This window comes from Shewanella oncorhynchi, from assembly GCF_012584455.1.
Lineage (GTDB): Bacteria > Pseudomonadota > Gammaproteobacteria > Enterobacterales > Shewanellaceae > Shewanella > Shewanella oncorhynchi.
Map to the genome: position 1 here is coordinate 1 of NZ_JABAEB010000003.1, position 57671 is coordinate 57671.

Genomic DNA, 57671 nt, shown 5'->3' on the forward strand with positions numbered 1-57671 from the left:
CACGCATATCTGACCAATCCACCAATATTGTCGGCATCGTATGTGCTGTTAGCAACCACTTTGCATGCCACTGATAAACAGCCATTCTTTCATGGTGAAGATGCGGGTTGCCCAACAATCTATCCATGCGTTTTATTGAGTGCTTAGTATGAGTGCTGGTGCCATCAATGTGCCGCCCTAAATGCGTTAGGGTGAGGCAATCCGCGTTGATAAGTGCTCGGCAAGCAACCATGAGGGTATTGAGTCGCTTTTGATGGATTTCTGGACAATGTTGATAGAGAGATTGATGTAAGATAGTTAACACTTGCACCTTGAAGCCCTGTGATTGATGTTTGTTCGCACTTCCATCTGATCACACTTCAAGGTGTAAGTTCACTCCAATCTAATGATTTATATGTAAATCATCAGGGGATTCTTCAGTGCTCGACCGCCCCGTCCATGGGGCGGACGGTCGTCTCGCTAATCACCATGGCTCACCTTTCGTGCATTCACGTAACATGTAGATTTAAAAATTATCCGCTTGATTACCTTGTTAGGCCAGAAAATTAAAAATTACATAACTCATTGTAAATAAAAAAATTGGTACAGTGAGAATATTGAATAATGAATTAACGATTATTTTTCCATTTCTCTCTGATAGACTCACTGAATCTCCTATTTTATAGATATAAACTAATAATCCATTGTCAGCTTCAAATTTGCAGTCAACTCCACTTGAATTCTTGTAAGAAATTTCTATAAGTGTTGATTTGGCCGTGCCAGTAAGGCTTCTGTTTCTAGTGATGAAATTAGTGACTACACCAGAAACTCTGCTGCCTGTAAATAACAGGTGTAATCTATAAAATAATAAAGCTATGGCGAGTACAAATAAGGAGTAGCTTAAGATTGTGAGGTACCAATACATACCTTTCCCTTTTGAAAGTATGAAGTAGTTATGTGTGTGCCTAACTATTTCGAGATAATCCGTTAAGGAAAACGCAATGCCTTTAGGCTGGTTCTCGCGGTCATTACCGATAAAAGGCAGTAGATTTTTAGGTTGTTCACCTTTTAATGCGGCCCGAATGCGCAGCTGAATACTGGTATGGTCGGATTGTTCTGGCGTATCCGCTATTTGGGCTCTAATCGGATTCAAATCAACGTAGGCCATACAGGTTAACACAGCGGCTTCATCGAGTAAGGCTTGGGCTTTAAAGCGTCCTTCCCAAAAACGACCAGTACAGTTATCTTCTTGATTTGCTTGTCTTGCTATTGGTTCATGAAGGCAGCGCATAAACCATGAAATATCGCATAATCGGCTGCGGTAAATTGCGATTGAATGCCTTAATCGGTTGACCTCGTGAGCTTCAACTAACTCACCTTTAAACAGCTTATGCCATTGCTCAAGTACTTCGCGGTCAGTCCAACGATTGGCACTGTCGATATCGACCCGCAGCACCACATGCAGATGATTCGACATCACCGCAAAGGCTGCCACATCAATGGCAAAAACGGCTTCAAGTTCAAACAGTAGTGACTCAACCCAACCACGGCGATGGTCATAGTTTTTTCCAGAATAGGTATCATCGCCACACAAAAACGCACGCCGAACAACGCGGCTACAGCAATGGTAATAGGGCGTATCTTCAAGACTAATTTGAGTTCTGCGAGGGCGCGGCATACAAACCTCCTTGTTTAATGCTTAACCCAAGCTATAGTCGGAGGTTAACAACTGCGCCATTAAGGCTGGGTGTCCAGTTTTGCTCTCCTTGCTCTCCTTGCCTTGTTAGCTTCTTGCTTCCCAGCCATCTTTACCATGAGAATATAGTTCCACTTTCATGTCTTCATCCCAACTTTCAGGATGAGGTACAAATGCTAAGAAGTAATTATCGCCATCTTCCGGTACAGCACCACTCAGTATTGATAACGCCCAATTTTTTATACTTTTACTTTGAGAGAGTATCAATAGCTTATTTTCTGATCGAGCCATGGCCAATTTACTAAAATCGATTATAGAAGCGCGACTATCGCTTCTTTGAAATTCACTTTCAATAGCCCATTCCATTTTATTCACATAGATTAGCTGCTTCTTGTTTGACGCAGAAGGTATAGATTTAACATTCACAACACTAATATCAAAAAGCAATTCATTTAATTTAAATTCGCTTCTATTATCAGAATAATCTGCTGAAAAAACTCTGTATTCAGTTTGAACATATTCTTCTCTAAATGATGCTGCGATGTTTTTCACCCAAGCTTTACTTCTCGCTGCATGAAATAATCTAGGCTTAGAATAATTTGAACTTATACATTCTTGAAATGCATCTCTTAACGAATTCTGCAATTTTTCTAAAAGCATCGATTTATCCATGAAGCTAACGTCTTAGTATTTATGCGCTGCGCTGTTTGCAGGGTATAAATCGCTTGTTGGACTTGGCCGCTGCCACATCCATGTCAATTGGTATAGATGATGCTATAGGAATTTGCTTTTTTGCGGTAGCGGTTTTTTATACAGTTTGATGCGTAATCACTTGATATCGTTTTAGCTTTCTTATACATCCACACTCACGCCTGACTGATTATTGACCTTGGTTGACAGCATTTTGGCCCCATATTCAGGCTAACACTCGTACCACATTTTCTTATTGGCTAACGTAATTGCGGTTGGATCAAACTGATAAGGCCAGAACTCTGTAGCATTACTAAAATTGGGCCAACATACTAATGTTGAAGTGAGCTAGATGCACCATTGCTAACGAGGAATGGGGCAATAGCTTTTTAGCTGAATGAAAAGCGAGAGGGTTAGTGAGGATTGGCATTGTTGCAACAGTGACCGTTGGCGGCATGGATGCAGCCGTCGAGCCCTCAGGGACGAGTTTATGGCGAGTCACTGGGGAAATAATGACAATAAATGCCACTCAACTGTCGAGAGTGTTATCTCAAATGGGAGTGAACCAGTATAACGTCAACTGCAGTTCTGCTCGCTGCGTGCTAGCAGAACTGACAGATTACACTTTCTTAACTTTGCTTACCTTTGCCAAAATTCGCTTATCCCGTGCAGGCAGGCAGGTATTCTGATAACTCAAGCAGGTTACAATCGGGGTCGCGGATATAGACAGAGTTTATCCGGCCTGTGGCGCCGGTTCGTAGCACTGGGCCTTCAATGATTTCAATCTGAAGTGCGTTTAAATGGGCGATCACTTCTTCTATATTGTGGCTGACCACAAAACACAGATCGGCACTGCCGGGCATGGCTGCTGCGGCTTTAGGTTCAAATTCTGCGCCCGCTTGGTGCAAGTTAATCTTTTGGTCGCCAAAACTTAACGCAATACGCTGATTGCCAAATACCACTTTTTTCATCCCGAGCACGGTTTGATAAAATTCGACACTGACGGCGATGTCTTTTACGGTTAAGACCAAATGATCTAAGCGGGTTACGCGCATTTTACTTTCCTTAGAATGGCTCAGAGTGGGCTCTGATTTTGAACGCTATCTCTACACTTGAGACGAATAAGAGTCAGATACCTTACATCATGTGCTGGTGCAAAAGTGACTCTGTGGTAGCATTTGTGGCGTTTTTTTGCGTAAATATTTTGTGCCTATTATATCCCTATGACCGAATGAGAGTGTGATGAAGAAAACCTTAGCCCGCGGCTTAATGAATCTATTACCTATGGCCTTGAGTTTGTGGCTGTTTTGGTCGCTGTTTGTATCGTTAGATGGTTTAGGAATTGTGATTTTAGAGTTGGTAGGGATTAACCAACACTTTGTCGGCGCGGGATTTATGCTGGTGGTGGCATTAGTTTTTGCCGTGGGCCTGCTGTTTTCGGTCAGCCCGATTGTGTGGCTTTATGGTTGGCTTGAGCGCCAGTTGATGCGTTTCCCATTGTTTAAATCGGTTTATGGCAGTATCCGTGATATCGCCTCTTTGATGAATCGTGATGGTAAGCCAACAAGCCAAAAGACAGTGTTAGTGAAACAGGCGAATGGCAGTTTTGTGGTGGGCTTTATTATGACGGATACGCCGCCACAGCCCTTGTTAGATGCGCTACCAGAGGGCGATTGGGTGCCTGTGTTGTTCCAATTGAGCTATCAAATGGCGGGCGTGACGAGCTTAGTTAAGCGGGATGATTTAATTATGGTTGATTGGTCGTTTGAGGAGGCGATGCGCTTCAATTTAACTGCTGGTATCTCGCAGTCACCGACTAAGTAATCCGATGAAGGTTTGTGCGTTTTAGCGTTTAAAATTAAATTTGATGATTTTTGTGGTATAATTTTTTGGCGACCAATATGGTCGCCATTTTTTATGCTGAATATTCTAGTAATATATTTGTTTTATGCTAAAGGTGGGTGTTAGCTGCCTTAGTGGTGTTAATTCTGTTTATCCATCAATCATTGGCTTAAAAAAGTCGAGTGTTGTTAATCCCGTTGTTCAGATCCTGTCGCGTTTAGCCATAGCGAGTCGTTGCCATGATCTTTGGGATTTCCCCCATACTGGTCATAGATGAGCCACGCAGTATTAACCAAATTTTAAGTATAAGTTTTGTCCTATCTCGCCGTTGGTATGTTGAGATATTTGGAGTGTGAACCCGCTAGAAATAGGGAGAGTCAATGTCAATCAAGTCTAGTATTAATCCGCCGGTATTTTATTCGTCGGTCTTTTTCATCATCTTGATGGTGATGATTTGCGCAGTATGGCCCACAGAGGCAAACACCTTTTTTAGATCAATGCAGTCATGGATAGAAATGAAAGCCGGTTGGCTTTACATTCTAAGTGTGGCGTTTTTCCTGATTTTTATCATATTTGTCATGGTCAGTCGCTTCGGCGATATCAAACTAGGACCAGATCATTCAGTGCCTGACTACAGCTATAAAAGCTGGATCGCCATGTTGTTTTCGGCGGGTATGGGCATAGGTTTGATGTTTTTTGGGGTAGCCGAACCTGTGATGCACTATCTGGCGCCGCCGGATGCAACTCCAGAGAGTCTTATTGCCGCAAAAGAGGCAATGAAGATCACTTTCTTCCATTGGGGACTGCATGCTTGGGCGATTTACGCTGTGGTGGCATTGAGTCTGGCCTATTTCTCTTATCGACATAAGTTACCGTTATTGCCGCGAAGTGCGCTTTATCCCTTAATTGGTGAACGCATCTATGGTCCTATTGGCCATACAGTGGATACCTTTGCTGTGCTTGGCACTATGTTTGGGGTGGCGACATCACTGGGCTTTGGGGTGTTGCAGGTTAACTCGGGTCTGAGTTATCTATTTGAAGATTTACCCAATAATGCTGTGGTGCAGGTGTGTTTGATTATCGGCATTACTTTATTGGCGACATTATCGGTATTTTCTGGTCTCGATAAAGGCGTGAAACGCTTAAGCGAACTCAATCTGGGTCTCGCGATTATTTTATTGCTTATCGTCTTGATCCTTGGCCCTACGGTTATGCTGTTGCAGGCTTTTGTGCAGAATACTGGTAGTTACTTAAGTGATTTAGTGGGCAAAACCTTTAACTTGTACGCTTATGAACATAAGGAAGATTGGCTCGGAGGCTGGACCTTGCTCTATTGGGGCTGGTGGATTTCCTGGTCTCCTTTTGTCGGTACTTTTATTGCGCGTGTGAGTCGCGGCCGTACCATCCGTGAGTTTTTGATTGGTGTGTTATTTGTGCCATCGGCGCTGACCTTTCTGTGGATGACGGTATTTGGTAATACGGCGATTGATTCGATTATGAATCACGGCGCGACCTATCTTGCCGAGGCGGTGAATACCGATGTGTCAGTGGCCTTGTTTGTGTTTTTCGAGCACATGCCGTTTCCTACGTTACTTTCTGGGATTGCGATTTGTTTAGTCGTCACTTTCTTTGTGACCTCGTCGGATTCGGGATCCTTAGTGATTGATAATCTAACCTCGGGCGGCGATAACAATGCCCCCGTATGGCAGAGGATCTTTTGGGCACTGTTGCAAGGGGTCGTTGCTTCGGTATTGTTGTTAGCGGGTGGGTTACAGGCGCTGCAAACGGCGGCAATCGCCAGTGCTATGCCGTTCTTAGTGGTGATGCTATTCATGTGTCTGGGCCTATTTAAAGCCCTGAAAAATGATTGGCTGAAGATTAATAGCGTGCAGTTACACAATACTAGTGTGCAATACGCCAAAACTAATATGAGCTGGGAAGAGCGTATTGGGGTTTTAGTCTCGCATCCTACCCATGAAGAAGCGCAAGTGTTCTTGAATAATGTGGCTACGCCCGCTTTGTCTAAAGTGTGCCAACACTTTATGGCTAAAGGCATAGTGGCCGATCTTGAATACTTAGATGGCCGCGTGCGACTAGTGATCAGCAATGAGGTGAATTTGCCCTTTGTTTACGGTGTACGAACGCGTTGTTTTGATATCACTAACCCAATAGGGACTGAAATCGAGCAGGGCAATACCTTGTATTACCGCGCCGAAGTGTACCTTGAACAAGGTGGTCAGCATTACGATGTGATGGGTTATACCGAAGAGCAAATTCTCGCGGATGTGGTGACTCAGTATGAAAAATACTTACACTATTTGCATCTGTCGAATGCCGATCATGCCCACGTAAGTTAAGTAACGTAAGCCCGTAACGTAAGTTAAGTAAGCTAAGCCAGTAACGTAAGTCAGCTTAGCCATTTACGTCTACAAATCGCGCACGATTAACCCGCAAAGTGCGGGAGATATTGCCCCAAGTGATAACTCGGATTATCCTTGGGGCAATTTTTTTAGGGTTTGTTTTAGGGATTACACTATGTCATCAGTGCCAGGCCAGAGTAAGTTAGATAAAGTATTAGCCGATGCGCGGGAGTACAAAGCTAAGCGTGAGAGCGGTTACCGTGAGCAAGCGTTAAAACTCTATCCTTGGGTGTGTGGCCGCTGTACCCGCGAATTTACCCCAAAAAACTTAAGTGAACTGACTGTACATCATAGGGATCATAACCACGATAACAACCCGTCAGACGGTTCAAACTGGGAATTATTATGTCTTTATTGCCATGACAACGAACATTCTCGCTTTGAAGAATTGATCCGTTACGGTAGCACCACAGAAACCAAGCAAGCGGCGGCGACCTACAATCCCTTTGCTGACTTGAAATCAATGCTGAAAAAATAGTCTTGTGGGCTGTTAGCTGGATGAGCTTGCGCAGAGGGTGGCGTTAGCGGATGGGGTTTAGTCCTTGTCGGTTAAACGCGCCTCGGCAGCTAACCATTTATCACGACTTAAAATATGCTGATTTTCACTGCCTTCAAATAAAGCTTTACGGGCGGGAAGTTGCTGACAAATGGCTGCTTGTTGTGCTTCGCTGCTCGTACGCCAACTGACGATTTCATCGATATGTCGAAAGCAGCCCATGCAGTAGTCTTCGTCATTTAAACCGCAGCGTGCGACGCAAGGTGAAAGCATAGGTGTCCTTTGGAGCCTTATGGCTAGTTAACCGAAGCCAGTTAACCGAAGCCAGTTAATCAAAGTTCGTTAACCTATGCTCGCTAACGCGTGTATTCAGTTAACGATATGGTTGAGTGTTTAAAGGCCGCGATACTAACATTTTTTCGCATAAAGTCATCTTTAGGGCGCATTCCCTTAGCCTAAGGTGAGACAAGTATTTTTTACACTGGGCATGACGTGAACCAAGATAACCTGCAGCGACAACTTACTTACTCACAGCGATTTAGCGAAATTAATCAACTGCTTGAGCAGAGTGCAGCCCTGTGGCAAGTGCGTGCATTTGAAGTGAACGCTTTACCTTGGGCACAGGATTTTCCGCAGTTGGCCGAAGCTGTGTGGGCGCTGGCTGATGATGAGCTTGATGGACTCGATGCCGAACAATCTTTGCTGGTCGAGGCACTGTCACCGGCATTAAGTCACGATCTTAGGGCATTAGGCCAATATTGGGACTTGTCATTGCTCACCACTGCCATTGCTGATATTGGGATTACCGATACCACAAAGGTAGATAAAGCGCAGGACCGCGGTTTGTCCTTTGATGATGAGGCGCACTTTAGTGCTCACATTAAAGGCCGAAAATGGCAGCAAATTACCGCCTTTGTGCAGCATTTACCGCAGCTTAATTTACCTGTGCTGGAATGGTGTGCGGGTAAAGGGCATTTGGGCCGCTTGATCGCTAAAGCTCGCGGCGCCGAAGTGGTGAGTTTAGAATGGCAAGCGCCGCTGTGTGAAGCAGGGCAGGCCTTTGCTGATAAGTGGCAGTTATCGCAGACTTTTATTTGCGCCGATGCCTTTGCTATTGGCGCTGAGCACAGGGCTATAGCCACTGTCGAAACACCAGTTGAACATCCCTCAGCAGCGAATCCGTTAACAACTAACCCCTTAACCGCTCAGCAGCAAGCGGTTGCTTTGCATGCCTGCGGAGATTTGCATGTTCGGCTGTTAACGCTAGCAGCCGAGGCGGGCACGCAGGCATTGGCGATTTCTCCCTGCTGTTATCATTTAATTCAAGCGAGCCATTATCAGCCGTTATCCATTCTTGCTCAGCAGAGCAGCCTAAAGCTCAGTCGCCATGATTTACAGTTACCGCTGCAGCAGAGTGTGATCGCTAATCCCAAACAGCAGGCGCTACGCCATCAAGAAATTGCGTGGCGCTTAGGCTTTGATGCACTGCAACGTGAATGTCGACAAATAGACGAATATTTGCCTTTACCCTCGTTAAAACAGAGTCAATTGAGCGGCAGTTTTACGGATTTTTGCCTGTGGGCGGCCGAGACTAAGGCCGTTAATCTTGCGAAAAACAGGGATTTTGAAGCTTGGCTTGACGTTGGGCGACAAAGACAACAATTAACTCGCCGTATCGATTTAGTCGCGCATTTATTCCGCAGCGCACTGGAGCAGTGGCTCATCTTAGATCGCGCTTGTTTTTTGCAGGAACAAGGATATGGTGTTTGCGTGGGTGAATTTTGTGCAAACAGCGTTACACCAAGAAATACGCTGATTTTAGCGCAAAAAATGGCGGTATAATTTTGCGCGTCTAAAAATATGCTGTACTGTGATGTTTTTTATGAATTATTTCTATATTAGCGCATTTAAGTTTAGTGATAGTGAATTCAGGGCCGTCGTGTTTGGAACCTGCGCTGTGAGACAAGTCTTACACTCAAGATGGTTTTTTATTGAATCATCGGGCTTTTCTTGTTCAAATGTCGCATTAATGACGAATAACAACTGAAAGCTGACCTGCTGGTCAGTCATTCTAGTGAGCGAATAAAACAGTTTCATGAAATATTCCCGCGTATTTATTAATAGCCTGGCCTATGAACTGGCGCCTGTTGTGGTTTCCAGTAGTGAGCTAGAGTCTCGTCTTGCTCCTTTGTATCAAAAGTTCCGTATTCCTATGGGACAGCTTGCCGCATTGACTGGGATTACCGAACGCCGCTGGTGGCCAAAAGGACATCAATTGTCCGACGGTGCGATTAAAGCTGCCCGTAAAGCCATGGTTGAAACTGGGATTGATGTCGCCGATTTAGGTGCTGTTGTCTATACCGGCGTGTGCCGCGATCAACATGAGCCCGCGACCGCGTGTCGTATTGCTGCCGAATTGGGTGTGTCAAAAGACACTGCGATTTACGATATCAGCAATGCTTGTCTTGGGGTGTTATCGGGTATTTTAGATATCGCGAACCGTATTGAGTTGGGTCAAATCAAGGCGGGTATGGTGGTGTCCTGTGAGTCGGCGCGGGATATTGTCGATGTCACTATCGATAACATGTTGGCCGATCCGACCATGCAGAATTTTGCCCAGTCACTGGCGACCTTAACCGGTGGTTCTGGTGCCGTGGCGGTGATTCTTACCGATGGCAGCTTGCCGCTGACAAATGTGCGTCAGCATCAATTGCTGGGTGCATCGCACTTATCGGCGCCTGAGCATCATCAGTTGTGTCAATGGGGTCTGCAGGAAGTGGGGCACAATCTGTACCGCGAGTTTATGCGTACCGATGCCGTTACCTTGCTTAAAGAAGGCGTTGAATTGGCGAAGCACACTTGGGAGCATTTCCTTGAGCAGCGTAATTGGCTGGTGGAGCAAGTGGACAAAGTGATTTGCCATCAAGTAGGCGCTTCAAATCGTAAGCAAGTACTGAGTGCGCTCAATATTCCCCCCGAAAAAGAATTTCCAACGTACCAGCTACTGGGCAATATGGGCACAGTGTCGTTACCTGTGACCGCTGCGATGGCGCACGATCAAGGCTTTTTACAAGCGGGCGATCAAGTGAGCTTTTTAGGCATAGGCAGTGGATTGAATTGCATGATGTTAGGTATTAAGTGGTAGGGTGCAGTGCACCTTTTCACGCCTTTGCTTGATGGCTGGCATACATTCGAGTCAACCCAGTAAGTCCATGATTCAGTTGATAGCTTAGTCTTTAGTTCTGTCGATAAGCTAAGCCAGCTGTACATAACCCGTTATTCGCTCTCATAAAGAATCAAGATAGGAAGCGTCATGTTAGACACTCTGTTGCCTTTTAAACGTCATTTTCTGAGCCGTAATGGCAACAAGCTACATTATATCAACGAGGGGCAAGGCGAGCCTGTGGTGATGGTTCACGGTAATCCTAGCTGGTCGTTTTACTACCGCAATCTTGTTAGCGCCTTAAAAGACACTCACCAATGCATAGTGCCGGATCATATCGGCTGTGGCCTGTCGGATAAGCCAGACGATAGTGGTTATGACTATACCCTTAAGAATCGTATCGACGATCTCGAAGCCCTGCTCGATAGCCTGAATGTGAAAGAAAATATTACCTTAGTCGTACACGACTGGGGCGGCATGATAGGTATGGGTTATGCGGCGCATTATCCTGAGCGCATTAAACGCCTAGTGATATTGAACACGGGCGCTTTCCATTTGCCCGAGACTAAACCATTCCCTTGGCCGCTGTGGATCTGTCGTAATACCCTGTTAGGCACTGTGTTGGTACGCGGTTTCAATGCCTTTTCGTCTATTGCTTCCTATGTGGGTGTTAAGCGTCAGCCGATGTCGAAATACATTCGCGAGGCGTATGTCGCGCCGTTTAACTCTTGGGCTAATCGCATTTCGACGCTGCGTTTTGTGCAGGATATTCCGCTGCGTGAAGGCGATAGAAATTATCAATTAGTCTCTGATATTGCTTCGAGTTTACCGCAGTTTGCCAAAGTGCCGACCCTGATTTGCTGGGGCCTCAAGGACTTTGTATTCGATAAGCACTTTTTAGCGAAATGGCGCCAACACATGCCCCATGCGACAGTGCATGAATTTGCCGATTGTGGTCACTACATTTTGGAAGATGCCAGCGATGAAGTGATTGCCCATATCAAAGGCTTTATGGCTGACGACCACGTAGAAGCGGCGCAGTCCGAACAGGCCGCAGGTTAATGTCGACCTTGCTTGAGACTGAAGTTGCTCCTTTAGTGACGCCGTTGGAAAAGTCACTTTTAAGTGGCACTTCTGCGTCAGCAACAATCAATGATGCCAATATTTGTCGTCATCTCAAGCAAGCCGCCCATGCCATTCCCCATCATCTTGCGGTAGCAGTACAAAGCGCTCAGGGCGCTTCTGTGGCGAATTTGCGTTACAGCGAGTTGGACTTTCTTAATCTAGACAGACAAAGCGATGCGATAGCCTTTGCGCTTAACGCCCATGGCATTGAGCGCGGCATGAAGGCTGTGCTTATGGTCACGCCGAGTTTGGATTTTTTTGCACTTACTTTTGCGCTGTTTAAAGCGGGGGTTATTCCTATCCTAGTTGATCCCGGCATGGGGATCCGCAATCTTAAACAGTGTTTTGCTGAAGCCGCGCCCGATGCCTTTATTGGTATTCCCAAGGCTCATATTGCTAGACGTCTATTTGGTTGGGGTAAGGGCAGTATTAAGTCATTACTCAATGTTGATGACGGCAAAACAGGCTTAGCGGCAAAGTTAATCCGTATCGGTACTGGTGCGATAAGTTTATCGACTCTGCTGCAAAGCACCTCAGTACAATCTTCTGCTCCAAAGTCTGAATATCCCATGGTGATGCTTAAATCTGATGAGATAGCGGCGATTTTATTTACCAGTGGCAGCACTGGCACGCCTAAGGGTGTGGTGTATAGCCATGGTATGTTTGAGGCACAAATTCAAGCGCTAAAAAACGATTATGGCATTTGCCATGGCGAGCGCGATTTAGCCACTTTTCCGCTGTTTTCACTCTTTGGTCCCGCACTTGGCATGGCGTCTATCGTTCCAGAAATGGATGCCAGCAAACCTATTACTGCTAATCCTGAATTTCTATTTGCCGCGATTGAGAAATATCAATGCAGTAATATTTTTGTTAATCCCGCTTTGCTCGAACGTTTAGGCCGCGCGGGGGAACAAAAACAGCATAAACTGCCCAGCGTACAGCGGGTGATTTCCGCGGGTGCGCCAGCCACCATTGCCTCCATCGCCCGTTTTAGTAAGATGCTGAGCCAAGGTGTGCCGATTTTAAATTCCTACGGCGCAACCGAATCTTTGCCTATTAGTATGATTGCCAGCGATGCGTTATTTGCCACGACTGACATCACAGATAACGGCGGTGGTATCTGTGTCGGTCGCGCTATCGATGGCGTGACGATTCGCATTATTGCTATCAGCGAAGAGGTTATTCCCGAGTGGGATGATGCCTTAGTGCTGAATAACGGTGAAATCGGCGAGATAGTCGTGCAGGGGCCTATGGTGAGTCAGTCCTATTATCTAAACAATAGTCAGCACGCTAGCCAAAACGAAAGCCAAGGCAAACGCGCGACTGCGGCGGCCAAGATTTGGGATTCGGCAACCAATACCGTTAGACACCGCATGGGCGATTTGGGGTATCTTGATGATCAAGGTCTTCTGTGGATGTGTGGTCGTAAGGCCCACAGAGTCGACGCCACTCTTAACGGATTGTTTGTTAAACGTTATTATTCCATTCCCTGCGAGCGCATTTTTAATACGCATCCCAATGTGAAGCGCTCCGCTTTAGTGGGAGTGAAAGTGGCGAACGAGATAGAGCCGTTAATTTGTATCGAACTCGACCAGTCATTGGTGTGCAATAAGAGTCAGCAGTTGTACCAAGATTTGATCGCCATCGCCGAGCAATTTACGCAGACTCAGGGCATAAGGCGGTTTCTTATCCATCCTGATTTCCCTGTGGATGTGCGGCATAATGCCAAGATTTTTAGAGAAAAATTAGCCGTTTGGGCGCAATCGCAAACGAAAGGTTGATTTGAAACTCCACGGCTTTTTCCTGCATTTTTTACGTTATATTCTGTGTTCATTTGAACAAACTCGCTTATTTTTAAGCCCTTGTGCTTATTTTAAACTTATTACACCGACTTTAAGTTCATGTAAATGTGCTGAAATGGATACCCCTTAATGACGAAAGACCCAATCAAGAGCACGACGCTTGCCCAATTTGATGCGGCTGAACAAACTGCACTCGCGCAGCTCGCCCTTAAGGTGCAACACGCCTTTGTCACGGGAGCGGGGGGATTTTTAGGTAAAGCGATTTGCCTGAGATTGTTAGCTGCGGGCATTAAAGTCACAGGTTTTGCGCGTGGGCATTATCCGGAACTTGAAGCACTGGGCGTAGTCATGCTGCAAGGGGATTTAGTCAATAAAGATCTGCTGCAACAGGCGATGCAAAGCTGCGATATCGTATTTCATGTGGCGTCTAAAGCGGGTGTTTGGGGTGACAGAGACAGCTATTTTTGTCCGAATGTGAAGGGCGCTGCCAATGTGATTGCCGCTTGTAAGGCATTAAAAATAGATAAGTTAGTTTACACCAGTACCCCGAGTGTGACCTTTGCAGGGCAGGATGAATCAGGTATTGATGAGTCTACTCCCTATGCCACAAGATTCCTGAATCATTATGCCCACTCTAAAGCCATCGCTGAAAAGATGATGCTCGACGCCAATCAAGTGGGTGACATGCCACTTGAAAATCCTGATGTGACTCAAGTATCTAGCCAAGTGACGACTCAAGCCACTGCACCCTATGCGTTAAAAACCGTCGCACTCAGGCCGCATCTGATATGGGGGCCTGGCGATCCCCATCTAGTGCCTCGGGTCTTGTCGCGCGGGCGTTTAGGTAAGCTTAAACTGGTTGGCCGCGAAGATAAGCTAGTCGATACCATCTACATAGATAACGCTGCCTATGCCCATGTGCTGGCGGCACTGGAACTTTGCCAAGCAAAGCCTAAGTGTCAAGGGAAAGCTTATTTTCTGAGTAATGATGAACCCATCACTATGGCCGAGATGATCAATCTGATTTTGGCCTGCGATGCTTTGCCGCCAGTGACTAAGCGTGTGCCTCAATCTGTGGCCTATGTAGCAGGCGCAGTATTAGAAAGTGTACATTACCTCCTAAAGAAGCAAGAAGAGCCCATGATGACGCGTTTTGTCGCACGGCAGTTATCCTGCAGCCATTATTTTGATATCAGCGCAGCTAAACGAGATTTAGGTTATCGTGCGCTCGTCTCTATTAATCAAGGGATGGCAAGGCTTAAAGTGTCGCTTTAGTTTTAGATATACTGCCATCATGGTATTGGTGATTTATGAGTTGCGGTGATTGTAAAACGTCGATTTTCAGGCAAAAGATTGGTCGCTGCAAACGCTGTATGTGGCAGCTTACGGCTTTATCGGCCATTTGCTGGCCGCTGTGGTGGTGGCTTTATCGTGATGCGCCTAGGGATGTAAACTCGATTGCATTACTGTTTTTCTGCGCGGCTTTTACGGGGTTACTTGCTTTGCACCTTATCGTTTTGGCTTACCGTCGCCTCAGAGGGCGAAAGTAAGCCAGCTGACTTTCTGTTTGTATGCTTAAACTGAGTTAGTAGCCGTTTTCTCGTGCATCATTTTTTTCATTAATGGCGCAAGGGCAAAGAAGACTAATGCCATCACCACGCCAATTTGCGCCGAGAAGATAAACAGTTGCTCGTATAGCGCCATCGCACTCGGTACGTCACTTATCACGCCGCCTTGGGTATCAATTGCTGCCAGTTTATTTAATTCGGCGGCTAAGATTTCAGAGTATGAAGTGCCGAGGAACCAAGCACCCATCATCAGGCTGACTACACGTTTTACCGAAAGCTGAGTCACGGCAGATAAACCTATGGGCGACAGCAATAACTCCCCGATTTCTAATACAAAATAAGCCGCGACTAAGAACCAAATACTCACTAAGCCACTGCTTAGCGGCATCTGGATCCCGAGCACAAGCACCATAAAGGATAAACCCGCGAACAAAATACCGAGTGCGGTTTTAACTGGTTTGCTTAGGTCACAATTTTTACGGGCGAGGGCTGGCCACAGCCAAGCGAAGATAGGCGACAAACTGATCACAAAGAAGGCACCGAGGAAGGTTAGCTGTCCCGCACTCCATTCGAGGCCGAGCATGTTACGGTCCATCACACGGTCCGAAAATGCTACCCAAGAGCCATAGGTCTGCTCATATAAGCCAAAGAAGACCAAACCCGCAACGATGAAAAGCAGCAAAGCCGACATCTGTTGACGTTCAATCGGATTACAATGTTTCACCATGAACCAGCCAATACCAAGGGCAAGCACTAGTGATACTGAGTGCAAGAACCAAATCACTGGGCTCACTGCGGGTAATAAACTGCTAATCGAAAGTACGAGGGAGTGGGTTTGAATCAACCCCCAGACTATGATTACGCTGCCAATTGCGCTTAAGTAAATCCATTGTTCTGTCGTTATGCCGGCGGTTTTCTTTAAAATCCGCGCAGGATCTCTGGGTTCGGCGAAGCCTTGCAGATGTTTTTTGCCACGAATAAACACCAACAAACCTGCTAACATCCCTAAACCTGCCAAACCAAAACCGTACTTCCAGCCATAGGTTTCACCTAAATAAGCGCAAATTAGCGGGGCTAAGGTGGCGCCTAAGTTGATGCCCGCGTAGAAAATGGTAAAACCAGAATCTCGCTTAGCGGATGATTTAGGATAAAGCTGACCGACTATGGTGGAAATATTGGGTTTTAAAAAGCCCACACCGACAATGATTAAGGCGAGGGATAAATAGAATACTTGCAGCGCTTGTTCATCCCGTTGAACTTCACCCGCAACGATAACCGCTTGATGGCCTTCAAAGGCCATACCTAAGTGGCCGAGCACCAATAAAACACCGCCAAAGATCACCGCTTTGCGCATGCCGATATAGCGGTCGGCCAATAAGCCACCCACTACGGGCATGGCATACACTAAGGCACCGTAAGCACCAATCACGTTGTAACCAAATTCATCAGTAAATAGATGATATTTAATCAGGTAAAGAAACAGTAATGCTTTCATACCGTAGAAAGAGAAGCGTTCCCACATTTCGGTAAAAAAGCAGACAAATAAGCCCTTAGGATGCCCAAATAGCATTTCAGCTGGGGGCGAGCCTTGTGGGCCCTGCATTGCGTGCGGCGGGTTTTGTTCTATTGACACTTAAGACTCCCAATGCTGGCACTTTATGCGCCGAGCAGCTAATGATTCATTTTATCGTAATGAATTTTATTAATTATTTTTCATTATTTGTGATTATCGCGGCGCTTTTGATCGCTAAAAGACGGCGCTGTTGCAGCAGTTAATCACACTCGGATGATATGGAACAGCCAAGGGTCTTGAAAGTGATGAATATTTTGTATAACTAACATTTTTAGCCGTTCTTTAAGGCTCGCTATAGCAATACTAAGCGGTTAAATTAATTCATTTTCAGTTAAGAAATGAGTGCTAAATAGTGGCCATAATTCAACTGTGGCAGTTTTATCTTAGCGGCTTTAGCCTTGATTTAGCTGTAGTTCGTCGTTTAATGGATAGTGTAAGTTTTATGATTGATAGCAATTTTTCATTATTGGTAGAGCATCTACGCGCTTGTTCGAGGCTGCTATCTAAAGGAATGTCACGAATGGGTGGGTTAGATGATTTTCTCAGGGAAGCGCTGTGATTGAGAAGTACACTTATTCGAGGAATAAGTATAAATAAGCACCATAATTATATTGATTGTAAAAGAATTTTAATCTTGATAGTTGCATTTTTCATATAAGATTTCACAGTTTATATTTCTACAATGAGTTAATGTCTATCTGCTCAACTTTACTGATTTAGATCAGTCGTTATGCGTTACTAAGGAGACTTATGGAGTTTTTTACCACCCTATTTGTGGGTTACCCGCTTTGGGTTTGGTTAATGTTTTTCGGTTTTGTGCTGGCGTTATTAGCCTTTGACCTTGGCGTATTGCACAAGGATCAGCATGAAATTACCGTGGCTGAAAGTTTAAAGCTTTCAGCCTTTTATATCTGTATGGGCTTATTGTTTGGGGCCTGGCTCTGGTGGTACAAGGGTTCAACCGCCGGTATGGAATACCTAACGGGCTATCTGATTGAAAAATCACTGTCTATGGATAACGTATTTGTTATCGCGTTAATCTTCAGTAGCTTAGGTATCCCACGTTTATACCAACATAGAGTGCTCTTCTGGGGCATTATGGGCGTAATAGTGTTGCGTGCCATTATGATCGGTCTTGGTGCTGTGCTTGTTGCCCAGTATCAAGGTGTACTTGTGTTATTTGGACTCTTCTTGATTTTCACTGGCGTGAAAATGCTCTTCTCAAACGATGAGCACGGTGATATCCAAGACAATAAGTTTTATAAATGGTTACGCACTAAGATGCGTTTTACGCCAACGCTGCATAAAGAAAAATTCTGGGTACGTGGCGAAGATCATCAGTTAACAAAAGGATGGTGGGCGACGCCGTTATTCTTGGCGTTGATCTTAGTGGAAACCGCGGATTTAGTGTTTGCAGTCGACAGTATTCCAGCTATTTTTGCGATTACCCAAGATCCTTTCATCGTCTATACCTCGAATATCTTCGCGATTCTGGGGCTACGTGCTTTGTATTTTGCGTTGGCTGCTATGGTGCATCGTTTTGAATACCTTAAATATGCGCTGTCAGTGGTATTAGTATTTATTGGGGTGAAAGTGGGTTTAGTGTATTTCAATCACGAGGGAATAGTGGACTTTACTATCCCAACAGCAGTGTCCCTTGGTGTGACTTTTGGTCTGTTAGTCTTAGGTGTCCTGTATTCGCTGTGGAAGACGCATGGGCAAGAAGTTGAGAAATAGCTTGGACGGCTAGTCCAATAAGCAATATGTTTCGGCCGTTTAGTCATGCTAAACGGCCTTTTTTATATCCTTAATATGTGAATCGTTAAGCTTTACAGAAGATGTTAAAAATTAGTCTATGCTTAATTTGAGCCGTTGTTAGTTTTAGGCTCACAAAGGGAGTTTTTAGGACTAATACTCTTCAAGGACGATATTATGAAACTCAACATTACCGCCATACTTCTGCTCACCGTTTGTTCATTGACCACAGTCAACGCAAAAGCTGCAGATAAGCAATCGCCTAACACTAGATCTAACGCAAATTCAACCTGTACTGGAGCCTATCCAAGTTACTTCCAAGATCCTGCTTTTGCAAAAACAGGTATGTGGGATAATCAGGTCACCATCAATCAAGCCTATCCGGGCTGGAAGGGGCCTATTTTTAGCCTCAGTGATGCTTATTCGAGTGCTAAACCAGATAGCGCTGCACCTTGGCTTAAATTCAATCCCTTCGATAAAAATCTGAGTGAAAGTGATAAAAATACCCAAGCTGAGCAATACCTCTGGGCTGTGATGAAGTACATCCAAGAGGGAAACATCGACAAAGGCGATGTCAGTAAAGACTGGGATCTGTGTAACAATAAGGTGCGCTCTTGGTACCATATTCCCTATCAGACCTATGATCCCATGAGTGGGCGGGAATTTATCCATGGCTTGACCCGAGAAGCCCCCGTTACTATGGAGATAAAAGGCCAAGGCTCCCTTAAAACCACTATGTGGGCGGTGGGTTTTTATAATCCTCAGGCGGCAAACAGCATTAGCAAGGTATGGACGGGGACGCCATCACCTGTGATGCCCCAGCAAAATTTTGCATTTAATGAAGGTAGTGTGATTGGCAAGTTACTGTTCACTACCGCAACGCCTAATAACTATCCTTTCCTTGAAAATGTACCTGTTTGGCAAGCCAATATCAGTGCCAGTGATTTCTGTGTATGTAAAAACGCCGATGGCAGTGCCTGTAGTTTCCAACAGGAAACAGAGCAATGCCCGCGCTCTGTTGCCGATGTGTACTTATTGCAGTTTGATATTGCAGTGCGCGACAGCCGTTCACCCGTGGGCTGGGCCTATGGCACTTTTGTCGCCGATGGTCAGTTTAAAGCGAAAGAGAAAAATCCTTGGGATCGTATCTCACCTCTGGGATTAATGTGGGGGAATGACACGCCGCCAGCAACTGTGGGAGCGGCAGCATTCCCTCAAAAACCAATCACAGGGCTTAAGGATAGCGCCGTATTTCAAGAGGTTGTTGGCCGTTTGAATGAGCACACCAATGCGGGACACTTAGGGTGTAATGGGCGCCTAAATGGCCCTGCGGATAATGCATTAAGTAGCTGTTTATCTTGTCATCAAACAGCTTCAGTTCCCGATAGTACCAATAATACACCGGCAATCCTGTACCAATTTGCCTCGTATCAAGAGCCGGGCAGTGGTCAATGTTTAACATCGCCCAGCGCCCTCGATTTATCGATTGACCAAGTGTATTTCAAAACCTTTATGTGTTCTGCATCCTTCGTTGGACCCAGTAACATAGTCCCTGCACCTAAATATACTCAAGGGCAAAAACAGTGGATTTCTACTGATTTTTCATTGCAGCTCAGTATCAGTCTCACCCAGTGGCAAGAATGGCAACAAGACCAAGATAACCTGAAAAAGAATATCAAAGTACGTATATTTGATGGCACTTTACCCTCGCGCTAATGTTGGCGTTTAATTTTAAAACCAACGCACTATCTGGCATGACCTGTTAGATAGTGCGTTTTTTATGGCAATACCCATGGCTTATTTTGAAATTAATGCAAATTAGCTTGTTCTTCTACGTGCTTTTTCCTAAGGTGATTGCAAATGATTTTCAATGAGGCGTGATATGAATACCCATCTGCAGTTACAGGTAAACCATTGGCTTGAAAATGATCCAGACCCTCGCACTCAAGCCCAGTTACAAACCCTAATTGATAGCGGCAATGATGCCGAACTCGCGGCGCGGTTTGCGGGTCGCTTGGAGTTTGGCACCGCAGGATTACGTGGTGTCGTCGGTGCAGGGCCTATGGGGATGAACCGTTTGGTGATCCGCCAAACCTCTGCTGGTCTTGGTGCTTATCTACTTGATCAGATTAAAGATGCAGCCGAGCGTGGCGTGGTGATTGGTTATGATGGCCGCCACGATTCATTTAATTTTGCCCATGATGCGGCGAGTGTGCTCACCGCTATGGGGATTAAGGTGCGCTTAACGTCCAAAGTAGCGCCAACGCCGCTAGTGGCCTTTGGGGTAAAACATTTTAATGCGGCAGCGGGCATTGTGGTGACCGCGAGTCATAACCCGCCGCAATACAATGGCTATAAAGTCTATTGGGAGAATGGCGCGCAGATTATTCCGCCCCACGACTCTGGCATTGCCGCGCAAATTGAGCGCGCCGCGAATCAAGCGATTCCGTTTTTAGAGCATGATGGCGCGGTAAACCAAGGTAAGTTAATTATCCTGCAGGACGATTTTTACCAAAGTTATCGTCATGGCGTGCAGCAAGCTGAGGTGCTGCAAAACCATACCGCTCCTGAAAAGGTCAGTTTAGCCTATACCGCCATGCACGGCGTGGGTGCCGAAATGGCCGAAACGGTATTGAAAGATGCAGGTTTCACCCAAGTGTATTCGGTTGCCTCCCAGCGTGAACCCGATGGCGATTTCCCGACGGTTAACTTCCCAAACCCTGAAGAAAAAGGGGCGATGGATTTAGTGATTGCCGAGGCGAAAAAACACGGCGCTATGCTCGCCTGTGCTAACGATCCCGATGCCGACCGTTTTGCGGTCGCAGTGCGTAAAGAGGATGGCGAGTATCAGATGTTGACGGGCGATCAAGTCGGTGTGCTCTTTGGGCATTACTTGTTATCTCACGCCAAAGATAATCAACGACTTACGGGCACAACGATAGTGTCATCGAGCCTGTTATCTAAAATTGCTCAAGGGTTTGGCACGCAAAGCTTTACCACGCTCACCGGCTTTAAGTGGCTGATGAATGTGGGGATTGCAAAAACTTCGCCTGAGGATCAATTCCTGTTTGCCTATGAAGAAGCCCTTGGCTACACAGTTGGCAGTATGGTGTGGGATAAAGATGGCTTGTCGGCGCTGGTGGCATTTGCCCAATTAGCTGCCGAGCTGGTGGCGAAGGGGCAAACGATTTGGGACAGACTCGAGCAAATTTACCGTGAGCATGGCTTCCATCTCAATGCGCAGGTGAGCATTGCGCTAAAACCTGACACGCCCAATATTGGCGCCTATTTGCGCGAGCATCCACCGGTTAAGATTGGTGAGTTAGATGTGCTCTCAACCGATGATTTAAAGGCACTTGAGCGTCGTTTTGCCGATGGAAATGTTGAGAAAATCGACTTACCACCGAGCGATGTATTGACTTACTGCTTAGCGGGCGGGGCTCGGGTGATCGTCAGACCATCTGGCACAGAACCTAAAATTAAGTGCTACTACGAAGTGGTAGAAACTATGGTTGATACAGATACCTTAGCCAGTGCCCAAGCGAGGGCGAGCAAAGCCATGGATGATTTTATTCAGGCACATCAAGCCAGTTTGCCAAAGTAACGTTTTAACTAGGCCAAAACCCTCAACATTCACTTTTATTAAAAGGCTACTGACATCATGCTGTCAGTAGCCTTGTTTTATTCTTGTTGTCGCCCGTTAATGATTCAGTTCTGAATTTTATAAATAAGATTTTGAATCATTGATATTTTTCAACAAGGAGAAAGTGAAAATGTTATCTATTGCACCGTTAGTTTGGGGTGAAATTCCTGTCAGTGATATGAACCGTGCCGTTGCCTTTTATCAGCAGCATTTTGGGGTTGAGTTTAAACGTGACGATATGGAAGACATGGAATATGCGACCATAGTCACCGAAGATGCGAGTGCGGCGAGCATAGGGCTAGTCAAATGCAGCATGAGCCAACCATCGATGCAAGGCAGCACTGTGTATCTGCATTTCAGCGCACAATTGCAACCTTTAGTGGATAAACTGATCGCAGCAGAGGTGACGATTATCCTGCCAGTCACACCGATAAAAGACGGTGAGTGTGGTTATATCGCCTTATTTGCCGATAGCGAAGGTAACAAAGTCGGTCTGTGGTCTAAGGATAAGTAGTCGTAAGTGATTAATGTATTAGCGTCGTGGCCTTAAGGCACGACGCTAAAATCACGCAATTAACTAAAGCATGGGTTTAGATTTCTATGGAAGAAACAAAGATGGATGTGGTTTATATTGATGCTCGACCGTTACTTGGACTAAGCACCCGCACGAATAATCGGGCAGAAATGTCTGTCGATAGCGCGAGAATAGGTAGTCTGTGGCAAGCCTTTTTTGAATCATCCCAGCTCACCGCTATGCTCAATTCGCCCATGTATGGCGTGTATTATGACTATGAGTCAGACATGAATGGCGAGTTTTCTGTGCTGGTGGGTAAGGCAATTGATGCCCCTGTTGATGCAAGTCATTTTACGCCATTGGAGCTTAACGCGGGCGAATACCTTAAATTCACAGCTCAGGGTGATATGCCCCAGTGTGTTATCGATCTTTGGGGGCAAGTGTGGGGTTATTTTAGCGCGGCTGATTGCTCTCATCAGCGACGCTATCAAACGGATTTTGAAGTCTATCTCAGCGCCACTGAGGTTGAGATTTATATCGGGATTTTATGATTTAAATCGTAAAAACACTCAAGTGTGTATTCAAGGACATACCAGCGATTGACCTAGGGTAATAATACTTAATCAATTGATTGATAGATAAAGGGTTAAACCAGAGCTAATGCGCCGCGCCGATCGCCTATTTCAAATAGTGCAAATTCTCAAACATAAACGCCTGACCACAGCCCAAGAGTTGGCTGAACGGTTAGAGGTTTCTACACGCACGATTTACCGTGATGTGCAGGATTTGTGTTTAAGTGGCATTCCTATTGAAGGGGAAGCGGGTGTCGGCTATTTGTTGCGCCACGAGGTTAATGTTCCGCCCTTGATGTTTAACGAAGCCGAACTCGAAGCGATTCAAGTTGGCATGCGTATGGTGCAAACTTGGGGTGGTAAGGAGCTTGGTAGCGCAGCGAGGCAGGCGATGATCAAAGTCGAAGCCGTACTACCAAAACGACTACAAGCCTATCAATCCTTGATGTTTTCACCGGACTTTTACCTCGATTCCAATGAGTTCCAATTCCTCGATCCCTTGCGTAATGCGGCTCAGCGACGCGAATACGTCAAACTCTTCTACCAAGATGTCAAACTGGATGTCACCGAGCGGGAAGTTAGGCCGCTCGCCATCTATTTTTGGCGTGGTACTTGGACCTTACTGACATGGTGTGAGCTACGTGCTGATTTTCGTAATTTCAGGGTCGATCGCATCACAGGTCTTGTGCGGTTAAACCGTCATTTTGATCTCACTCTTGGGCAAGAGCTTGAAGATTATATTTGCCTGATGGATGAGCAATCAAAGGCGCGAGCAGAAGCGAAAGAAAAGCCACTCGAATGAGTGGCTTTGTATTACATTTTTAATTTGCTAGTAACTGGCTAGTTGTATCGAGATCTCTCTGATCCTAGTGTCATAGCTGTTATTGAGAGCCTAAGCTCACCGTTTTTAATTGTTTAACATGACTTCACTTGATTGCGAAATATTCAGTTTTTTGATTAAACTATCTTCATCATTGTTTTGGAGCTCGCCGACGGCAACCTGAATATTGCGACTCAGTCCTAATTTTTGAGCGCTTTTAGGACGATTAGCAATGTCTTCATCCGTTAGTGGATAGGATTCACTCGCATCGATATTAAATTGACTCGAATCTATTGCGGTAAATTTACCGCTGATAGGTGCGCCATGTTGTCTAACAATATTCGCCAATTGCCACTCAAACCCACTTTTTGACTGTGCAGAATTAATCGCAGTAGGCCAATCCCATACACCATAACCGTTTATATCTTGATGAAGATATTGATCGGCTAAGGCTTCTGGTCCATTAAAATTATTCGCATTCGCTCCGCCAAAGGTGTAAGGGAAGTTAGGTCTATTTGTCGGATGATTAATATGCGCATTACCACCCCATTTTAAGAAGTTCTCATATTTTATATCGTACATCATATATAAACTTGAGGTGTATGGGACATCTGCCTTTTGTTTAAATAGGGTGATTGAGATATAACGTTTGCTGCGAGGCGGCATAATTGCGCGGTACTGCGCCTGACTCGAAATCGTTGTACTTTTGCCGTCGGTTTCACTCCAACCTTGGCTGGCAGAAAATTCGGCGCTGATTTCAGAACTCGCTCCACCTATTCCTGGAATACCCACTTCATATTTATTGGTTACGCCAATTTTCTCGGAGAAGGAGAAATTATCGGTTTTGGCCCAGCTAGTGGTGTAATCATAGTTTAGGGTGGCGACACCGGTATCTTCGGTATCGCCCCAGTTATAGATAACCACAGGAGCAGTATAAATAGCCTCACGATCATAAACTTGAGGTGAACCTAACTTTAGACTTTGAGGATTAGTGACGAAATGAATATTTTGTAAATTTATCTTCAAACGTTCATTCGCTCTGTAGCCGCTTGCATAAGGATCATTGCCGTTATAGCGGGCTTTAAGACTGTATTCGTTGCTCGATTCTCTTCTGACTTCGATGTCTTCACCAACATACTGGGATGCTGTACCGCCTGCCCATGCATATCCAAGATGGTGTCCTAAGGAGAATAACGAGCTGATAAACGAGGGGTCGTTAATTGCATCATTTTTAAGCGAATCAAGATCAGGGGCTGCGTGTTCTACCATTGACAGTTTTGGAATAGTATTCGGAATAGCAGCTTCGGCCAACAAAGAAACAGTTCCAAGTGCGGTTAAACAGGATAAAGTTAATATACCCAGGCTAGATTTTGTTCTCATGATTGTTCCTTTATTTTAATAAAATACGTCCTTTCATTGAGAGCACCGATGGCAATTATATGTGGTTCTAAATCATATAAATAATCATTACTGCTAGGCACATCTAAAAACTAGCACTTTTATTTTTATTAAACAAAATAAAAATGAATTAATTTGATGTGTGTTTTAATTTGGTTAAAAATGTTAATTAATTTATTTTTAAACGGTATTTAGAACTTTATAATATAGTATATTTACTTTAATTTTTAGTGGGTTGGTTTTTGAATGTGGATTAATATTTATGCGGCATTTTATTATGTAAAACTTTTTAAATGGACTCTTCATTCCGAGAACTATACCGAGAAAAATACTAAGATGAGTGCCGTAATAGATATAGTAAATAACATTTTTGAATGGACGTTTTTAGAGACTAAATAGTTTGAATATGGTTAGGTTAAGTATTTTGTTTGAGTCTTTGTTATTGCTGATAAATATCATCACTCTTCCATTATCGTCGATGTGTGAAATACTGTTAAAGCCGATACTGTTAGTTGCACAGACATAAGAGCCTAAATACATGAAGATTGTGGAAGATCAAGATAACGTGGAAGTGATTTTCTAGGGGGCGATGTCTCAGAGGGGGGTAGGCTGTGTAAAAGAGTGGTAGGAACGGTGTCAGTGATTGATGCAAGAGTCAGTGCCGTTGCTGAGTACTGACTCTTTGTTGACTTAGTGGATAAAGAAAAACAGTCCCATACTCAGTACTGTGGTCAGCAAGGTATTACGGGTGATGAGCGCCAACACAGTAGCGACTACGGCGCAGATGAGATAGCTGTTGTCTAGGCTCAGATCGAGCAGACCTTCTTGCACAAACACTATAGGCGCAAAGATCGCAGTGAGTACCGCAGGGGCTGAGTAACTTAAAAAGGTTTGGGTGCCCTTACTTAATCGCAGCGGTAGTTTAGGCTCAAGTAGTAAATGACGACTGATAAACACAACCGCCGCCATTGAAAAGATCATTAACCAAATCATGCTTTTTCTCCTGACAATGTTTTTGTCTTAATGTCAGTCCCAACTCCAGTATCCACTTCTGTTTTGGTCTGTGCGCTTGCTAACTGGCTGGCGGATTGTTCCGCGGGTTCCGCTTCCTTGGTCACTTTGGCGTAAAGTACACCTGCCGTCATTCCCGTAATGGCGGCAATGAGCAGTCCCGCTTGAATTTTAAAAACGGCGCATACTACTGCTAGGGTGAGCGAGACTAATACACAGACGAGAATCGATGGTTTTTTTATGGTAGGAACGACCAGAGCGATGAAGGTGGCTGCGATGGCAAAATCTAATCCCATCTCATCTAAATTCTCGATCGCATTGCCCGCCACTATGCCAAGTAGTGTGGCTATGTTCCAACCGATATAGAAACTCAAGCCGCCGCCAAGGGCGTACCAAGGGTCGAACTTATGTAACTTGCCTTGATTGGCGATGGCAAACAGTTCATCTGTGAGCAAAAAATCCAATGTTAGGCGCCACTTTAACGGCAACGGACTGATTTGACTGCGCATCGCCATTGCATATAACAGATGGCGTGAGGTGATGAGTAACGTCGTAATTAAGATACTCCACAGACCAATACCGGCTTTCACCATGCCCAGTGCCACTAATTGAGCCGCGCCCGCAAAGATAATCGCCGACATAGCTTGGCTCTCAATGGGCGTTAGCCCAACCTCAATGGCGAAGGAGCCGGCTAAAATTCCCCAAGGAACCACTGCTATTGTCAGCGGCATCATGGCCAAGGTGCCTTTTAAAAATGCCTTGGATTTTGTGGGATGCACAGGATAAACATCAGGTTTTATAAGCTTGTCGGTGGTCACTTTGGCTCCTAAAAATTGCGGCGACGGGGTTGCTGTTAAACAATAAATGCTTGGATAAGGTTGCTTGCTCAGTCAATCGAGGAGAAAGCAAGAATGAGCATGGCAGATTAACTTAAAGTGATTGTTTAGGCTTGGATAATATTGCGGCCTATTTCTTTGGCAAATTGCCCTGGCGTAACACCGACTGTCTTCTTAAAATGTCGATTCAAGTGACTTTGATCGTGAAAACCACAATCGAGGGCGACATCGAGCAGCCGTGTGCCTTGTTTGATTTTTCCTTTGGCGAGTCTCACTCTTGCCTGAATTTGGTAAGCGTGGGGCGGTAAGCCGTAATAACGCTGAAATTGCTTCAGCAAATAATAGGGGCTTAATCCCGCGAGTGTTGCCAGCTCTTCAAGGGAGATGTCGGCTGCAGGATGATCGTCGATAAAGGATTTCACCAGTGCTAACGCAGGCTTAGCGATTACAGCGAGGTCATCGCTTGGGCGATTCTTGCCATGGCGTGTCATCAACTGTGTCAAGCTGGAATAGACCAAGCTTTCGCGCAGTAATCGATTGTCCGATGAATCTAAAGTCGTAAAGGTGAAACGCAGTAATTCGGCTAATTCAGGATCGTACACTACGGGCTCAGGGAAATAGGGCGCACCGCGGTTTGATGCTAGCTCACTGTTAATATTGGCAAACTGCGCGGGTACTGGATACATGGCACGATAGGACCAACCGCCCTCGGTGGCGCTACAACCATTATGGACTTCGTCGGCGTTGACGAGAATGATGCTGTGCTTTGGCGCCACATGGTTGCCACCCGTGCGATAAAAACGCTGCGCCCCCGTTTCAATCACGCCGACTGTGTAACCTTCGTGGGTGTGCCGACTAAAGTTTTGTTTATGGTAGTGGGCATTGAGTAACTCGAGGCCACCTAATTCACCGGCAATCTGGTAGGCCGCATGTTCTGTGTTCACACTAGGCCTCCGTGTTTAGTGTATGAATGGGCGGGTTGTGCCTGATAGTAACCCAGAAACCCTCAGTGCTTTTGTACAAAATTGCGCATATAGGATTTTGTTTGCGTTTAATGGCGGTTTCTTAATGTTTGTTGCTTAATGCTTGTCGCTTGAGATTTTTCGTTCAGTCTTGCTCGCGACAGGTGTTATTTAGGTCGCCTGCTGTAATGTTGTGAGTTCTGCACCTGCGATAGCCTCTAGGTGTTGAGTGATTTTCTCTATCGGCCAATCCCACCAAGCGATGGCAACAAGCTCATCTATCACAGTTTGCTCGAATCTCAGCTTGATCACTGTGGCAGGATTACCGCCAACCACAGCGTAGGGTGGTACATCTTTTGTTACTACGGATTGACTGGCAACAATGGCGCCGTGGCCAATTTTTACCCCAGGCATGATAGTGGCGTTATAACCAATCCACACGTCGTTACCGATACAGGTGTCGCCCTTAAAAGGTAAATCTTCGGGCTTGGGCGCCGCTTTCTCCCAGCCATTGCCGAAGATATAAAAAGGATAAGTCGAGAAGCCAGATACTTGATGATTAGCGCCATTCATAATGAATTTCACGTCTTTCGCAATGGCGCAGAATTTACCGATATTCAGTTTATCGCCAATAAAGTCAAAGTGATAAAGTACATTCGACTCGAACCTTTCAGGACCAGCTGGATCGTCATAATAAGTGTAATCACCGACGATAATGTTCTCGCGGGAAATAAAATTTTTAAGAAAGCCAACCTGGGGAAAGCCTTTCATCGGCGCTTTATCGTTGGGATTTGGACCTAACTGCGGGTGAGTGTGGGTACTTGGCATGAATACCTCAGTGCTTAAAAGAGTTGTTTACTAGGGTAATGCATTGTCTTTTTTGAATCGTCGTACTTTGGTACGTATATTCTTCATCGGGGAGTAAGTGTTGAACTGGATCATACGGCCCAGAGTCCATTTATCGTACCAAGTTATGCCGTACAGTTGCTGATCACTGAGACTCGCAATCAGCGTTGACAATTTTTCCATTGTCATTTCATATTCATCAAGTAAATCAGTATATTGCCATTGGCTATATTCATGATGAAATCGCTCTGCTAATAATCCCAGTTGATTCCATTTATAACCCGTATCGGGAAAATCAACGGGGAGTGCTTGCGATGTTAACTCGTACCATTTGAGCACTAATTTACTCCAACCAATAAGGTAAGCTACGGTATCACTTACACTAATTTGTGTACCTTTGATGTTTCCTTCTATGCTGCACACACGGGACATTTGGGCTGGGATTGAACGATAGTCTGCCATCAATTTGGGGAAAACTGAGTAAATAGCCAATTCAAGTTCTTGTTTTGATCGGGGTACAGATGACATCACTACCTCGTTTACATTAGATGCTTAGGCTGAGTTTCACATCGTCCATTGGGCTGTTTAGTATTCACCTGTCACAATAAGCTCTTGTTCAATAGATTCAACTACTAAGGCAAGCGTACTATTGTCTCGCTTAAAGCCGACAGAGCAAATTGCCATCGCGCCGTTACCACAGGTTATTTCGGGGTAATCTGCTGTTATTGGCGTTTCATCTTCTGCTACAGGCGCTAATACCCAGCCAGCAGCCAATAAACTTGATTTCACCTAAGCATACTTTTTACCCCATAACGCGCTGGTGTCCTGTGCTTGAGTAAATAGAGGCAATGCGCCAAGACTTAGCATGATCAGTGGGAGAATGATTTTTCGCATATAAAGCTTTCAGTTCCTATGTGATTTCGGGGATGATTGATGGTTAATTTTTAAAGGCTAAATCAACGTCGTGGGGCTTCATCCCACACCCGACCAAGGAGGACTGCTCGTCCTATCCTCCTTGGATTCTCCAAGACGTCCCAACGGAGTTGAAAGCTCCTTGGGCATTAAGCGTCCTTATGCTATCGCGTCAGACGCTCGTCCCTGATTCGACTGACGCTATCTCGGCATCCATGCCTCGATCACGCAACGAACGCAAATGCTCTGCGGCAACTCCGAGGGGAAGGTGAACTCCTTCTGCTTTTGTGTTGTTTGCAAGTCATGCAAAGCAAACCGAGTAATGCTTACAACCACTTTTAGACATTTAACAATGGGTTTCTCGTTAAATTGCTTAATTTCGTTAATCCCTGTGTACTTTTTTAGCAAGTTTTCACACTATCAATGTCCATTTTTAAGTCGGCAAATTAGGGCATAAATTCACTTTCAGCCTTCAAAATATGTGGATGTCCCCACTCTTCTTTTTACCCCATTAGTTCATGCTCATGCTGGGGGTACGTAAGAAATTTAAATTGGACTAAAAATAGTGTGTTATGTTTCGAGTCGTACATATTTTAATCTACTCTTTTAGTTTGCTTAATGAGGCGTTAGGCACTAGGGAAAACTACTTTGCAAACAGATGATCAACTAGATATGGCTAAGCTAGATGTCGCTTTGCGCCGTCTAGAGAATGCCGTTCTTAAAAACCGGAGCACGATCTACTGCCACAGACTATGGAGCCAGTTCATACGTCTCCGTGACTTACATCGCTGCGTAGTGTGTGATAACCCCGACCGGGTATCGGCACATCACATCCTTCGCAAAAGCTTCTTGACGCAGGCAAGATACGAAACAGGTAACGGCATAACACTTTGCCAATCCTGCCATTCAAAGATGCATAGCGCCTTTAACGGACGTCCCGATTTAGGACTTCCAATGGAAGCGCAAGGAGGAGAGAACATTGAAGAAATGATTGAACTCCTTGGCTATCTTGCCTCAGATGCACAAGAGCGCGGAATCCTGTGTGACAAGTACTACTTCTTAAGCGATCAATACCTGAACGCATGCAAGAATTTCCAGGGTATTGAGAACAGCATAGAGTTCCCTTGTACGCGCCTTGAGCAGGCGTATTGGATCTGGCGTCAAACGCCCCGCCAAATGCTTAATGCAATCCTCTCTGCGAACGGAATAGAGTTTCCACCAAACTTCGTCCAGCGCGGGCCGATCACATGGTTATGACCTTTCCCTGAAGAGTGAAAGAGTGATGACACCAACACCTTCATAGTTACTCTTTGACACCATAATCCCTATTGGATGTGATTAACATCGCAGCCATGTAATGACGTTATTTGTATTTTTATAGGCTACAGATTGCGCGGAATATTAGCTAAGGCGAATTCAACTGCTGACGTGACCTTCGATGACATGGATGTCATCGTAGAGCCGCCATGGATGGCTTCACGGCGTGTCACGGAAGCAGTTGAATTCGGCGCACAAACGAGTGACATATTAAGTGTTTAATCATATGCAGGTTGCTAGGACTGATTAATCTTGTCACTTTAACGTTCAGCTAATTTTTTGTCGCGTAGCAAAACAGCCGCAAAGATCTTTGCGGCTGTTTTGCTATTGAAGCGCTTTATTTGAGCCGCAATTTAAAAATTTACGCTAAATAACACGCTATTCAGCCACCATCGCCATGAGTGCGGGTAAAAACTCGTTATCTAATGCGGCGATTTCGCTTTGTTCGACCAGCACTTGATTGAGAATGTCATGGCTGGTGAGGGGGTTGGCGAGTACTACGCGAAACACCACGGTTGCTTGTCTAAAATAGCGGGCTGGCTGAATGCGGGTGCGGGAGACGAAGGACTTACCCTGTTCGCGTTGGTGCTTTTGAATAAACTGAGTAAGACCATCGAGCAGCTCGTTAAAGCGGGCGATTCTTATCGTGTCTGCTTGCTCACAGGCAAGCTGCATGGCGGCTTGGACGCGGGCGGGCACATAACGGTAAGTCAGCAGACAAAGTTCTGGCTCAGTGATTAGCTCAAAATCCTCATGGGCTTTGATTTGTTCGGCAAAATAGCGCGCTTTTTCAAGGCTGTTATTGATTAAGATTTCGTAGCCATCGCGGCCGATGATCTGTAAGCAAGCGTGCACTAACATCGCCATGCCGGGGCGTGAACCTTCCAGCGTTTGGCTGCCTAAGTCCTTTGAACCACGGCGCAGAATATACTCGGCGTGATGGGCAATGGCGTGGGCAAACTCTGGATCTTTAAATAACACCATGCCTGCGCCCATGGGCACGTACATTTGTTTGTGGGCATCGATAGTGACTGAGTCCGCAAGTTCGATACCTGCGAGTAAGTGGCGGTATTTATTGGATAATAAACTTGCGCCGCCCCACGCTGCATCCACATGGAAATGGCAGTTTAACTCTTTTGCCAGCGCAGCTAATTCTGTCAACGGGTCAACATTACCGGTTTCTGTGGTGCCAGCCACGCCAACAATCGCTAACACTTTGATGTTTTTGCTAGCAAGTTCAAGGGCGGCTTGGCGCATTTTTGCGACATCGACCTTGTTATCGCTGCCCGTGGGAATGCTGATGATATTATCACGGCCGATGCCAAGCAGATCGACGGCTTTGCCCAGCGAGTAGTGACCGCGCTCTGAGACCAAAATCGCTAAATCGTCATAGCCATAGTGGCGTAGTGCCTTGAGTAAGCCTTCGCGGCTGACGCCTTTAAAGTCGCCATCGGCCTTGAGCAGTTGGTTGCGGGCAATCCACAGGGCCGTGATGTTGGCAACCGTGCCGCCTGAGCAAAATGCGCCGAGGGAATGATTGGCGCTGTGCATCCAGCTTTGATAAAAATCCGTATCTTGGTCGTAAATCAAATGGTGCATCATGCCGAGCACTTGGCGCTCAAGCGGCGTAAATGCCTTAGAGGTTTCGATTTTGACCAGATTTTGATTGAGTCCCACCATCATCTTCGACAGTGGCAACACAAAGTAGGGCAGTGCAGAGGTCATGTGGCCGATAAAACTTGGCGCCGCTGTGTGTACCGAATGCGCCACCAAATTTTGCATGATTTCGTCGGTGTAATCGGAGACAAAACGCGGCTGAGTTGGGATCTCAAAGGCTTGAAAATCGGTTTCGATTTCAGACAAGGGTTTTTCGAGCGCGGCGATACTGTCACCCAAAAAGCCTGCTAAGTCCTCGGAGAGCTTTTGCTCAATAATACTCAGCGTTGAGCTTGCATCTTCCGGTGCAGTAAAAATGCGCAGCAAACTTGCTTCGGATGCGGTGGCTTGGCGAGGGAGTTTCTGGGTCATGGGGCTTGCCGTCTATTAATTTTTATAGTGAAACTGCAAATGGGCTCGAAGAGTATAACGGACCAGTGACTTTCGACCAGTGATGCGCGATCAGTGACTCTCAAATTTTCAATCAGCGGAATACCAAAAAGGGAGCTCACTTTACTGCAAGGCCTTTTAGGCATCAAGCACTAAAATTTGGTATTACCAAAGCGTTGCGGCCTAAAATAAGCAAAGGCGCCGTTATGGCGCCTTTCTTCAAATCATTAAACAGAGGGAATTACTTAAGTATTAGTTCCAGTATTAGCGCTGGCCTAACATGAGTACCGCGCCGATATTTCGGGCGGTATTGCAAAGGTTTAGCTTGGCATTGGCCAGCACATCATCAAGCGGACTTAAGTGCGGGATGATAGGGAAGATAGCCGCCATACCGTGATCCAATATGGCATTGGCGTTTTCACCGAGGCAGCCCGCGATACCGATAGTGGGAATGCCCTGCAGTTTGGCTTGCTTTAACACGCCCATTGGGGTTTTACCAAACACGGTTTGACCATCGATACGGCCTTCACCTGTGATCACTACATCGGCGCCACGGATTTTGTCCGCAAGGCCAACGGTTTGCATTACAATCTCAACCCCAGGTTTAAGCTCGGCATTTAAAAAAGCCATCACGCCAAGACCCATACCGCCAGCAGCGCCAGCCCCAGCATGATCGCGGTGATCACTAATGCCATTGCGGGCAATCACATCGGCATAATGGGCAAGAGCGGCATCTAGCTGCTTAACCATCTCGGGCGTCGCACCTTTTTGCGGACCAAAAATTGCCGATGCACCGCGTTCACCGCACAGTGGATTATCAACATCGCAGGCAACTTCGAAGCTGCACTCACGTAAAAGTGGATGAGCGTTTGATACATCGATTTGAGCAAGGTTCGCCAGCGCTGCGCCGCCAGAAGGTAGCGTTTTACCTTGGCCATCGAGCAATAAAATATCCAGCGCTTGGGCCATACCCGCGCCGCCATCGTTGGTGGCACTGCCGCCTAGCCCCAAAATGATGTGCTTTATCCCCCGATTAAGCGCATCACAAATCAGCTCGCCTGTTCCATAACTTGTGGTAAGCAGCGGGTTACGTTGCTCCCTCGGCACATGGTGCAAACCTGAGGCTGAGGCCATTTCAATCACGGCAATCGCGCCTTGATGTGGCGATTTGCTCGTTGGATCTGCACGTGAAACTGAAGCAGAACTTGTATTGATCGCAGCGCCGAGAATGCCTTCCCCAAGGATGCCATAGTGTGCTTGCACTCTATGCCCCAGGGGCCCCATGACCTCTAAGCTGACAATACTGCCGCCCGTGGCGTCCACCATAGATTGCACTGTGCCTTCGCCACCATCGGCAACGGGTATTTTGATTATGTCGCAGTCGGGTATCACTTGTTTTAAGCCTTGTTCGATGGCGTTGGCCACTTCGAGCGCGCTTAAGCTTTCTTTAAATGAGTCGGGGGCGATAACTATTTTCATTAAAAATCCTACAGCTAAATGGGATAAAACAGGGCTCAATGTTGAACACTAAACCCAATGCCACTTACGTTGGGCGCAACAACATCCCTGTGCTAAAACTGAGGTATATAAAGGCATTTATATCCATCACTGGCACATTAATCTGTTGCAATTATTAGGGCGTATAACAGAGATATATCTTGGGCACGGTATGTGCCCAAGGGACAATATTGAATCAAGAACTCATTAATATTAGAGCAACACTAGGCTTAGCACATACACAGTTACCATGGACGTTACACCTTGGATTAGGGTCGCCATAGTTTGGGCTTTATAGGCTTGTTTGACACTCATGCGGCTAAATTGGGTGACGACCCAAAAGAAGCTGTCATTGGCGTGGGAAACTGTCATCGCACCTGCGCCAATGGCCATTACTGTTAGTACTCGGCCCATATCGCTACCAAGACCAATATCGCCAAGCATAGGCGCAACCAGTGCAGAGGTTGCGACTAACGCTACCGTCGATGAACCCTGCGCTGACTTAAGCGCTGCAGCGACGATAAATGGCATGAAGATTCCTATACCCAGTGCCGACAGTGATGTGCCTAAAAAGTCACCGATAGGCGTGGCTTTTAATACCGCACCAAAGGCACCGCCTGCACCTGTGATTAAAATAATCGGCGCAGCAGTGACGAGCCCTTGGCTGATGCGTTCGCTAAATTCGCTGATCTTATTCTCACCCTTTAATAGCAGCAGGGATAAAAACAGGCCAATCATCAGGGCATTAACGGGCTGACCGAGGAACACTAGCGCATCAAACACACCTTCTTTACCCAAAGGCGCAGAAGGGAAGTTAGCGATAGAACCTAAACAAATTAATACGATAGGCACAAAAATCGGTGCGAAAGCTTTTAATGGGCTTGGTAAAGTACCATAGCTTTTTTTCAGCGTTTCATAGTCGCTGGCCTGCGCTTTAAGTTCTTCTGCGCCTTCACCATCGGGCTCAACATCGGCAAAGCGGTTTGCCCATAACATACCTGCGAGTGCCGCAACAGCGGCCACAAAGAGACCCACACCGATCACTAAGCCTAAGTTGGACTCTAAGCCTAAGTTGCCTGCGGCGGCGATAGGGCCTGGCGTTGGCGGTACAAAGGTGTGAGTGGCGTACAGACCTGTGGCTAAGGCAACGCTCATGGAGACACTAGAGACCTTCATGCGGTTCGCCATCGATTGTTTCAGTGAGTTTAAGATCACAAAACCCGAGTCACAAAAGACCGGAATAGACACGAGATAACCGATAATTGACATAGTGAGTGTCGGGAAGCGTTTACCTAATATCTTGATCACCACATCGGCCATGGTGATGGCGGCGCCGCTTTTTTCCAGAATAATCCCTATGATAGTGCCTAAGACGATCACTAAGCCGATATAGCCTAAAATATTGCCAAACCCTGTGGTAATGGTTTTAGCGATTTCTCCGCTTGGCAGGCCATAGGCGAAGGCCGCGATAAAGGCGGCCAGAATTAAGGTTAAAAAGGGGTGGAGTTTAAATTTTGAGGTCGCGATAACAATAAATGCAATCACGCCGATGAGAATAAGCACTAAGTTCATAGTTTGTCCCGTTCAGTTCTTGGCTGAAGTTTTTGAGTAAGTTTTTTGACTTATAGTGTAGGGCGCAGTGCTTATTTGGGCCTGAGTCCAAATGAGGGCTGCTTTAAGGTCATCCTATTATTGTGCAGGTATGTTTGAATAGCTTTGGCTAAATCCACGGAATTACCGCGTTATGTTTCGCCATTTTTGTGCTCATGCACAAAAATGCTTAGGTGAATTCGAATGCAGGAGGAGGCGTTTTGTCGGTAAGGGAGGCGCTTGTCGATAAGGATTGGCAAATAGGGCTATTTGCCAATCTTAAACAGGAGGGACTTAACTCGACATCTTTATTGACGACGAATAAAGGATTCGACATAGGCTGCGGTGCGGGCATTGAGTATGGGATCGGCAGATGCAGTAATGCCCTTAGGTAATAACAGTGGGTTAAATATGCCTTTATCGCACTGTTGAACTTGGGGATCGCTGTCTCGCTCACCGTTAATCATCACTTGGCCTACCAGTAAACGCTGGCGAGTTTCAGGCCAGATCACAGTTGGGTCATTAATCTCATCCCCCATTTCGGCGAGTTGAATATAGAGGTTCCATTGTGCTGGCTGGGTTTTAATGCGCTCGAGTAATTCTGCCTTTAAAAAATCATCACTGAGACTGGCAAGTTCACTGGCTGACAGCGCGGCAGTACCTGCGACAGGTTCAAAAATCCATTTACCCGCGACCGTTTCACCTTGTTGAACACTGTTTTTTTGCGTGCTGAACAGGAAACTATTTACACCAAAGTAGCGGCTGTTGGCAAAACTTGGGCTGGGAGGCAACTGTTTAACGTAGTCGAAAAAAGCTTTGGCGCTGGGTTGATTATCAATAAGCCACTGTTTACCTTCAGGACCTTGTTTCACTTTGGTCTGAAAGTTAAAAAACTCTTCGAGATTTTTGGCAAAGAAAACGGGAACGTTAGTGGTGACAAAGTTAAGATTTTCTTTATCGCCGTCAATTTTGAGTGACATAAAGCGCCCAGCGGTTTTATCTGAGATCTGCGGATTTGTACCGCCGAGGGAAAAGCGGGCTGTGACCTTGATACTATCTTGATTAAAAAATGGAATTGCCAACGTTTGTTGTAATTGTGGATTCGGTTTAAAACTGCCCGAGGTACAAAATCCCTTAGTGTGATTACGCAGTTTGACATTTTTACCCGCCTCGCGACTTGCCGCATCGGGTGTGCCGTTGACGGCATCGACCAGTTCGGGAATGGTTTTCTCGGCCGCGATTAACGAAGGTGAAGTCAGCGCTAAGCCGCTAATGAGACAAGCTTTGGCGAGTAAAGTCAGTTTGATTGAGGTCATTATCATTCCTTTCAATGGACTAAGTCGAGAGCGCTAGCATATCGACGCGATACTATATGAAAGGATAGGAAAGGGGATACGGTATAAATCTTTCAATTAATTTTTTAGTACAGGCTAAGTTTTACTCAATTGATCTGGCCATCAGGTCGGCGCCGTCATCTGCGGGCTTTTTTCTAGCTAATCTGTTGAGTTGCTAAGTCATTTGAGCGTTAAGTTAAGCGAGTCGAAGTATCAATTAATTGCCCAAGATACAGGCTTAATAATCCATGCAGGGATTGAATGTCGGCTTGGGTGATTTGCTGAATTTTATCAAGGCGATATCTCAGTGTATTGCGATGAATAAACAGGGCATTCGCGCATTGCTGTGCATCGCCAAAGTGGGTGATGTAAGCCGCTAAGGTTTTGCGTAATTGGCCGTTTTTATCCGCCTTGGCGAGTTGCTGGTAGGGCGTTGCCAGCGCCTGACCGCGCCAGTCATGTTTTAGCCCTGCAAGTAACACTTGTAGGGAATAATCTTCAAACAGGTATTTATTCCCTTCTGCATTGAGCTGCTTACCGAGTGCCAAGGTTTCTTGAGCCGTGTGATAGGAGCGCGCTATCCCGCCTTTTTCCGGGAAGAAATGGCCTAGAGCAATTTTAAAGTTTAAATCCATTTGGGCGGGTAAGCGCTGCAATAGCTTATCGATACGCTGATTTTCAAGCTCAGGATCCCATTGTTTTCCATCTAAAAAAGCAGGCTTTAGGATCACCAACTGCGACATTGAGGTCATGGCAATCAAGTTACCACGGTCAGGATATTGCAATAGATGCAGCACTTGCTTGAGGGTTTCACTGACTCTGGGGCTGCGTTCATCGGCGGGCTGAGTGGATGCCTCAGCTAAGTACAAGGCCGCTGGGGTGGTGTCGGTTTTTAAATGGTGTTTCTGGATGTTTTTCTCGCTGATCTCAATAATGGCCGCGACTCTTGGCAGGCTGATATCAATGTCTAGCTGTTTTGCCCAGCGGTGCAACTGTGCATCATCGGTTTCAGCTTTGATCAGTTGCAGAATAAACTCTTCACGCTGGCGATTCTCCCATTGCAATTTATCCTGCAGGTTGGCTTGTTCAACAATCATTTCGGCGGTCATTTTAAGTAACTCACCATAATGGGTGAGCTCACGTGGATCACCGGTAATACCGACGACGCCGATAATTTGTCCTTGATAATGTAAGGGTAAATTGATGCCTGGCTTAACGCCATGCAGCCCTGATGCGACTTCTTGACTGATCTCAACATTGCGATTTTGGGCAATCGCCAGCAGCGCGCCTTCGTGGGTTGAGCCAATGCGCTTAGGGTCGCCTGAGCCTAAAATCACCCCTTGGCCGTTCATCACATTGATATTGTGGCCAATGATTTTCATTGTACGACTCACAATTTGCTTAGCAATGGCAGAATCAAGCAGATACATACAGGCGCCTAGTGGGGTTGAAGGTTTAACAGGGATGCAATACGCATTCTTAATCTGGGTAGCATATCGCGTTCAAACTCAGGATGCTGCTTAAGCCAAAGATTATTACGCGGGCTTGGGTGCGGCAAGACAAGATACTTAGGCCAATATTGCTGCCATTGCGCGCATGCTTGGGTCACTGTTATTGGTTTCAGTTTGGGGATGACTGTTACTTTAGCGCTGGTCGAAATTTTACTGCTGGTTGTTTGAGGCTCAGTGATCGGTGAAGTGGGGTTTACGGCCTCGGACGATTCGCGCGGTAGATGATAGTCGATGGCATATTGGCCGAGGATCACAATTAGCTCTATTTGCGGCATTAGGGCGAGCAAGGCCTGATGCCAAGTGGCAGCACATTCGGGGCGCGGTGGTTTATCACCCTGCTTTTTACCGTTTTTTTCGATACTGCCCGGAAAACAAAATCCCATAGGGATAATGGCAAAAAGATTGGGGTCGTAGAATTGCTCCCGCGTGACATTTAACCAAGTGCGCAGCCGTTCACCGCTGGCATCGTCAAAAGGTATGCCTTTATGGTGGGTTTTCACGCCCGGAGCTTGGCCTGCAATCAAAATTCGCGCTTGGGTACTGGCCTGTAATATCGGCTTGGGCGCTAAGGGTAAATGGGCCTGACATAAAGTACAGGCGCTGATTTTTGCCAGCAGTTTGGCCATTGATGCCGAGCATGATGGCGATACAGTTACGCACAGTGGCGATGGCGCTTTAGTGAGATTCGTCTTAGTCAATTTAATCGCTAATTTTATCGTTGCTCATTCATTTCCAATCAGGATTGGAGCATCATCACTGTTTGATATACCCAGTAGCCAAAAAGAGAATAGCCAAGGATTAAACCGATATAACTTAATATCTTAGGAATTTGATTTGTGCTTGAAGCTAAACAAATGTGGGCCAGCACAATCGTAAAGAGGGCTAATGGCGCAATCACATAGCTCAAAGCTAAGATGAATAATGCCCCTAGGCTGATGATCCAATCTGCATTGCGATTGGTGGGTTTATCGATTTGGCAAAGCTGTAGTGGCAATAAAATCAGTCCAATACCGACACAGATAATACCTAAGTTAAGGGCGAAATCACTCCAACCTCTATGATCATAAATGGCTAACGCAATGGCAATTAATGGCACTATTAGTGCGCTTAATACATGGCGTTTGGCAAAAGTGGCGCTACGGTACTGACCCGCAAAAAAGAATAAGCCCTGTAGAAACAGATTGATTAAGGTAAAACCACCTAGGCCTAAAATGATAAATAGGCTCGCTGCGCCACCCGAAGGGTCGAACGCCATGGCGGGTAAGGGTAATAGGCTTAGCCCCACTAGTGCGGGAATTGATAACAGCCACTGAGATTGGGAGAGTGAAGAATAAATACGCATGGGCTCAGAGGATTAACTAAAAGATTGAATTAAGATCCGCTAAAGTGAGCCAAAACTCAAGGATTAAGGTTTTTATGGGCGGACTTTCGCGCCAGAGTCTGATCTTATTCAAGATTTTTACTGTTATCTGCCATGACGTTATCGCTTTAAAAGATCCTGCTGCACTTAAACAAAAGCCCGCAAAATGCGGGCTTTTCGTGTTATGAACAGTATCGATTAGAGTTTGTAACTCATGCTCAGCATGATCATTTGCGCTGTGTAGTCATGGCTATTGCTGCCAAAGCCTACGACGTTCCAGATCCCATCGACGGCGATATCATTGGCGGCATCATTGTCTTTATAATTCTCAATTTTATAATCCAAGCGCAGCGCCATTTTCTCGGTGGCTTGATATTGAGCATATAAGTTAATGTTGTGCACTTTGGCAAAATAATCGCCATAGTCGCCTGTGATACCTTGTCTGACTTGAGTGTTACTGTCGGAGTTTGAATAAGTGTAATCCAATCCCATGCGTAACTTGTTCTCAAGCAAGTTGTTGTAGCTCAGGCCTGCCCCGATCACATCTACATTGTCTTCAATGAATCCTGTCCATGTCGGGGTGCTGTAATTACTGCTTCCCGCTTGTTCTGACTCAATGATTTGGTAGTTGTAGAAGGCTGTCGCCAGTAAATCATCGGTGATCATGTAGCTGATGTTGGCATCATAACTGGTGTCTTTTGACTCAGTTAAGCCAATAACTGTGTCAGAGTAGTCATCTAATGCGTAACGGGCACCGAAATCTATGGTCAAGCTGTCGATTGGCGAGTGGGTGACTCGAGCTTCAATCTGGGTTCTGTCGCGGTTAGCCAGATTGTACTTACGTAACAGGCTGTTGGTTTCAGAAGATGTCCATTCAGAAGCTTGATATTGCGAGCCATCACGCTGACCGTAACTGCCCTTAACCCACATATCCCAAGTTTCAAAGCTGTTAACGCGCAAACGTGCCCAAACAGTATTTTCATCCGTGGTTTCACGGTCTTGATAATTACGGTCATCACGTTTGAAGTCATAGCCGCCATCAAGCTTCAGTCCATGGGTAATACGATAATCCGCCGCCACTTTGAAGCGTTGGCTAGTGTTATCGTAAGGGGTGTTATAGGCCACCTTACCATTGACATTGTTGATGCTGACTTGGGTCCACTCTTCAATTTGAGTATTGTTATCACGGTCGCTATAGTCGTAGCTACCACTTAAGCGCAGTGAGTTAGTCACTTTACTGACGACTTTTAAGTTCAACCCTGTGAGGTCAACTTTGGCATCAACGGCCTCTGTTGGCACTTGATAGCCATAGCCTGAAGTGACTAATGCTTGGTCTTGACTCATTTGTCCCGCAAGCACACGACCTGTTAACACATTGGTATTGTCGTTGTATTGACCCATGAGCGACACTGTGTGTGACTGGTTGTCAGGGTCAAGGGCGAGTGTGCCAGAGGTTTGAGCACCAAAGGTCGGATTGAAGGCACTGTCGAAGTTTAACTGGTTGTACTCGTTCTTAAAAATTGAGCCATTGTAGTTAAGTGCAGTGAACCAACGATCGCCTTTTAGTTTAATGCCAGCTTCAATGGAGTCAGTGGTGTAATCAACTGGCTCAGCTAACATCATGGATTGGTTAAAGAATCCACCTGATGTTTTTTTCAAGCCGGTTTTTTCTTCACGCATGTAGCTCACATGCGTACTCCACAGCGATTCACCTTGATAGTCAAAACCTAACCCTGTGCGCTCACGTTTGAGCGACAGTTCTAAGGCATTTAGGTTGTCCATCAGTAACGGCATCTGGTTGCTTGAACCCGCAGTTACCCAGTTGTCTGGCAAGGTTAAATTATCGCTGCCGACACCAGAGTAGGGCGTTAAGGCGCTATTACTGTTGTAAGTGGCGATTTGGCGATAGTTTACATTGACATTATACTGACCTTGTTTACCCGCATTGACATCTAAACGGCCACCATCCATGCCCAGTTGATAAGCTTCAACGCTGGCTTGATAGCCTTTCTCACCACGGAAGGTGACATCGGCATCAAATTTACCCGCAACTTCGTTTGAAGTCCCAAAGGCATTCGCCGAGCGAATATCCTCTTCGCTGTTGTAACCCACGCCAACACCCACAGTGCCAGACGTACCCGTTTCAACAACGCAGCCTTTACAGCTCCAAGCGGACATTTTGACTTTTTCTGTATTGGCATTGGCTAAGCCATACCCGTCGGCCGCTATTGCAAAACCTGTGTTTGCGAGTAACGCCAGAGTGATCAAATTGAGTTTAAATTTCATTTTCTCGTCTCCTTAGCGCTGTAATAGCTTGCCAGATGGATGGTTTGAACCATGGACCTGACTGTGGCAATTTAAACAGCTTCTTCCACCCGTAAAGGCATTGTCGCCGACGTTTGAACCTAAACCAGTGTTACCTAAGTAAGCATTGCTGGCGTGTCCATCGCTGGCGTGACATTGCTGACACAGCTGCGGTGCGCGGGTTTTCAACATGGCATCATTCACACTGCCGTGAGGATTGTGGCAAGTCACACAGTTCTCAGTAACGGGTGCATGTTCCCACAGTTTTGGGCCGCGTTTCTCGGCGTGGCAGGAGTAACAGGTTTCGTTAATGCTAGGCTTGTTTAGATCGGAATCTGTCATGCTCCCATGGGGATTATGACAATCGCTACAGGTCATTTGAGCCCATTTTAGTGGGTGACTCGAGCGTTTATTCATATCTGCTTTTTGCTTCGTGTGACAGCTAGTACAGACTTCCATTTCGGTGTTTTTTGATAACACAGGATCTTTTGCGACATGCACTTGGTGGCATGAGGCACAAGCAACATCGGCATTGTCATGGTGACTACCGTTCCAAGATACGCGTTTATCATCTTGGTGACAGCTCATACAGACACTGTTTTGTTTTTCTGCACTTAAGGTCGATTGCTTACCAAAAGTGATCATCGGCTCGTTGCCGCCTTTATTGTGTTGACCCATAGGACCATGACAGGCTTCACATTGCAGGCCAGCCATTGGGCTCTTTGATGAATCAATGGCGCCATGAACACCTTTGAAGAGGTCCATCACTTTTTCAGATTTTTTGTGGCACATCAAACAAGAATCGGCACCTTTAGGGGAGTAGCTGCCTTCGGCAAACTTCTTATCTAAGGTGGCTTCGACTTGTTCTGGAGTCATTTTGTCATCCCACTTTGAGGCGTGTGCACTCGGTGTGATGCATAAAGACATCACTGCAGACATTGCCATGGAGATGACAAGTGCCGGCAGTAGGTTTTTCATTTTTAGGCTGTTCTTCATAATAGGCTTCCCAATTTGTCCCAACAAAATTCAAGAAAGGGGAAGCGAACTCCCCCTGCTTGGGCAAATTACATCTTCACCTGAGTGTGATCTGTTGGTGTGGGTTTGTGACAGTAGAAACAGGTTTCTGACTGCGCCGCTTGATTGGCTTGAACATAATCACCGTTCACAATCGCGCCCATATTTTCTAAGCCGTGGCCAATAGATTCTGGCGCGTGGCATGAAGTACAAGTGGCAGTGATTGGCGTGGTGTATTTACCCGCAGTTGTTGCCAGAGCGCCTTTGACCTTGAATGCATCTAGGTTGAAGTCGTTATGACATTGGGTACATTCTTTGATGACACCTTGTTTACCATGAACAACGTGTAATTTCATCTCCAACGCACCTTTGTTAGCACCATTTGCATAGGTACCATCTGGGGTATGACAAGCGACACACGCATCCACACCGACGATTGGCTTACCGCTGGCATCTTTTGCATGTGATAGCTGTTCTGTCATCACAAAACCCGCATGGTGGCCTTTGTGAATTTCGAAGCTATCACCGTGACAACCTTGACAGGTACCAAACTCAACTGAGTTAACATGACGCATGCTCGGTGCTTTACCAGACTTAGTGCCAAAAGCTAGTTCGGCTTTCATGCTCGTTGTTGCGCTGTCTGCGGTACATGTGGTTAAGCTTGTACCAGTGCTACACACTTCTAAACCGATAATGGTAAAGGCGGTATCAGTATCGCCTGCACCGAAAGGTAGAGCGGGTGTTGTAAAGACTAATTTACCGTCAACTAAGGTTACACCTTCTTGCAGTGCGCCATCTTTGACTAAGTCTTTCGCTATTTTCGCTTTACCGCTACCAGGACTTGGGTTGTAGCCCATGATCGGGAAGTTAGGGCCAACGTTGGTAACAGACTCTAAACGTTTAATCTTATCTTGAACGGTTGCCGCATCAATTGCGTTACCATCTTTGTCTAAGATAGACACGGTTAATACTGCAGTATCATCAGCTTGACCAGCAAGTGCTGCTGACATACCTAACTGAGCGATAACGGCTTTTTTGTCTGCAGTCTTACCTGTGTGCAGTTCTGCAGTCCAATCGCTGTTATGACAGGCGATACAGTTAGAGTTATCTAGCTGTTGTGAGTGACCTTTACCGGCAGCAAAGTCCACTGTGCTATGGCAGCTTCCACATGAGGCGGCAGTTGGGATACGTGACCAATTACTCCAATCAGGCGTAGCCTCATTTGCTGCGTGACAGCTTTGACAGCTTTCTAATGAGCCTAAGGTGAGGTCTTTGTGCTTAGCGTGAACGAGAACATTAAACTCTTTACCTACGCCAACTTTTCCGGCTGTGTGGCAAGTTGCACAGTAATTAACGTCAGAATACGCGCCGCCATGTTTAACATTGGCTAAATCTTGGTGACAAGTATTACAGCTTTCTGTGGCGACAATTTTGCGACTATATGTTGGCAGTGCGCCAGTATCGGCTGTGAAGTCGACAAAGGCGTTACTGTTTGGTACTTGAGTACCATCGGGAAGCGGAGTGTTATAAGCGCGGATTAATACTCGTTGAGCTAACTGTTCGTTATAGGTGACTTTAGTGTTAGCGGTCAGGTTCATGCTAAAAGTATAACTGTAGTGACCGTTTTTCTTGTCAACGAAAGTCCCTGGGCATGTTGCAGCGACATCACAGGTTTCATCACCAAAGTATTGCCATTGTGACGCATTACCTGCACCAGTTGCACCTTGTGGGATTAATTGTGCTGCGGCAAAACGCATTTTTTGTAGGCCAACAACGGGTAAATCATTTTCGTTAGTGACGGTAAACTCAACACTCGGAATACCGTTAGTGACGACAGATTTGTCAAAGGCGAAATTAAGGGTTTGAATCGCTGGAGCAGGTTCGCCACCAGGTTCACCGGGATTACCATCATTACCATCACTGCCACCACAGCCCGCTAAGGCCATAGTGACTGCACTTGCTGCTAACAGCAGTGCGATTTTAGTTGTTTGTGCGTTCATCATTTTTTTCCCTGCATAGGTTTGGCATTGCTTAAACGCTATGTTCTAGAGCCAACAGATTCTATGTCTGTGTTTTTGGTCATTAGAAGCGACTTAAGTGGATGCTGGAAATAGAATTCCCCAAGGAAAGGCTAACCTAACATGACCTTAAAATCTCCAAGGCCTTTGCTAATGTGTGACTTGGATCTTTCTATTTCTAAAGAGGTATTTAAAGCGAGAGGTAAAAATGATTTTAGAACAAAAAAACAGCGGATTTTATCTGGGTAATGTGCGTTGACTTTATACTATAAAAGCAAGGTTTGAATGGGGTTGCTGTTATGTAAATAAAATCCCCCGCACTGCGGGGGATTTTGCTGAATTTAATGTGAGTAACGACTGAGTTGCGATTCGTTACTCGGTTCCATATTAGTATTTCACTGGGTGAACTTTATCCACACCAAATGATTTACCTTCACCATGGCAGGTCGCACAGGTTTCGCTACCAGGAGTGTAAGTGCCAGCAGCAGCGTTATATACACCACCATTGGTTTCGAAGTGGCCTATCACTGCGCTGTCAGTTGCGGTCGTTGCATGGCAAGATGCACAAGCTGCAACGGTTGGTGAGTATTCACCAGTACTTGCTAAGAACGCAGGTTTATTGCCTAGTGTAGCTAAGCTAAGTTGACCTTTATCATGACAAGCCGCGCAGTTCGCTGGGTTTTCAGGGAAGGTTGCTGCATCTGTTGTTAAACGGCGAACACTGCGAGTATCAGCGTGAATTTGGTGGATCATGACTTTAAAGTCAAAACCACGTTCAAATGGCTTTTTACTGTGAGCAGGAGCGCCATTGTGACAAGCCACACAACTACCATCGGCTAAAGCTACCGCGGTATTAGGTACAGCAGAGTGACAAGTACCACAGCTGTTATCAGGCTTGTCTGCCGCATGGGTCAGCGCATGAGAGGCTGAAAAGTCAGCTTTCTCACCATGACAGTTAGCACATTTTGCTTCAGAGATGACTATGCTACGTGCGGTAACATTACTTGCATCGGCAGAGAATGAAGCTTTATTACTGCCAACAATCACTTCGTAGATTGGTGCTTCAGTGTTACTACAATCAATCGCAGCATCCATTGTTGGATCGAGTTCTGCAGAGTTTGCACAGATCAGCAATTTGCCGTCCATGAAGCCTTTACCAATACTAACAATTTGTTTGTATGGAACAGAACTTGTGCCAATAACAGCTTTAATGCCTGTTAATGTGTATGTTACTTTTGAGCCATTTGGTACCGCTGTTAAGTTAGCGTTAGTCTCAACTTTGGCCAAATTTACAGAAATACGGTTTTCGCTACGACCTAAAGTACCATTAGATGGACGTGGGCCCATGGTGTATTCAGTGCCATTGAATGCCGTTAAGCTGACCCAAAACTCTTTCACTTTAGGATCTTGATGTGGAGCAACATCACTGTGCCAATTGACTGTGAATGTTAACTCTCCTTTAGCCACATCAAATGTGCCATTTTCTAATTTATAGGCATATTCAGTTCGCAGTAACTTAGTGGCATTAGCTTTTGCTAAGTGATATTTAGCGCTGCCTTCTTCACCTTGTTCGGCGTGACAAGAAGCGCAACCTCCATTTTGGAATACATTGACTAGGTTTGCACCTGGAATACCGTCAATTTCAGGTGTTGCATAGTAATGGAAATAGTTACCAACGAAACCACGGTCTTTTTGACCTTCAGGTGGTGTTAACCATTCACTGTTATCTACTGGATTAAAACCTGACATGTGACAAGATGCGCAGGCTAAACCTTTGTGATGTTTAAAGCTTGCGGCATCAACGGGTCCTTTGTCATCTGTGCTATGGCAAGACTGGCAGTTCCCGATAGAGACTGGCAGAGTGACTCGTTCAGAAACGTCTTTACCTTCACGGTATTGTGGGTAGCCACTTTCAGCCGCAGCTTTAGCCATAGTACCGCTAAAGTCATAAGCCGTTCCGCTGTAACCCACCATAGCGTAAGTACCTTTGTGAATGGCATGAACCATGGCGCCCATATCCAAAGGTGATCCTGTTTCTGGATCTTTACTGTAGCTGGTATGACAAACTTGACAGTTTGCTATTCCGATCCGTCTTCCGCCATGTAGTGCTAATGGCTTAGCAGTAGAAGATGTATCGCTATAATTTGTGCTGTGACACTTGATACAGTTCGCTTCTAAATCGACAACCGTACGCGTTTCCGTCTCTTTAGCTACTCTAAAGTTATCGCTTGGTAAGAAGTCGATATGGCTGTTGACTAACTTGGCATCTTTACTGCCATCGGTTTGAAGTTCTAAAGTAATGCGATGTATTAATGTTGGGTCGTAGGTTAAATCGAGACCTTCAATAGCGGGCAAAGTACTTAAATTGGTTTGGAAGGTATAGCGGTAAACGCCACTATCAACCACTGTTAAACAAGTGGTTTTACAACTAGATTCGATGTTCGCTTGAATAGCATCACCAGGTGTAAATTTCACTTCTTTAGTAATAGGATTGCCAGCGCTATCTTTACCATCGGTATAGCTATAATTTGCAAGACTGCGTGCAGGATCAGCTGCTTTCACTGAGTTGATATAGCTGACCCATTGAGGTGTTTTGTAACCTTTGCCACTTTCAGGGGTAAGTTTTGCAATACCCAATCCGATAGTATTGATTTGAGCGTATTGCTCTAGGCCCGTCACAGGAACGCCATTCGCATTCGTTAGTACTATGTCTACGCTAACAGTGCCGTTGTCAATTTTTACATCTTCAAGTGTGGCTTTGAGTGTGGTGGCTTGACTTATGTCTAAGCCTACCGGACCCGGTTTTCCGTCTTCACCATCTTTACCGTCACTACCACCGCAACCGGCGAGTAGTAGAGAGAGTAAACCGGCACCCAACATCGCTTTTGTTGCGGTATTGAAATTGAACCGTTTCATCATGATATTTCCCTGCAATAGTTGTAATCATCATCAAACGCTTGGCAAATAAGAATAAATCTCATTACCCGCATAAGATGTGTGGAATTAGTTTTCCATCTGTAAGGCTAACTAAGTCACTGGTATTTATCAGTCACTTTAGGCGGGTAATGTGACTGAGATCTGACTATTTCTTTAGGAGTAGATGGCTGCATCGTATGAGTTCCTTTTATATCTGCAGTTGCTGGCCTTTTTAGGCCAGCATCATAGGGTTAGTTTATTGGATGCACTTTCAACACGTCCGCGACTCCGCCCTGTCCATGACAGAAAGCACAGGTTTCAGTTCCTGCGGTTGCATCGGATTTTGTACCTGCAAAAACAGCACCTTGCTGAGCCATGTGGTTATGAGTGCTGGTATTTGAATGGCAGTTGCTACACACAGCGGCAATTGGGCTGGTAAAAGTGCCGTTATTGAGGGCAAGGGGTTGCACCGCTGAATTTAAGGGGAGGGCGACGGTAGAAATTCCCGCAGTATCGTTAACATGGCATTGGGCACAGTTACCGATTTTTCCTGGGTAGTTTAGGTTTTCAAACCCCGTGAATTGACTGGTGTGAATACCGTGGATCAGCTGCTTAAAGTCAAATGACGTGATTGAAGGATTGGCTGCCGTCGCATCGGCCAGCATATTGGCGTTATGGCATAGCTGGCATTGACCATCGAGATCGTTACGTGAGCCGTGAATATTCAGTTTTTGATCACCATGGCAATTACCGCAGCTTGCATTACTCACAACGCTACGACGACCTTCATTGCTCAATGCTGCCATATCAAAATAACTGTGGCTGGATTTAATCACTAACACTTCCGCCAGTTCAGTCGTGCAATCAACCAGTACTTTATCTTTGGCACAGACTCTGCCTTGAATCGCAAGTCCGCCATGATCCGTTTCAGTGCCTGCTGGCACGGTAAGGCCCGCTATCGTATAGGTATAAATGCCATTAGAGCCTGATATGGGGGTGGATTCCGGCAGTTTAATCGAGCGAGCTGAACGGGTCGCATAATCAAAACTGGTTCCCCAGTTGGCATATACCCTTAAATCATTGATAAATTTTAGTTTATCGGCACTTTCGCTATACACAGTTCCTGTGGCTGGATTCATCAGCTTAACCGCAACAGTGACCGTACCATTGGCATCCATACTGGCGCTGGTGATGCTTGGGCTAAATTGCATCAGTGCCGCGTTTTTAGCTTCATCACTGTGTACGCTTGCGGTCCAGTCGGCATTATGACACGCCACGCAGTTACTGTTATCTATTTGCACTGGGTGTCCTTCGCCTGCGGGGAAATTGATCTGTGTATGACAGGCACCACAGGCTTGCATGGTCGGGACTCTGCGCCAGTTTTGCTGTTCGGTTAACTCAGCCTTATCGACGTGACAGGTTTGGCAGTCACTAATGGGTTGCGGGAAGCCGGTTAAATGTTTGCTGTGGATCATTTGTGGGAAAATATCAGGGTTACTGACTTTTTTGCTGGTATGGCAGGTGACGCAGGTTTCGATTTGATCATATCTACTGCCATGGAAAGCTAGATTACTGTGGCAACTATTACAGGTCTCTATTGTGACTAAGTTGCGGGTGTAAGCGACATTACTACCTGAAGATTGCCAGTCATAATGCTGATTGGTTATAGGTAAGGGCGTGTTATCGGCAAGTTTATCGCCGCCAATTTTGACCACCATTCTTTGGGTCGCTTCGGGCATAAACGTCACTCCATTCATGCCATTAAATGCGGCGCTGAAGGTATAACTGTAGTGACCGTTTTTATGATCTGTGAGACTGCCAGGGCAAGTTGCCGCGCAGGTTTCAGCGGTAAAGTGCTGCCATTCACTGCTATTCCCCGCGCCTGTATAACCTTGGGGGAGAAGCTGCGCAGCAATAAATGTCGCCGATGGGATACCAATCACGGCTTCATCATCTTGATTGCTTACTTGAAAATCCACTTGAGCAATGCCATCTGTCATCGCGACTTTATCGACCATGATGTTAAGGTTAGTTATCGTTAATGCAGGCGGTTTCGCAGGCTCACCGGGATTACCATCTTGGCCGTTATCACCGCCACAGGCGCTTAATAGCGAGACTAAGGCCAGCATAAGACTGAATTGAGTGCGAATTTTTGCAAACTTGTTCATATTTCTATCCTTGGAATGCGCTGTCAGTGCCTAAGTTACATTTGGTAGCTTAAGGTCAAGCCTAAATAGTGAGCGTTGTAGTCGTGGCCCAGATCACCAAAACTGAGTACGTTGGGAATCGTGTCCCAGCTTGTGCCTTGGTTTTGCCAGTTAGCATCTTGATATTTTTCGAATAACCAATCGACGCGCAGCGAAATACTGTCGGCAAACTTATATTTGGCGTAGGCATTAATATTGTGTTTGCGGGCGTAAAAATCGCCATAGGGACTGGTGATGCCGTAGGTCACTTCTGTATCACTCTGTCCATCGGAATAGCTGTAATCCAAACCAATATCGAGGTGATGATCGAACAGGTTTTGATAACTAAGCCCTGCACCAATCAAGGTCGATTTTTCCTCGGCAGTGCTGTACCAATCGGGTGTCGAGAAGGAATTACTGCCCGCTTGGTCTGAATCGCGCCAATCTTGGTTAACAAAGGCGGTTAAATTGAGGTCACTGCTCAGCATATATTGGGCTGACAAGTCGTAACCGAGATAGGACACCTGAGTTAGACCAACGAAGGTATGATGATAGTCGTCATTAATGCTGTGTAAGCTGGCACCAAGAGATAGACCAATATCGCTCTGATAATCCGTGTGTAAGGTGACTTTCTGCCTTTTTCTATCGGCAAGGTAGGATTTACGTAGCCAAGGATTACTTGAACTTTGAGTGGTTGCGACGGGATGATATTCACTGCCATCTCGCTCTAGTGCTTCTCCTTTCAACCAAGCTGACCATGCGGGTGAATAGCGATAACTTAGTTTAGCAAACACGCCAGATTCATCGATGGATTGGCGGTCGAGTTCGGCATAATCGTTTTCATTATGGCTGTAACCCGCTTCGGCATAAACCGCTGAGGTAAAACGGTATTTGCTTTTGAGTTCGAGTTTTTTGGTGCGCTTATCATAAAGGCTATTTTGGGCTGTGCCTTGATTAATACTGTCGGTGATGATCTGCGGAAAGTCTAATTGAGCCGTTTTATTATCTCTGTCTTGATAGTTGTAGCTTGCCTGCATGCTTAAATCTTGGTTGATCCGTCCTGAATATTTAAGGTCCATCTCTACAATATCAACTTGGCCATTTAAGGTATCCGCAGGCAGGACGGGCGATGGGCCATTGATGGTGGCAGGAATAAATGTGTCATCTTGGGTCATACGGCTAAAGCCTGCGTGCATCAATACATTTTGACCATTTGCCCCCCCTGAGGCTTCTGCGGCAACTCGGTAGGCTTTATTGTCGGGGTCGACCGCATTCTGACCTAGGTATGCTGCACCAAAGGTGGGAGTGTAGGCAGACTGCCACAGCATGGCTTGGTGATCATTTTTATATTGGCTGATCTGGCTATTGATGCCTGCTTGCCAGCCTGAACCGTTAAAATAAACTCTCGCATCGACTTCATCAGTACTGTCATCAATTGGTTGGGCTAGCATAACGCTATTGGTGAGTATATTGGCACTGGTCTTTTTTGCGCCACTGCGGTCTTCATGCTGATAGTTTAGCGAGGCTTTGTAGTGACTGTTATTGTCACCTTCAGGTGATATTTTGCCAGCGTAGTAACCACCGATACTAAAGCGATCACGTTGAATACTTAAATCTTGGCTAACAAGGCTGCTCTGTAACATAGGCATAGATTGCGTTGTGCCGCCTGTTATCCAGTTATCGGGCAATAACATTTTATCTTGCACTGAGGTATAGGGGCTTTTGAGTTGATTATGGTTATAGTTTGCTAAGCCTCTATAACCCAAGTTGATTTGATAGTTTCCCGGCCTTCCTGTTGTGAGCTTGGCTGAGCCCGCATCAAAACCTAACTTATCCGCGACCAGCTCGGTTTGATAACCCGACGGTGTTTTGTACACCATATCCGCACCGACGGCACCAACGAGACCATGATTATCTGTTCCAGTACTGTTACCGAAACGGCTGTCCTCACTATCGTTGTAAGCGAGGCTGGCACTGACATTGCCAATATCCCCTGTCTTAGGTTGGCATTGCTTACAGCTCCATGCCTCTGTCTTTATGCTACTTCGATTCGCTTCTTGCAGCTCATAACCTTCGGCGTGTGCTTGAGTCAAAACACCGCTTATCGCCCAAGCCAGCAAAGTGAGGGAGAAATAAGCGCTAGGGTGAGACATTTTAGCTGTTCGCATGATCATTCCCTTGTTATCTCTGCAGTAATTTGCCAGAAGGATGGTTAGAGCCATGCACTTGTCCGTGACAATTCATACAGGAATTACCAGAAGTGAAGGCATTGGTTTGATTGCCAAAATAGGCATTACTGCTATGGCCATCCGAAGCGTGGCACTGCTGACACAGTTGTGGCGGTTTGCTGATCAGCATGGCTTCGTTCACGCTGCCGTGGGGATTATGGCAATTAGCGCAGTTGTCGGTGACGGGGGCATGATCCCACAGTTTAGGGCCGCGTTTTTCGGCATGACAGCTATAGCAATTTTCATTAACACTCATTTGCTTCAAGCTTGAATCGTTTAAACTGCCGTGGGGATTATGGCAGTCACTGCACACCATTTGTTGCCACTGTAATGGATGCGCCGAGCGCTTGTGCATATCGGCTTTTTGTTGGGTATGGCACTGGGTACAAATGGTGACTTCATTGGCTTTATCGCTGATAGGATCTTTTGCGGCATGCACTTGATGGCAGCTGCTACAGGCGACATCGGCGTTATCGTGGTGATTGCCTTTCCATGCAGTACGTTGACTGTCATTGTGGCAACTCATGCAGACACTGTTTTGCTTTTGCGCTGGAACAGGGGAGTTCGCGCCAAAGGTGATCATCGGCTCTTTGCCACCTTTATTATGATTCCCTAACGGGCCGTGGCAGGCTTCGCACTGCAAATCGGCCATGGGTGAACCTTTCACATTGGGGTTGCCATGAACCCCCTCAAATATTGCCATCACCACGGCACTTTTTTTGTGGCACATCAGGCAAGTATCAGCGCCTTTAGCGGAATACTTACCTTCGGCGAATTTTTTGTCTAATGTCGCAACAACTTCTTCTGGTTTTTTGTCATCCCAAGGGGTCGCTGAGGCCGAAACGCTTGCGATTGATAACAAAATACATAGCATAGCCTTAGCTATGCTTCTGAACTTTAGCCCTATTTCCATGGTTATGTTTTCCCGAGTGCATTTATATTTGTTATTTTTACGCTTTCGACATTGCTAATTTAGCTTATTTAGCTCGGTTAATATTAGAACAAGTGTGTGACACGTGCTTAACATTGCGGGGTCTTTTCACTGTAAAGAGGGATGATTTTACAGGCGATATAGATTAAGTGTGATTTTGATCACACTTGCTTCGGGTGGGATTTGTTTACAGCGTTTTGACTTCTGTGCATCGCTTCATAGTCACTAATGCAAAGGTGCAGATTTTTATTTTCGGTTGGTCGTTTATTCATTGGAATTTTTATCACATAATACCCAACACAATTGAAAACTATTATCGTTACCAATCAAAAATCTTGATCTAGGTAAAGTTATTAGTGTCATCGCTCGGTTACAATGGGCGCAGTTTTTCGAGCTGAACCTGTTGCAAGGTGGAATACGTAATGAAGTTAAGCGAACTCAGTCCCGGCGATCGCGGTCTTATTTCTGAAGTGGGGCGTTTGGCGCTGCCACAAACCGTGAAGCGCAAGTTGTTGTCCATGGGGATCACGCCAAATACGCGTTTTTTATTGATCCGATACGCACCTATGGGTTCTGGTCTCGAACTGGATATTCGTGGTAGTAAACTTTGTATGCGCAGAGATTTGGCAGACATCATTGAGGTGGAAAAGACGAATGGCTAAGCAGTTTCATTGCGTCACAGTAGGAAACCCTAACGCGGGTAAATCTACACTCTTTAACGCGCTAACAGGCGCAAATCAGCAAGTGGGTAACTGGTCTGGTGTTACGGTCGAAAAAAAGACTGGTCATTTCACCTTAAACGGTGCTGACGTCTATCTGACAGACTTACCGGGTATTTACGATCTTCTTCCTGCGGGTAATAGTTGCGATTGTTCACTTGATGAGCAAATTGCGCAGCAATACCTTGCCGAGCAACGTGTCGATGGCATTATCAATTTAGTCGATGCCACTAATATCGAACGTCACTTATATCTCACAGCCCAATTGCGTGAACTCGCTATCCCTATGGTAGTGGTGCTGAATAAAATTGATTCGGCTGTCAAACGTGGGATTAAAGTCGATTTAAAGAAAATGAGCCAAGAGCTGGGTTGCCCTGTGATTGGCGTGTGTTCGCGAGATCCTGCCGATGTCGCTAAAGTGCAGGCACAGGTACTCGATTTACTTCAAGGCCGAGTCTCAGAAGCCCCATTAGTGCTTCATTATGATGAACAAATTGAAGCGGGCGTGCAGTTACTCTGCAGCAAAGATGAACAATTAAGTCGCGGCCGCGCTTTGGCTATGCTAGGTAATGGTTCGGGTTGTGGTAGCTGTAAAAATGCTGAACTGCAGGATGAAGTGAATTCCTGTACTCAGATTATCGCTCAGCAAGGCCATGATATTGAAGTGATGGTGGCGACCACGCGCTTTAATTTCGTTGAACAAGTTTTTCAAGGTTCAGTGAAAGAGTCAGGGTTCCTCACCCTCAGTGACAAATTAGATAAACTCGTTTTACATCCTGTGCTTGGCATTCCTGTGTTCTTGTTTGTGATGTATTTGATGTTTATGTTCAGCATTAATATTGGCAGTGCTTTTATTGATTTCTTTGATGTTTTTGCTGGCGCACTGTTTGTCGATCACTTCGGTTCATTCTTGACGAGCATGGGCTCTCCGGCTTGGTTGGTCACTATCTTAGCGGGCGGTGTCGGCCAAGGCATTCAAACCGTATCAACCTTTATTCCTGTTATTGCGGCGCTTTTCCTCGGTTTGTCGATCCTCGAAAGTTCTGGCTACATGGCACGCGCTGCATTTGTGGTTGACGGTTTAATGCGTCGTATTGGCCTGCCTGGTAAAGCATTCGTTCCTATGATTGTCGGTTTTGGTTGTTCAGTGCCGGCAATTATGGCTACGCGAACCTTAGGCAGTGAGCGTGAGCGTATTGTGACAGGGATGATGGCGCCATTTATGTCCTGTGGTGCACGTCTTCCGGTTTACGCACTTTTTGCGGCGGCTTTCTTTCCCGATTCAGGTCAGAATTTAGTCTTCTTGCTGTATATTATTGGTATCTTTGCCGCTATCGGTACGGGTTTATTACTCAGAAGCACTTTATTACCCGGCAGCAGTAGTGCAGTGGTGATGGAGCTACCAAGTTATGAACTACCTAAGCTGAAAGCTGTTATGGTTCGTACAGGTAAACGCACTAAGAGTTTTATTTTAGGCGCAGGTAAAACGATTGTTCTAGTCGTGACCTTATTGAACTTCATCAATGCTATTGGTGTTGATGGCACATTTGGCCATGAAGATAGCCAAGCATCTTTGCTGAGTGTCGCGAGTCAAAAAATCACGCCTATCTTCTCGCCTATGGGCATAGAGCAGGATAACTGGCCTGCAACCGTCGGTATTATCACGGGTATTTTCGCCAAAGAAGCGGTTGTTGGTACCTTAAACAGTCTATACAGCAGCGCGGCGCCGACAGATGAAGAACTTGCACCATTGAGTGAAAGCTTTAATGCGGCTCTGGCAACGATTCCAACTAACTTGTTTGGTTTAGATCTTGAAGATCCGCTTAAACTGTCGGTCGGTGATTTAACCAATAAAGAAACCGTTGCTGAAGAACAAGGTGTTGCGACATCGACTTTCGGTGCTTTACAAGCAGGTTTTAGTGGTAAAGTTGCGGCTTTCTCCTATTTGCTGTTTATCTTACTTTATACTCCTTGTGTTGCGGCAATGGGCGCCTTAGTGCATGAGTTTGGTTCTCGGTGGGCGACGTTCGCGGCAACGTGGACTTTCTCACTGGCTTATGGTTCTGCAACGGTAGTTTATCAAGCCGCTACCTTTACGCAGCACCCAGTTCAATCAAGTCTGTGGATTGGTTTCTTCTTGTTTGCATTAGCCGCTTTTTATCTGTGGTTGAAACGTAAGGGTAAAAGAAGCCAGCAGATTATTCCTGGGATCCGCATTATCACCGAGTAAGATTTACTGAGTCGGCGTGACTGAATAATAAATGTCAGCTTAGTTAGGTCAAAGATAAAAGCAGCTTTCATGGCTGCTTTTATTGTTTTACTATCGCGGTTATAACCCCAAACAGTCAAAAACCAGAGTTTTTAACCCTAGGCATTGTAACTAGTGGTGATCTGTAGGATCATGCTGGTTTTCTTAAAATTGCCATTGTTCGCAAAGAGGAATTCCATGAGTCATGTGGACACTGAAGTACGTCCGAGTAACTTTATTCGTAATATCATAGATGAAGATTTACAAAGCGGTAAGCACACGAGTGTACAGACTCGTTTCCCGCCGGAACCGAATGGCTATCTTCATATTGGTCATGCTAAATCTATCTGCTTAAATTTTGGGATAGCGCGAGACTATAACGGTCTGTGTAATTTACGTTTTGACGATACTAATCCTGAAAAAGAAGACATTGATTATGTGAATTCTATTCAGGCGGATGTGCGTTGGCTTGGATTCCAGTGGGATGGTGACGTTCGCTATTCATCAAACTATTTTGATCAGTTACATCAATATGCGGTTGAACTGATTAATAAAGGTTTGGCTTATGTGTGTTTTTTGAATGCAGATGAAACCCGTGAATACCGTGGTACGTTAAAAGAGCCAGGTAAAAACAGTCCTTTCCGCGACACATCAGTCGAAGAAAACCTCGCCTTATTCGCTAAGATGCGCGACGGTAGTTTTAAAGAAGGCGAGTGCGCATTGCGTGCCAAAATTGATATGGCATCGCCATTCATGTGTATGCGCGATCCTATCATCTACCGTATTCGTTTTGCCCATCATCATCAAACAGGTGACAAGTGGTGCATTT

At 45.8% G+C, this 57671-nt stretch carries 45 protein-coding genes and 3 pseudogenes (1 of these 48 running past the window's edge); 21 read left to right on the forward strand and 27 right to left on the reverse strand.

Annotation, left to right across the window (positions count from 1 at the left end; genetic code table 11):
* The 3 genes and pseudogenes from HGO26_RS04495 to HGO26_RS04505 all read right to left on the reverse strand — a co-directional run.
* A pseudogene (locus HGO26_RS04495) lies at positions 1 to 310 on the reverse strand (IS4 family transposase); the annotation flags it as partial.
* A 627-nt stretch (positions 311 to 937) separates the two neighbouring features.
* Positions 938 to 1657 (reverse strand): annotated as a pseudogene (locus HGO26_RS04500) (transposase); the annotation flags it as partial.
* A 105-nt stretch (positions 1658 to 1762) separates the two neighbouring features.
* The gene (locus HGO26_RS04505; RefSeq protein ID WP_006082331.1) at positions 1763 to 2335 is read right to left on the reverse strand and encodes a hypothetical protein; all 573 of its coding nucleotides are present in this window, start codon (positions 2333 to 2335) and stop codon (positions 1763 to 1765) included.
* Positions 2336 to 2781: 446 nt separating this feature from the next.
* On the opposite strand from HGO26_RS04505, the gene HGO26_RS04515 reads away from it, so the two are divergent.
* Positions 2782 to 3054 carry a hypothetical protein gene (locus tag HGO26_RS04515; protein WP_168823593.1) on the forward strand — a complete coding sequence of 91 codons (273 nt, stop codon included), beginning with the start codon at positions 2782 to 2784 and terminating at the stop codon, positions 3052 to 3054.
* Here HGO26_RS04515 and HGO26_RS04520 read toward each other — a convergent pair.
* Entirely contained in the window at positions 3025 to 3420 is a 396-nt protein-coding gene (locus HGO26_RS04520) for a VOC family protein (protein WP_168823595.1), read from the reverse strand. The two genes, HGO26_RS04515 and HGO26_RS04520, sit on opposite strands and share 30 nt — an antisense overlap.
* 187 nt (positions 3421 to 3607) lie before the next feature.
* Between HGO26_RS04520 and HGO26_RS04525 the strand changes: the two genes are divergently transcribed.
* The 3 genes from HGO26_RS04525 (at position 3608) to HGO26_RS04535 (ending at position 7105) form a co-directional block, all read left to right on the forward strand.
* Positions 3608 to 4189 (forward strand): DUF502 domain-containing protein, encoded by a 582-nt coding sequence (locus HGO26_RS04525; protein ID WP_028760527.1) that lies wholly within the window; start codon positions 3608 to 3610, stop codon positions 4187 to 4189.
* Between the two features lie 398 nt (positions 4190 to 4587).
* Positions 4588 to 6564: a BCCT family transporter gene (locus HGO26_RS04530; RefSeq protein ID WP_168823597.1), complete on the forward strand. Its 1977-nt coding sequence runs from the start codon at positions 4588 to 4590 to the stop codon at positions 6562 to 6564.
* Between the two features lie 178 nt (positions 6565 to 6742).
* Positions 6743 to 7105 (forward strand): YajD family HNH nuclease, encoded by a 363-nt coding sequence (locus tag HGO26_RS04535; RefSeq protein ID WP_028760525.1) that lies wholly within the window; start codon positions 6743 to 6745, stop codon positions 7103 to 7105.
* Between the two features lie 57 nt (positions 7106 to 7162).
* Here the strand turns inward: HGO26_RS04535 and HGO26_RS04540 are convergent, their stop codons facing one another.
* Positions 7163 to 7396: a DUF1289 domain-containing protein gene (locus HGO26_RS04540; RefSeq protein WP_006085323.1), complete on the reverse strand. Its 234-nt coding sequence runs from the start codon at positions 7394 to 7396 to the stop codon at positions 7163 to 7165.
* A 219-nt stretch (positions 7397 to 7615) separates the two neighbouring features.
* Here HGO26_RS04540 and HGO26_RS04545 point away from each other — a divergent pair, with 219 nt between their 5' ends.
* From HGO26_RS04545 to HGO26_RS04570, 6 genes are all read left to right on the forward strand, one after another.
* Positions 7616 to 8965 carry a methyltransferase gene (locus tag HGO26_RS04545; protein ID WP_168823599.1) on the forward strand — a complete coding sequence of 450 codons (1350 nt, stop codon included), beginning with the start codon at positions 7616 to 7618 and terminating at the stop codon, positions 8963 to 8965.
* Positions 8966 to 9218: 253 nt separating this feature from the next.
* Positions 9219 to 10268 carry a 3-oxoacyl-ACP synthase III gene (locus HGO26_RS04550; RefSeq protein WP_028760522.1) on the forward strand — a complete coding sequence of 350 codons (1050 nt, stop codon included), beginning with the start codon at positions 9219 to 9221 and terminating at the stop codon, positions 10266 to 10268.
* Positions 10269 to 10436: 168 nt separating this feature from the next.
* A complete protein-coding gene (locus tag HGO26_RS04555) occupies positions 10437 to 11348 on the forward strand; it encodes an alpha/beta fold hydrolase (protein ID WP_168823602.1) in 912 nt (303 codons plus the stop codon).
* The gene (oleC, locus tag HGO26_RS04560) at positions 11348 to 13192 is read left to right on the forward strand and encodes an olefin beta-lactone synthetase (RefSeq protein ID WP_168823604.1); all 1845 of its coding nucleotides are present in this window, start codon (positions 11348 to 11350) and stop codon (positions 13190 to 13192) included. The genes HGO26_RS04555 and oleC overlap by 1 nt, the downstream gene beginning before the upstream one ends.
* Positions 13193 to 13342: 150 nt before the next feature.
* Positions 13343 to 14488 carry a 2-alkyl-3-oxoalkanoate reductase gene (gene oleD / locus HGO26_RS04565; protein WP_168823606.1) on the forward strand — a complete coding sequence of 382 codons (1146 nt, stop codon included), beginning with the start codon at positions 13343 to 13345 and terminating at the stop codon, positions 14486 to 14488.
* A 35-nt stretch (positions 14489 to 14523) separates the two neighbouring features.
* Positions 14524 to 14763, forward strand: coding sequence for a DUF3624 domain-containing protein (locus HGO26_RS04570; protein WP_168823608.1), 240 nt, complete (start codon positions 14524 to 14526; stop codon positions 14761 to 14763).
* Between the two features lie 25 nt (positions 14764 to 14788).
* Here HGO26_RS04570 and HGO26_RS04575 read toward each other — a convergent pair whose 3' ends face one another.
* Positions 14789 to 16414 (reverse strand): oligopeptide:H+ symporter, encoded by a 1626-nt coding sequence (locus tag HGO26_RS04575; RefSeq protein ID WP_168823610.1) that lies wholly within the window; start codon positions 16412 to 16414, stop codon positions 14789 to 14791.
* 690 nt (positions 16415 to 17104) lie between these two features.
* On the opposite strand from HGO26_RS04575, the gene HGO26_RS04580 reads away from it, so the two are divergent.
* From HGO26_RS04580 to HGO26_RS04605, 6 genes are all read left to right on the forward strand, one after another.
* Positions 17105 to 18091 (forward strand): TerC family protein, encoded by a 987-nt coding sequence (locus HGO26_RS04580; protein WP_168823612.1) that lies wholly within the window; start codon positions 17105 to 17107, stop codon positions 18089 to 18091.
* Between the two features lie 195 nt (positions 18092 to 18286).
* Positions 18287 to 19825, forward strand: coding sequence for a hypothetical protein (locus HGO26_RS04585; protein WP_168823614.1), 1539 nt, complete (start codon positions 18287 to 18289; stop codon positions 19823 to 19825).
* A gap of 166 nt (positions 19826 to 19991) precedes the next feature.
* Positions 19992 to 21713, forward strand: coding sequence for a phospho-sugar mutase (locus tag HGO26_RS04590; protein ID WP_168823616.1), 1722 nt, complete (start codon positions 19992 to 19994; stop codon positions 21711 to 21713).
* 169 nt (positions 21714 to 21882) lie between these two features.
* Positions 21883 to 22266, forward strand: coding sequence for a VOC family protein (locus HGO26_RS04595; protein ID WP_006081088.1), 384 nt, complete (start codon positions 21883 to 21885; stop codon positions 22264 to 22266).
* A gap of 101 nt (positions 22267 to 22367) precedes the next feature.
* Complete coding sequence (locus HGO26_RS04600; protein ID WP_168824100.1) at positions 22368 to 22817, forward strand: GyrI-like domain-containing protein; 450 nt, start codon at positions 22368 to 22370, stop codon at positions 22815 to 22817.
* 109 nt (positions 22818 to 22926) lie between these two features.
* Positions 22927 to 23640 (forward strand): helix-turn-helix transcriptional regulator, encoded by a 714-nt coding sequence (locus HGO26_RS04605; RefSeq protein ID WP_028760503.1) that lies wholly within the window; start codon positions 22927 to 22929, stop codon positions 23638 to 23640.
* A 105-nt stretch (positions 23641 to 23745) separates the two neighbouring features.
* Here HGO26_RS04605 and HGO26_RS04610 read toward each other — a convergent pair whose 3' ends face one another.
* The 7 genes from HGO26_RS04610 to HGO26_RS04640 all read right to left on the reverse strand — a co-directional run bounded on the left by HGO26_RS04610 (position 23746) and on the right by HGO26_RS04640 (position 29500).
* Complete coding sequence (locus tag HGO26_RS04610) at positions 23746 to 25038, reverse strand: aerolysin family beta-barrel pore-forming toxin (RefSeq protein ID WP_168823618.1); 1293 nt, start codon at positions 25036 to 25038, stop codon at positions 23746 to 23748.
* Positions 25039 to 25746: 708 nt separating this feature from the next.
* Complete coding sequence (locus HGO26_RS04615; RefSeq protein ID WP_028760501.1) at positions 25747 to 26049, reverse strand: AzlD domain-containing protein; 303 nt, start codon at positions 26047 to 26049, stop codon at positions 25747 to 25749.
* Complete coding sequence (locus HGO26_RS04620; RefSeq protein ID WP_168823620.1) at positions 26046 to 26885, reverse strand: AzlC family ABC transporter permease; 840 nt, start codon at positions 26883 to 26885, stop codon at positions 26046 to 26048. Before HGO26_RS04620 ends, HGO26_RS04615 begins: the two co-directional genes overlap by 4 nt.
* A 125-nt stretch (positions 26886 to 27010) precedes the next feature.
* Entirely contained in the window at positions 27011 to 27847 is an 837-nt protein-coding gene (locus HGO26_RS04625) for an AraC family ligand binding domain-containing protein (protein WP_168823622.1), read from the reverse strand.
* 189 nt (positions 27848 to 28036) lie between these two features.
* On the reverse strand, positions 28037 to 28693 hold the full coding sequence (locus HGO26_RS04630; protein ID WP_168823624.1) for a Vat family streptogramin A O-acetyltransferase: 657 nt from the start codon (positions 28691 to 28693) through the stop codon (positions 28037 to 28039).
* A gap of 30 nt (positions 28694 to 28723) precedes the next feature.
* Complete coding sequence (locus tag HGO26_RS04635) at positions 28724 to 29239, reverse strand: ClbS/DfsB family four-helix bundle protein (protein WP_168823626.1); 516 nt, start codon at positions 29237 to 29239, stop codon at positions 28724 to 28726.
* Between the two features lie 57 nt (positions 29240 to 29296).
* Positions 29297 to 29500: a hypothetical protein gene (locus HGO26_RS04640; RefSeq protein WP_247651466.1), complete on the reverse strand. Its 204-nt coding sequence runs from the start codon at positions 29498 to 29500 to the stop codon at positions 29297 to 29299.
* A gap of 795 nt (positions 29501 to 30295) precedes the next feature.
* Between HGO26_RS04640 and HGO26_RS22540 the strand changes: the two are divergent.
* Positions 30296 to 30532, forward strand: a pseudogene (locus HGO26_RS22540) (HNH endonuclease); the annotation flags it as partial.
* Between the two features lie 45 nt (positions 30533 to 30577).
* Entirely contained in the window at positions 30578 to 30880 is a 303-nt protein-coding gene (locus tag HGO26_RS22345; RefSeq protein WP_247651468.1) for a hypothetical protein, read from the forward strand.
* Between the two features lie 438 nt (positions 30881 to 31318).
* On the opposite strand, the gene panP is transcribed toward HGO26_RS22345, so the two are convergent.
* From panP to HGO26_RS04720, 14 genes are all read right to left on the reverse strand, one after another.
* Positions 31319 to 32968, reverse strand: a complete 1650-nt coding sequence (gene panP, locus HGO26_RS04655; RefSeq protein WP_105252952.1) for a pyridoxal-dependent aspartate 1-decarboxylase PanP — start codon at positions 32966 to 32968, stop codon at positions 31319 to 31321.
* Between the two features lie 282 nt (positions 32969 to 33250).
* Positions 33251 to 34465 (reverse strand): glycerate kinase, encoded by a 1215-nt coding sequence (locus HGO26_RS04660; RefSeq protein ID WP_168823628.1) that lies wholly within the window; start codon positions 34463 to 34465, stop codon positions 33251 to 33253.
* A gap of 231 nt (positions 34466 to 34696) precedes the next feature.
* Positions 34697 to 36055 carry a GntP family permease gene (locus HGO26_RS04665; RefSeq protein ID WP_113938868.1) on the reverse strand — a complete coding sequence of 453 codons (1359 nt, stop codon included), beginning with the start codon at positions 36053 to 36055 and terminating at the stop codon, positions 34697 to 34699.
* A gap of 326 nt (positions 36056 to 36381) precedes the next feature.
* Positions 36382 to 37389, reverse strand: coding sequence for a catalase family peroxidase (locus tag HGO26_RS04670; RefSeq protein ID WP_168823630.1), 1008 nt, complete (start codon positions 37387 to 37389; stop codon positions 36382 to 36384).
* A 209-nt stretch (positions 37390 to 37598) separates the two neighbouring features.
* Complete coding sequence (locus HGO26_RS04675; RefSeq protein WP_028760487.1) at positions 37599 to 38837, reverse strand: sugar diacid recognition domain-containing protein; 1239 nt, start codon at positions 38835 to 38837, stop codon at positions 37599 to 37601.
* An 8-nt stretch (positions 38838 to 38845) separates the two neighbouring features.
* The gene (locus tag HGO26_RS04680) at positions 38846 to 39544 is read right to left on the reverse strand and encodes a uracil-DNA glycosylase family protein (RefSeq protein ID WP_168824104.1); all 699 of its coding nucleotides are present in this window, start codon (positions 39542 to 39544) and stop codon (positions 38846 to 38848) included.
* Positions 39545 to 39654: 110 nt separating this feature from the next.
* Positions 39655 to 40260: a hypothetical protein gene (locus HGO26_RS04685; RefSeq protein WP_168823632.1), complete on the reverse strand. Its 606-nt coding sequence runs from the start codon at positions 40258 to 40260 to the stop codon at positions 39655 to 39657.
* A gap of 216 nt (positions 40261 to 40476) precedes the next feature.
* The gene (locus HGO26_RS04690; protein WP_168823633.1) at positions 40477 to 42564 is read right to left on the reverse strand and encodes an MtrB/PioB family decaheme-associated outer membrane protein; all 2088 of its coding nucleotides are present in this window, start codon (positions 42562 to 42564) and stop codon (positions 40477 to 40479) included.
* A gap of 12 nt (positions 42565 to 42576) precedes the next feature.
* Positions 42577 to 43578, reverse strand: coding sequence for a decaheme c-type cytochrome MtrA (gene mtrA / locus HGO26_RS04695; protein ID WP_028760483.1), 1002 nt, complete (start codon positions 43576 to 43578; stop codon positions 42577 to 42579).
* A gap of 68 nt (positions 43579 to 43646) precedes the next feature.
* Positions 43647 to 45599 (reverse strand): OmcA/MtrC family decaheme c-type cytochrome, encoded by a 1953-nt coding sequence (locus tag HGO26_RS04700; protein WP_168823635.1) that lies wholly within the window; start codon positions 45597 to 45599, stop codon positions 43647 to 43649.
* Positions 45600 to 46001: 402 nt separating this feature from the next.
* The gene (locus HGO26_RS04705; protein ID WP_168823637.1) at positions 46002 to 48533 is read right to left on the reverse strand and encodes an OmcA/MtrC family decaheme c-type cytochrome; all 2532 of its coding nucleotides are present in this window, start codon (positions 48531 to 48533) and stop codon (positions 46002 to 46004) included.
* A 248-nt stretch (positions 48534 to 48781) separates the two neighbouring features.
* Positions 48782 to 50698, reverse strand: a complete 1917-nt coding sequence (locus HGO26_RS04710) for an OmcA/MtrC family decaheme c-type cytochrome (protein ID WP_168823639.1) — start codon at positions 50696 to 50698, stop codon at positions 48782 to 48784.
* A gap of 35 nt (positions 50699 to 50733) precedes the next feature.
* The gene (locus tag HGO26_RS04715) at positions 50734 to 52884 is read right to left on the reverse strand and encodes an MtrB/PioB family decaheme-associated outer membrane protein (RefSeq protein ID WP_168823641.1); all 2151 of its coding nucleotides are present in this window, start codon (positions 52882 to 52884) and stop codon (positions 50734 to 50736) included.
* 13 nt (positions 52885 to 52897) lie between these two features.
* On the reverse strand, positions 52898 to 53857 hold the full coding sequence (locus tag HGO26_RS04720) for a DmsE family decaheme c-type cytochrome (protein WP_168823643.1): 960 nt from the start codon (positions 53855 to 53857) through the stop codon (positions 52898 to 52900).
* 440 nt (positions 53858 to 54297) lie between these two features.
* Here HGO26_RS04720 and HGO26_RS04725 point away from each other — a divergent pair, with 440 nt between their 5' ends.
* The 3 genes from HGO26_RS04725 to glnS form a co-directional block, all read left to right on the forward strand.
* Positions 54298 to 54537: a FeoA family protein gene (locus HGO26_RS04725; RefSeq protein WP_028760477.1), complete on the forward strand. Its 240-nt coding sequence runs from the start codon at positions 54298 to 54300 to the stop codon at positions 54535 to 54537.
* Positions 54530 to 56824 (forward strand): Fe(2+) transporter permease subunit FeoB, encoded by a 2295-nt coding sequence (gene feoB, locus HGO26_RS04730; RefSeq protein ID WP_168823645.1) that lies wholly within the window; start codon positions 54530 to 54532, stop codon positions 56822 to 56824. Before HGO26_RS04725 ends, feoB begins: the two co-directional genes overlap by 8 nt.
* Positions 56825 to 57040: 216 nt before the next feature.
* Positions 57041 to 57671, forward strand: partial view of a glutamine--tRNA ligase gene (gene glnS / locus HGO26_RS04735; protein ID WP_168823647.1) — the 5' end (the start) only. It continues 1040 nt past the right edge of the window; only the first 631 of its 1671 coding nucleotides appear in the window; it begins with the start codon at positions 57041 to 57043; its stop codon lies beyond the right edge, outside the window.

Excerpts from the sequence above, each read along its gene's own strand:
- HGO26_RS04505 (WP_006082331.1), bottom strand. The coding sequence starts at position 2,335 with ATGCTTTTAGAAAAATTGCAGAATTCGTTAAGAGATGCATTTCAAGAA.
- HGO26_RS04520 (WP_168823595.1), bottom strand. The coding sequence starts at position 3,420 with ATGCGCGTAACCCGCTTAGATCATTTGGTCTTAACCGTAAAAGACATC.
- HGO26_RS04525 (WP_028760527.1), top strand. The coding sequence starts at position 3,608 with ATGAAGAAAACCTTAGCCCGCGGCTTAATGAATCTATTACCTATGGCC.
- HGO26_RS04530 (WP_168823597.1), top strand. The coding sequence starts at position 4,588 with ATGTCAATCAAGTCTAGTATTAATCCGCCGGTATTTTATTCGTCGGTC.
- HGO26_RS04535 (WP_028760525.1), top strand. The coding sequence starts at position 6,743 with ATGTCATCAGTGCCAGGCCAGAGTAAGTTAGATAAAGTATTAGCCGAT.
- HGO26_RS04540 (WP_006085323.1), bottom strand. The coding sequence starts at position 7,396 with ATGCTTTCACCTTGCGTCGCACGCTGCGGTTTAAATGACGAAGACTAC.
- HGO26_RS04550 (WP_028760522.1), top strand. The coding sequence starts at position 9,219 with ATGAAATATTCCCGCGTATTTATTAATAGCCTGGCCTATGAACTGGCG.
- HGO26_RS04555 (WP_168823602.1), top strand. The coding sequence starts at position 10,437 with ATGTTAGACACTCTGTTGCCTTTTAAACGTCATTTTCTGAGCCGTAAT.
- oleC (WP_168823604.1), top strand. The coding sequence starts at position 11,348 with ATGTCGACCTTGCTTGAGACTGAAGTTGCTCCTTTAGTGACGCCGTTG.
- oleD (WP_168823606.1), top strand. The coding sequence starts at position 13,343 with ATGACGAAAGACCCAATCAAGAGCACGACGCTTGCCCAATTTGATGCG.
- HGO26_RS04570 (WP_168823608.1), top strand. The coding sequence starts at position 14,524 with ATGAGTTGCGGTGATTGTAAAACGTCGATTTTCAGGCAAAAGATTGGT.
- HGO26_RS04580 (WP_168823612.1), top strand. The coding sequence starts at position 17,105 with ATGGAGTTTTTTACCACCCTATTTGTGGGTTACCCGCTTTGGGTTTGG.
- HGO26_RS04585 (WP_168823614.1), top strand. The coding sequence starts at position 18,287 with ATGAAACTCAACATTACCGCCATACTTCTGCTCACCGTTTGTTCATTG.
- HGO26_RS04590 (WP_168823616.1), top strand. The coding sequence starts at position 19,992 with ATGAATACCCATCTGCAGTTACAGGTAAACCATTGGCTTGAAAATGAT.
- HGO26_RS04595 (WP_006081088.1), top strand. The coding sequence starts at position 21,883 with ATGTTATCTATTGCACCGTTAGTTTGGGGTGAAATTCCTGTCAGTGAT.
- HGO26_RS04600 (WP_168824100.1), top strand. The coding sequence starts at position 22,368 with ATGGATGTGGTTTATATTGATGCTCGACCGTTACTTGGACTAAGCACC.
- HGO26_RS04605 (WP_028760503.1), top strand. The coding sequence starts at position 22,927 with ATGCGCCGCGCCGATCGCCTATTTCAAATAGTGCAAATTCTCAAACAT.
- HGO26_RS04610 (WP_168823618.1), bottom strand. The coding sequence starts at position 25,038 with ATGAGAACAAAATCTAGCCTGGGTATATTAACTTTATCCTGTTTAACC.
- HGO26_RS04615 (WP_028760501.1), bottom strand. The coding sequence starts at position 26,049 with ATGATTTGGTTAATGATCTTTTCAATGGCGGCGGTTGTGTTTATCAGT.
- HGO26_RS04630 (WP_168823624.1), bottom strand. The coding sequence starts at position 28,693 with ATGCCAAGTACCCACACTCACCCGCAGTTAGGTCCAAATCCCAACGAT.
- HGO26_RS04635 (WP_168823626.1), bottom strand. The coding sequence starts at position 29,239 with ATGTCATCTGTACCCCGATCAAAACAAGAACTTGAATTGGCTATTTAC.
- HGO26_RS22345 (WP_247651468.1), top strand. The coding sequence starts at position 30,578 with ATGGAAGCGCAAGGAGGAGAGAACATTGAAGAAATGATTGAACTCCTT.
- panP (WP_105252952.1), bottom strand. The coding sequence starts at position 32,968 with ATGACCCAGAAACTCCCTCGCCAAGCCACCGCATCCGAAGCAAGTTTG.
- HGO26_RS04660 (WP_168823628.1), bottom strand. The coding sequence starts at position 34,465 with ATGAAAATAGTTATCGCCCCCGACTCATTTAAAGAAAGCTTAAGCGCG.
- HGO26_RS04665 (WP_113938868.1), bottom strand. The coding sequence starts at position 36,055 with ATGAACTTAGTGCTTATTCTCATCGGCGTGATTGCATTTATTGTTATC.
- HGO26_RS04670 (WP_168823630.1), bottom strand. The coding sequence starts at position 37,389 with ATGACCTCAATCAAACTGACTTTACTCGCCAAAGCTTGTCTCATTAGC.
- HGO26_RS04675 (WP_028760487.1), bottom strand. The coding sequence starts at position 38,837 with ATGTATCTGCTTGATTCTGCCATTGCTAAGCAAATTGTGAGTCGTACA.
- HGO26_RS04680 (WP_168824104.1), bottom strand. The coding sequence starts at position 39,544 with ATGGCCAAACTGCTGGCAAAAATCAGCGCCTGTACTTTATGTCAGGCC.
- HGO26_RS04685 (WP_168823632.1), bottom strand. The coding sequence starts at position 40,260 with ATGCGTATTTATTCTTCACTCTCCCAATCTCAGTGGCTGTTATCAATT.
- HGO26_RS04690 (WP_168823633.1), bottom strand. The coding sequence starts at position 42,564 with ATGAAATTTAAACTCAATTTGATCACTCTGGCGTTACTCGCAAACACA.
- mtrA (WP_028760483.1), bottom strand. The coding sequence starts at position 43,578 with ATGAAGAACAGCCTAAAAATGAAAAACCTACTGCCGGCACTTGTCATC.
- HGO26_RS04700 (WP_168823635.1), bottom strand. The coding sequence starts at position 45,599 with ATGATGAACGCACAAACAACTAAAATCGCACTGCTGTTAGCAGCAAGT.
- HGO26_RS04705 (WP_168823637.1), bottom strand. The coding sequence starts at position 48,533 with ATGATGAAACGGTTCAATTTCAATACCGCAACAAAAGCGATGTTGGGT.
- HGO26_RS04710 (WP_168823639.1), bottom strand. The coding sequence starts at position 50,698 with ATGAACAAGTTTGCAAAAATTCGCACTCAATTCAGTCTTATGCTGGCC.
- HGO26_RS04715 (WP_168823641.1), bottom strand. The coding sequence starts at position 52,884 with ATGCGAACAGCTAAAATGTCTCACCCTAGCGCTTATTTCTCCCTCACT.
- HGO26_RS04720 (WP_168823643.1), bottom strand. The coding sequence starts at position 53,857 with ATGGAAATAGGGCTAAAGTTCAGAAGCATAGCTAAGGCTATGCTATGT.
- HGO26_RS04725 (WP_028760477.1), top strand. The coding sequence starts at position 54,298 with ATGAAGTTAAGCGAACTCAGTCCCGGCGATCGCGGTCTTATTTCTGAA.
- feoB (WP_168823645.1), top strand. The coding sequence starts at position 54,530 with ATGGCTAAGCAGTTTCATTGCGTCACAGTAGGAAACCCTAACGCGGGT.